At 72.4% G+C, this 51,373-nt stretch carries 48 protein-coding genes, 1 tRNA gene and 1 riboswitch; of the genes, 33 read left to right on the forward strand and 16 right to left on the reverse strand.

The window, feature by feature from the left end:
- Positions 1-333: 333 nt before the first annotated feature.
- A complete protein-coding gene (locus tag ABZ193_RS27790) occupies positions 334-1,500 on the reverse strand; it encodes an acyl-CoA dehydrogenase family protein (RefSeq protein ID WP_020420785.1) in 1,167 nt (388 codons plus the stop codon).
- Positions 1,497-2,717: an amidase gene (locus tag ABZ193_RS27795; protein WP_237337361.1), complete on the reverse strand. Its 1,221-nt coding sequence runs from the start codon at positions 2,715-2,717 to the stop codon at positions 1,497-1,499. Before ABZ193_RS27795 ends, ABZ193_RS27790 begins: the two co-directional genes overlap by 4 nt.
- A 71-nt stretch (positions 2,718-2,788) precedes the next feature.
- On the opposite strand from ABZ193_RS27795, the gene ABZ193_RS27800 reads away from it, so the two are divergent.
- On the forward strand, positions 2,789-3,064 hold the full coding sequence (locus tag ABZ193_RS27800) for a DUF2277 domain-containing protein (protein ID WP_017987717.1): 276 nt from the start codon (positions 2,789-2,791) through the stop codon (positions 3,062-3,064).
- Here ABZ193_RS27800 and ABZ193_RS27805 read toward each other — a convergent pair.
- A complete protein-coding gene (locus tag ABZ193_RS27805; RefSeq protein ID WP_237337360.1) occupies positions 3,052-3,645 on the reverse strand; it encodes a class I SAM-dependent methyltransferase in 594 nt (197 codons plus the stop codon). The two genes, ABZ193_RS27800 and ABZ193_RS27805, sit on opposite strands and share 13 nt — an antisense overlap.
- Before the next feature lie 73 nt (positions 3,646-3,718).
- Here ABZ193_RS27805 and ABZ193_RS27810 point away from each other — a divergent pair, with 73 nt between their 5' ends.
- The 9 genes from ABZ193_RS27810 (at position 3,719) to ABZ193_RS27850 (ending at position 11,606) form a co-directional block, all read left to right on the forward strand.
- A complete protein-coding gene (locus ABZ193_RS27810) occupies positions 3,719-5,188 on the forward strand; it encodes a folylpolyglutamate synthase/dihydrofolate synthase family protein (RefSeq protein WP_308191167.1) in 1,470 nt (489 codons plus the stop codon).
- Entirely contained in the window at positions 5,185-5,577 is a 393-nt protein-coding gene (locus tag ABZ193_RS27815; protein ID WP_017987720.1) for a DUF4233 domain-containing protein, read from the forward strand. The genes ABZ193_RS27810 and ABZ193_RS27815 overlap by 4 nt, the downstream gene beginning before the upstream one ends.
- A 113-nt stretch (positions 5,578-5,690) precedes the next feature.
- On the forward strand, positions 5,691-6,056 hold the full coding sequence (locus ABZ193_RS27820; protein ID WP_354712055.1) for a DUF4260 family protein: 366 nt from the start codon (positions 5,691-5,693) through the stop codon (positions 6,054-6,056).
- A 61-nt stretch (positions 6,057-6,117) separates the two neighbouring features.
- Positions 6,118-7,659 (forward strand): alkaline phosphatase D family protein, encoded by a 1,542-nt coding sequence (locus ABZ193_RS27825; protein ID WP_354712056.1) that lies wholly within the window; start codon positions 6,118-6,120, stop codon positions 7,657-7,659.
- A 54-nt stretch (positions 7,660-7,713) separates the two neighbouring features.
- Complete coding sequence (gene ndk, locus ABZ193_RS27830) at positions 7,714-8,124, forward strand: nucleoside-diphosphate kinase (RefSeq protein ID WP_017987723.1); 411 nt, start codon at positions 7,714-7,716, stop codon at positions 8,122-8,124.
- A 69-nt stretch (positions 8,125-8,193) separates the two neighbouring features.
- Positions 8,194-8,949, forward strand: coding sequence for an IclR family transcriptional regulator (locus ABZ193_RS27835; protein WP_237337357.1), 756 nt, complete (start codon positions 8,194-8,196; stop codon positions 8,947-8,949).
- Positions 8,950-9,005: 56 nt separating this feature from the next.
- Positions 9,006-9,917, forward strand: a complete 912-nt coding sequence (locus ABZ193_RS27840; RefSeq protein ID WP_051123608.1) for an ABC transporter ATP-binding protein — start codon at positions 9,006-9,008, stop codon at positions 9,915-9,917.
- A complete protein-coding gene (locus tag ABZ193_RS27845; protein WP_020420794.1) occupies positions 9,917-10,720 on the forward strand; it encodes an ABC transporter permease in 804 nt (267 codons plus the stop codon). Before ABZ193_RS27840 ends, ABZ193_RS27845 begins: the two co-directional genes overlap by 1 nt.
- A gap of 58 nt (positions 10,721-10,778) precedes the next feature.
- Positions 10,779-11,606, forward strand: coding sequence for an ABC transporter permease (locus ABZ193_RS27850; protein WP_020420795.1), 828 nt, complete (start codon positions 10,779-10,781; stop codon positions 11,604-11,606).
- Positions 11,607-12,214: 608 nt separating this feature from the next.
- Here the strand turns inward: ABZ193_RS27850 and ABZ193_RS27855 are convergent.
- Positions 12,215-13,525, reverse strand: a complete 1,311-nt coding sequence (locus ABZ193_RS27855) for a S8 family serine peptidase (RefSeq protein ID WP_354712058.1) — start codon at positions 13,523-13,525, stop codon at positions 12,215-12,217.
- A 524-nt stretch (positions 13,526-14,049) separates the two neighbouring features.
- Between ABZ193_RS27855 and ABZ193_RS27860 the strand changes: the two genes are divergently transcribed.
- The 5 genes from ABZ193_RS27860 (at position 14,050) to proB (ending at position 21,102) form a co-directional block, all read left to right on the forward strand.
- The gene (locus ABZ193_RS27860; RefSeq protein ID WP_354712059.1) at positions 14,050-17,676 is read left to right on the forward strand and encodes an Rne/Rng family ribonuclease; all 3,627 of its coding nucleotides are present in this window, start codon (positions 14,050-14,052) and stop codon (positions 17,674-17,676) included.
- 155 nt (positions 17,677-17,831) lie between these two features.
- Positions 17,832-18,146 (forward strand): 50S ribosomal protein L21, encoded by a 315-nt coding sequence (gene rplU, locus ABZ193_RS27865; RefSeq protein ID WP_017987730.1) that lies wholly within the window; start codon positions 17,832-17,834, stop codon positions 18,144-18,146.
- Positions 18,147-18,161: 15 nt separating this feature from the next.
- Positions 18,162-18,419 carry a 50S ribosomal protein L27 gene (rpmA, locus tag ABZ193_RS27870; protein ID WP_017987731.1) on the forward strand — a complete coding sequence of 86 codons (258 nt, stop codon included), beginning with the start codon at positions 18,162-18,164 and terminating at the stop codon, positions 18,417-18,419.
- A 119-nt stretch (positions 18,420-18,538) separates the two neighbouring features.
- Positions 18,539-19,996, forward strand: a complete 1,458-nt coding sequence (gene obgE / locus ABZ193_RS27875) for a GTPase ObgE (RefSeq protein ID WP_020420799.1) — start codon at positions 18,539-18,541, stop codon at positions 19,994-19,996.
- Entirely contained in the window at positions 19,993-21,102 is a 1,110-nt protein-coding gene (gene proB / locus ABZ193_RS27880) for a glutamate 5-kinase (protein WP_237337353.1), read from the forward strand. The genes obgE and proB overlap by 4 nt, the downstream gene beginning before the upstream one ends.
- Here proB and ABZ193_RS27885 read toward each other — a convergent pair.
- Both ABZ193_RS27885 and ABZ193_RS27890 read right to left on the reverse strand, forming a co-directional pair.
- Positions 21,099-22,388, reverse strand: a complete 1,290-nt coding sequence (locus ABZ193_RS27885; RefSeq protein ID WP_237337352.1) for an MFS transporter — start codon at positions 22,386-22,388, stop codon at positions 21,099-21,101. The two genes, proB and ABZ193_RS27885, sit on opposite strands and share 4 nt — an antisense overlap.
- A gap of 1,042 nt (positions 22,389-23,430) precedes the next feature.
- Positions 23,431-25,536 (reverse strand): RecQ family ATP-dependent DNA helicase, encoded by a 2,106-nt coding sequence (locus tag ABZ193_RS27890; protein ID WP_354712061.1) that lies wholly within the window; start codon positions 25,534-25,536, stop codon positions 23,431-23,433.
- Positions 25,537-25,800: 264 nt separating this feature from the next.
- Here ABZ193_RS27890 and nadD point away from each other — a divergent pair, with 264 nt between their 5' ends.
- From nadD to ABZ193_RS27925, 7 genes are all read left to right on the forward strand, one after another.
- The gene (gene nadD / locus ABZ193_RS27895) at positions 25,801-26,394 is read left to right on the forward strand and encodes a nicotinate-nucleotide adenylyltransferase (protein WP_081617688.1); all 594 of its coding nucleotides are present in this window, start codon (positions 25,801-25,803) and stop codon (positions 26,392-26,394) included.
- Between the two features lie 73 nt (positions 26,395-26,467).
- Positions 26,468-26,857 (forward strand): ribosome silencing factor, encoded by a 390-nt coding sequence (gene rsfS / locus ABZ193_RS27900; RefSeq protein ID WP_020420803.1) that lies wholly within the window; start codon positions 26,468-26,470, stop codon positions 26,855-26,857.
- Positions 26,854-27,465: a histidine phosphatase family protein gene (locus ABZ193_RS27905; protein WP_354712063.1), complete on the forward strand. Its 612-nt coding sequence runs from the start codon at positions 26,854-26,856 to the stop codon at positions 27,463-27,465. The genes rsfS and ABZ193_RS27905 overlap by 4 nt, the downstream gene beginning before the upstream one ends.
- A 1-nt stretch (position 27,466) precedes the next feature.
- Positions 27,467-28,201 (forward strand): diglucosylglycerate octanoyltransferase, encoded by a 735-nt coding sequence (octT, locus tag ABZ193_RS27910; RefSeq protein WP_354712064.1) that lies wholly within the window; start codon positions 27,467-27,469, stop codon positions 28,199-28,201.
- A 10-nt stretch (positions 28,202-28,211) separates the two neighbouring features.
- Positions 28,212-29,075 (forward strand): DegV family protein, encoded by an 864-nt coding sequence (locus ABZ193_RS27915; protein WP_020420806.1) that lies wholly within the window; start codon positions 28,212-28,214, stop codon positions 29,073-29,075.
- Between the two features lie 198 nt (positions 29,076-29,273).
- A complete protein-coding gene (locus ABZ193_RS27920) occupies positions 29,274-30,029 on the forward strand; it encodes a ComEA family DNA-binding protein (protein WP_354712065.1) in 756 nt (251 codons plus the stop codon).
- Positions 30,026-32,377 (forward strand): ComEC/Rec2 family competence protein, encoded by a 2,352-nt coding sequence (locus ABZ193_RS27925; RefSeq protein WP_354712066.1) that lies wholly within the window; start codon positions 30,026-30,028, stop codon positions 32,375-32,377. Before ABZ193_RS27920 ends, ABZ193_RS27925 begins: the two co-directional genes overlap by 4 nt.
- A gap of 49 nt (positions 32,378-32,426) precedes the next feature.
- On the opposite strand, the gene thrC is transcribed toward ABZ193_RS27925, so the two are convergent.
- Positions 32,427-33,692, reverse strand: coding sequence for a threonine synthase (gene thrC, locus ABZ193_RS27930; RefSeq protein WP_020420809.1), 1,266 nt, complete (start codon positions 33,690-33,692; stop codon positions 32,427-32,429).
- A gap of 13 nt (positions 33,693-33,705) precedes the next feature.
- Positions 33,706-33,838, reverse strand: a riboswitch (SAM riboswitch).
- A 136-nt stretch (positions 33,839-33,974) separates the two neighbouring features.
- Between thrC and holA the strand changes: the two genes are divergently transcribed.
- Complete coding sequence (gene holA / locus ABZ193_RS27935) at positions 33,975-34,955, forward strand: DNA polymerase III subunit delta (protein ID WP_020420810.1); 981 nt, start codon at positions 33,975-33,977, stop codon at positions 34,953-34,955.
- A 347-nt stretch (positions 34,956-35,302) separates the two neighbouring features.
- On the opposite strand, the gene rpsT is transcribed toward holA, so the two are convergent.
- The gene (gene rpsT, locus ABZ193_RS27940) at positions 35,303-35,563 is read right to left on the reverse strand and encodes a 30S ribosomal protein S20 (RefSeq protein WP_020420811.1); all 261 of its coding nucleotides are present in this window, start codon (positions 35,561-35,563) and stop codon (positions 35,303-35,305) included.
- Between the two features lie 152 nt (positions 35,564-35,715).
- On the opposite strand from rpsT, the gene ABZ193_RS27945 reads away from it, so the two are divergent.
- On the forward strand, positions 35,716-36,579 hold the full coding sequence (locus ABZ193_RS27945; RefSeq protein ID WP_354712067.1) for an EamA family transporter: 864 nt from the start codon (positions 35,716-35,718) through the stop codon (positions 36,577-36,579).
- A gap of 22 nt (positions 36,580-36,601) precedes the next feature.
- Positions 36,602-36,982, forward strand: a complete 381-nt coding sequence (locus tag ABZ193_RS27950; RefSeq protein ID WP_020420813.1) for a VOC family protein — start codon at positions 36,602-36,604, stop codon at positions 36,980-36,982.
- Between the two features lie 229 nt (positions 36,983-37,211).
- Here ABZ193_RS27950 and ABZ193_RS27955 read toward each other — a convergent pair whose 3' ends face one another.
- The gene (locus ABZ193_RS27955) at positions 37,212-37,811 is read right to left on the reverse strand and encodes a methyltransferase domain-containing protein (RefSeq protein ID WP_237337346.1); all 600 of its coding nucleotides are present in this window, start codon (positions 37,809-37,811) and stop codon (positions 37,212-37,214) included.
- A 102-nt stretch (positions 37,812-37,913) separates the two neighbouring features.
- Here ABZ193_RS27955 and lepA point away from each other — a divergent pair, with 102 nt between their 5' ends.
- Positions 37,914-39,764, forward strand: a complete 1,851-nt coding sequence (gene lepA / locus ABZ193_RS27960) for a translation elongation factor 4 (protein WP_354712068.1) — start codon at positions 37,914-37,916, stop codon at positions 39,762-39,764.
- 7 nt (positions 39,765-39,771) lie between these two features.
- Here lepA and ABZ193_RS27965 read toward each other — a convergent pair whose 3' ends face one another.
- The 3 genes from ABZ193_RS27965 to ABZ193_RS27975 are packed head-to-tail and all read right to left on the reverse strand — an operon-like array spanning position 39,772 to position 41,915.
- Positions 39,772-40,215, reverse strand: a complete 444-nt coding sequence (locus tag ABZ193_RS27965; RefSeq protein ID WP_020420816.1) for a pyridoxamine 5'-phosphate oxidase — start codon at positions 40,213-40,215, stop codon at positions 39,772-39,774.
- 9 nt (positions 40,216-40,224) lie between these two features.
- Positions 40,225-40,995: an ABC transporter permease gene (locus tag ABZ193_RS27970; protein WP_354712070.1), complete on the reverse strand. Its 771-nt coding sequence runs from the start codon at positions 40,993-40,995 to the stop codon at positions 40,225-40,227.
- Complete coding sequence (locus ABZ193_RS27975) at positions 40,992-41,915, reverse strand: ATP-binding cassette domain-containing protein (protein ID WP_354712071.1); 924 nt, start codon at positions 41,913-41,915, stop codon at positions 40,992-40,994. Before ABZ193_RS27975 ends, ABZ193_RS27970 begins: the two co-directional genes overlap by 4 nt.
- 64 nt (positions 41,916-41,979) lie before the next feature.
- Here ABZ193_RS27975 and ABZ193_RS27980 point away from each other — a divergent pair, with 64 nt between their 5' ends.
- The 6 genes from ABZ193_RS27980 to ABZ193_RS28005 all read left to right on the forward strand — a co-directional run bounded on the left by ABZ193_RS27980 (position 41,980) and on the right by ABZ193_RS28005 (position 47,060).
- A complete protein-coding gene (locus tag ABZ193_RS27980) occupies positions 41,980-42,753 on the forward strand; it encodes a TetR/AcrR family transcriptional regulator (RefSeq protein WP_020420819.1) in 774 nt (257 codons plus the stop codon).
- Between the two features lie 10 nt (positions 42,754-42,763).
- Positions 42,764-43,816: a nitronate monooxygenase gene (locus tag ABZ193_RS27985; RefSeq protein ID WP_354712072.1), complete on the forward strand. Its 1,053-nt coding sequence runs from the start codon at positions 42,764-42,766 to the stop codon at positions 43,814-43,816.
- A 43-nt stretch (positions 43,817-43,859) separates the two neighbouring features.
- Positions 43,860-43,931: transfer RNA gene (locus tag ABZ193_RS27990), tRNA-Val, on the forward strand.
- A 428-nt stretch (positions 43,932-44,359) separates the two neighbouring features.
- Positions 44,360-45,565 (forward strand): glycosyltransferase, encoded by a 1,206-nt coding sequence (locus tag ABZ193_RS27995; RefSeq protein WP_354712074.1) that lies wholly within the window; start codon positions 44,360-44,362, stop codon positions 45,563-45,565.
- 53 nt (positions 45,566-45,618) lie between these two features.
- The gene (locus tag ABZ193_RS28000; protein WP_354712075.1) at positions 45,619-46,470 is read left to right on the forward strand and encodes a helix-turn-helix transcriptional regulator; all 852 of its coding nucleotides are present in this window, start codon (positions 45,619-45,621) and stop codon (positions 46,468-46,470) included.
- A gap of 41 nt (positions 46,471-46,511) precedes the next feature.
- The gene (locus tag ABZ193_RS28005) at positions 46,512-47,060 is read left to right on the forward strand and encodes a glycine-rich domain-containing protein (protein WP_237337340.1); all 549 of its coding nucleotides are present in this window, start codon (positions 46,512-46,514) and stop codon (positions 47,058-47,060) included.
- On the opposite strand, the gene ABZ193_RS28010 is transcribed toward ABZ193_RS28005, so the two are convergent.
- The 4 genes from ABZ193_RS28010 to ABZ193_RS28025 form a co-directional block, all read right to left on the reverse strand.
- Positions 47,045-48,463 (reverse strand): amino acid permease, encoded by a 1,419-nt coding sequence (locus ABZ193_RS28010; RefSeq protein WP_020416554.1) that lies wholly within the window; start codon positions 48,461-48,463, stop codon positions 47,045-47,047. The genes ABZ193_RS28005 and ABZ193_RS28010 overlap by 16 nt on opposite strands.
- Positions 48,464-48,560: 97 nt before the next feature.
- Complete coding sequence (locus tag ABZ193_RS28015; protein WP_020416555.1) at positions 48,561-49,034, reverse strand: carboxymuconolactone decarboxylase family protein; 474 nt, start codon at positions 49,032-49,034, stop codon at positions 48,561-48,563.
- 67 nt (positions 49,035-49,101) lie between these two features.
- Positions 49,102-50,073, reverse strand: a complete 972-nt coding sequence (locus tag ABZ193_RS28020; RefSeq protein ID WP_354712077.1) for an alpha/beta fold hydrolase — start codon at positions 50,071-50,073, stop codon at positions 49,102-49,104.
- 104 nt (positions 50,074-50,177) lie between these two features.
- Entirely contained in the window at positions 50,178-51,143 is a 966-nt protein-coding gene (locus ABZ193_RS28025) for a zinc-binding dehydrogenase (RefSeq protein WP_237337338.1), read from the reverse strand.
- A 44-nt stretch (positions 51,144-51,187) separates the two neighbouring features.
- Here ABZ193_RS28025 and ABZ193_RS28030 point away from each other — a divergent pair.
- Positions 51,188-51,373 (forward strand): hypothetical protein (locus tag ABZ193_RS28030; RefSeq protein ID WP_354712079.1); only part of this gene is annotated, 186 nt, incomplete at its 3' end.

A 51,373-nucleotide genomic window follows, 5' to 3' on the forward strand; every position in this document is an offset into this window, starting at 1 on the left:
CCCGGTAGAGCCGACGGTAGATCACCAAGTCGCGCACCACCGTGCCCGGCCGGCGGCACGAGAAGGCGCACTGCGTGAGCCCGACGCGCTCGCCGGCCGGGCCGCGTCGGCTCTGCGGTAGGCGCTCTGCCTGGCGGGGACCGTGGGCATTCTCGCGCCCGGCCAGACGCGGTGCCGGGGCTCGCGGTGGCTGTCGTCGGCCGACCGGTGCTCGGCCTGAGCGGCGAGTTCCTCGGCGTCCACCGGGGACCACGCGCCTTCTCGTGCCGGGCCGGCGGCGCGAGAAAGCGCTCTGCGCGAGCCCGACGCGCTCCCCGGCCGGGCCACGCCGGCTCAGCGGTAGGCGCTCTGCCCGGTCAGCAGCTGCCCGAGCACGAGCGTGTGGATCTCCTCCGTGCCCTCGTACGTCAGCACGCTCTCCAGGTTGTTCGCGTGCCGCAGCACCGGGTACTCCAGGCTGATCCCGTTCGCGGCCAGGATCGTGCGCGCCGTGCGGGCGATGTCGATCGCGGTGCGCACGTTGTTCAGCTTGCCGAAGCTGACCAGCTCGGGCGGCAGCTCGCCGGCGTCCTTGCGGCGCCCGAGGTGCACCGCGAGCAGCATGCCCTTGTTCAGCTCCAGCGCCATCCCGACGAGCTTCTGCTGCGTCAGCTGGAACCCACCGATCGGGCGGCCGAACTGCTCACGTGTCGACGCGTAGTCGAGTGCGGCCTCGTAGCAGGTGCGGGCCGCGCCGAGCGCGCCGAACAGGATGCCGAACCGCGCCTCCGACAGGCAGGACAGCGGCCCCTTCAGCCCGGTCACGCCGGGCAGCACCGCGTCGCCGGGCAGGCGCAGGTCGTCGAACGACAGCTCGGCCGTCGCGGACATCCGCAGCGACAGCTTGTGCTTGATCTCCCGCGCGGTGAACCCCGGCGTGTCCGTCGGCACCACGAACCCGCGCACGCCCTCGTCGGTGCGCGCCCACACCACGGCGACGTCGGCGAGGGTGCCGTTGGTGATCCACATCTTGGACCCGTTGAGGATCCAGTCGCCGCCGTCGCGCTTGGCGAACGTGCGCATGTCGCCGGGGTCGGACCCGCGGTCGGGCTCGGTGAGGCCGAAGCAGCCGATCGCCTCGCCGCGCGCCATGGCCGGCAGCCAGCGGTCCTTCTGCTCGTCCGAGCCGTACTTCCAGATCGGGAACATCGCCAGCGAGCCCTGCACGGACACGAAGCTGCGCAGCCCGCTGTCGCCCGCCTCCAGCTCCAGGCACGCCAGGCCGTACGCGGTGGCGCTGGTGCCCGCGCAGCCGTACCCGGTGAGGTGCATGCCGAGCAGGCCCATCTCGCCGAGCTGCCCGACCAGGTGCCTCGGGAAGGTCGCGTCCTCGAACCACTGGCCGGCGTGGTCGGCGACCTCCTTGCGGACGAAGGTCCGCACCGTGTCCGCGATCTCGCGCTCCTCCTCGTTCAGCAGGTCGCGGATGCCGAGCAGGTCACGGGGGTCGGGCTTCGTCATGACGGCGTTCTTCCTGTGCGGGCCCGTGCCAGGGCGCGGGCGGGTGGACCGGCTTCGATCACTCCGCCGAGCAGGCAGAGCAGGGCTTCCTGCCGCCGTGGCCCGACGAGCTGGGCGCCGGCCGGGAGACCGGCGCCGGTCAGCCCGGCCGGGACCGTCAGCGCGGGATGCCCGCTGACGGAGGCTAGTGCGGTCAGCCGGTAGTAGGCGTTCTCGAGTGACTCCGCTCGCCCGCCGAGCTCGACCGTGTCGGTGTCGGTGGGCGCGGCGGTGACCGGCAAGGTGGGCATCAACAGGGCGTCGACCTCGGTGAACACCGCGTCCACCTCGCCGGCGATCTCGGCGGCGCGGGCGCGGGCGGCGTCGTAGTCGTCCCGGCTCACCTCGATGCCCGCCTTGAGCTGCCCGATCGCGCGGCCACGCAAGCCGGACGGGTCGTCGGAGTAGGCCTGCCACCACTGCTGGGCGGACTCGTACAGCATCGTCGTGAACCCGGCCGAGCGTGCGTGCCGGGCGCCCAGCGGCAGCTCGACCGGCACGATCTCCACGCCGGCCGCGCGGAGGGTGCCTGCGGCCGACTCGACCACTTCCAGCACGTCGGGGTCGATCTTGCCGCGCCACAGGTGCTCCGGCCAGCCCAGGCGCAGACCCTCGACCGTGTCCGGTGCGGGTTCGCCGTCGCCGGCCAGGATCCGGTGCACGGTGAGGCAGTCCGCCGCGGTCCGCGCGATCGGCCCGACGGTGTCCATCGACGGCACGAGCGGAGTCACCCCGCGCACCGGCACGGTGCCGTGCGTCGGCCGCAGCCCGGCGACCCCGCACAGCGCGGCCGGGATGCGGATCGAGCCTCCGGTGTCGGTGCCCAGTGCGACCGGCACGTCCCCGGTGGCGACCGCGACCGCCGAGCCGCCGCTCGACCCGCCCGCGTCCCGGTCCGGCGCCCACGGGTTGCGGCAGCCGGGCGTGCGGACCGACCACGCCAGTTCCGGCACCGTGGTGCGAGCGACAGGGACGTAACCGGCGGCGCGCAGCCGGGCGACCACTTCGGCGTCCTCGGCCGCGAGGTGGTGCCCCAGCCCGGGCGTGCCGTTGCGCGTCGTCTGGCCCGCCACGTCGAGGAAGTCCTTGACCGCGAAGGGGATTCCGGTTTCCGGTAGGGGAAAGCGCTCGACATAGGCGCCGAAGTCGGTCGACAGCGCGCACACCTCCTCGTGCACGGGGACTTTCCCGAGAGCTTGCCCGATCAGTGTGACCCCGTCGAGGGCGCGGCGCGCGTAGTCTCGGCCACATGTGCCGAAACATCACGGTGCTCCGCGGGCTGGAGCCGTCGGCGACGGCGGAGGAGATCGAGGCCGCCGCGCGCCAGTACGTGCGCAAGGTGACCGGGGTGCAGACCCTGTCCGACGCCACGCGCGAGCCGTTCGAACGGGCGGTCGCGGAGATCGCCGAGATCACCACGCGGCTGCTCGGCGAGCTGCCCGCGCGCCGCCAGCCACCCACGACGGTCCCCCCGCTGCGGCGGCCCGAGGTGCGCGCGCGAATCGCCGCGCGTCAGGCGCGGTAGAGCAGCAGGTAGCGGAAGAACAGCAGCGGCCGCACGCTCGATCCGGGCAGCAGCCGCGCCGAGTCGCGTCGCACCTGCGTCATCGTCGTGTCCCAGTCGCGCACCGGCGCCTTCGAGACCGGGTCCGGGCCGCCGTTGAGGTGCTCGCCCGCCGCCACGACCAGGCGCGCCGCCAGGTTGACCGGCGGCGCGAGCAGGCCCCACATCGCCCAGTCCGCGAGCGAGCGCGGCTTGGCCAGCCCGAGCACCGCCAGCACCCCGCCGGGGTTGAGCGCCGCCCGCAGCTTCGTCACCGTCTCGAACGGCACGTGGTGCAGCGAGGCCAGGCACGAGATGAAGTCGTAGCGGCCCAGCTCCGCCGTCGTGACGTCCTCGGTCCGATAGGTGATGCCGGGGCCGAGCGCCCGCGCCGCGGCGATGACCTCCGCGGACGGGTCGATCCCCTCGACCGACAGACCCGCCGCGGCCAGCTTCCGGGTGAACCGTCCCGCGCCGCACCCCACGTCCAGCGCGGTGCGCGCCCCGGCGGGCACGTGCCGCAGCAGCAACCGGTGGTAGGCGTGGTTGTGGTCGAACGGCATGCAGCCCAACCTGCCAGGACCCGCGAAAGTAGACTCGGCCGGGTAGTCAACCCCGGCCGAAGAGGGAGAACGCGTGACATCGGGCGAGGACGAGGAGTACCCGGCGGAGCTGTCCAGCGGGGGCAACTTCGTCGCCGGGCCCCTGCCCGACGACCCGGCCGAGATCGACCCGGTCGACCTGGAGGAGATCGAGCGCCAGGCCCGCCGTGAGCTGCTGCGCGTCGAGGCCGAGCTGAACCAGCGCTGGCCGGAGACGAAGATCGAGCCGTCGCTCGACCGCATCGCCGCGCTGATGACCGTGCTGGGCGACCCGCAGAAGACCTACCCCGTCATCCACGTCGCGGGCACCAACGGCAAGGGCTCGGTCACCCGCATGATCGACGCGCTGCTGTCCCGCCTCGGGCTGCGCGTCGGCCGCTACACCAGCCCGCACCTGCAGCTGGTCACCGAGCGGATCGCCGTCGACGGCGCCCCGATCGCGGCGTCGAAGTACGTCGACATCTACCGCGACATCGCGCCCTACATCGGCATGGTGGACAACGCGGGCGGCCCGAAGATGAGCAAGTTCGAGGTGCTCACCGGCATGGCGTTCGCCGCGTTCGCGGACGCGCCGGTCGACGCCGCGGTGATCGAGACCGGCATGGGCGGCAGGTGGGACGCCACCAACGTCGCCGACGGGCAGGTCGCGGTCATCACGCCGATCGGCCTCGACCACACCGACTACCTGGGCAGCGACCTCGGCGGCATCGCCGGCGAGAAGGCCGGGATCATCAAGCCGGGCAGCGTCGCGATCCTCGCCGAGCAGGAGCCCGACGCGCAGCGCGTGCTGCTGGAGCGAACCGTCGAGGTGGACGCCACGGTCGCGCGCGCGGGCAGCGAGTTCGGTGTGCTGCGGCGCGAGATCGCGGTCGGCGGGCAGATGCTGAGCCTGCAGGGCCTCGGCGGCGTCTACGACGAGATCTTCCTGCCCCTGCACGGCGTGCACCAGGCGAACAACGCGCTGCTGGCGCTGGCCGCGGTCGAGGCGTTCTTCGGCGCGGGCAAGGACAGGCGGCTCGACATCGAGGCCGTGCGCGAGGCGTTCGCGGCGGTGGAGATCCCGGGCCGCCTGGAGCCCGTGCGCGCCGCGCCGACGGTGCTGCTGGACGCGGCCCACAACCCGCACGGCGCGCGGGCGCTGGCCACCGCGATCGAGGAGGAGTTCGCGTTCCGCAGGCTGGCCGCGGTCATCGGGGTGCTCGAGGACAAGGACGTGCGCGGCGTGCTGGAGGCGCTCGAGCCGGTGGTCTCCGACGTCGTGGTCACCAAGAACAGCTCGCCCCGCGCGATGCCGCTGGACGAGCTGAACGAACTGGCGCTGGCGGTGTTCGGGGAGGACCGGGTGGTCGCCGAGCCCAGCCTGGACGCGGCGGTGGAGACCGCGGTCGCGCTGGTCGAGGAGAGCGACGGCGGCGAACCGCTGGCCGGTGGCGGTGTGCTGATCACGGGCTCCGTCGTCACGGTCGGGGACGCGCGGACGTTGTTCGGGAAGGAGCCCGCGTGAGCGAGGAGAAGACGGTCCGGCCCCCGGCGAAGGACCCCATGAAGTCCTTCCGCGGCGTGATGGCCGGGACGCTGATCTGCGAGGCCATCACGGTCGGACTGGCGCTGCCGGTGATCGCGAACCTCGGCGGCGGCATCGGCACCCTCGCGGGCTGGGGGATCATCGTGATCGCCGTGCTGCACGTGCTGCTGTGCGGCGTGCTGAAGCGGCGCTGGGCGGTGCCGGCGATCCTGGTGCTGCAGGTCGCGCTGGTGGCGTACTTCGTCGACACGGTGGCGATCGGCGTCATCGGCCTGCTGTTCCTCGCGTTCTGGCTGTGGGCGCTGTGGCTGCGCAACGACGTGGCCCGGCGCATGGCCGAGGGCCGTCTGCCCAGCCAGCAGCAGTAGCGGCGATCCGAACAGAGAGCAGTGCTCTTGACAAGGGCACTCGGCCGGGTCATGCTTGCCTTTGTGAGAGCACTGCTCTCGAAATGGACAACCGATCTCGGAGGAGTGTTCCCATGAAGCGCACCGCCTGGGCCGTCGCCGGCATCTTCCTGCTCGCGTTCGCCGTGTTCGAGGCTGTCAAGCACGGCGGCTGGACCGTCGGCGCCCTGCTGCTCGGCCTGATCGGGCCGGACCTGACGTTCCTGGCCGGGATCGGCGCGCCGCAGGCGGAGCGGGGCGTGCTGCCGCGCCGCGTGGTGCCGTTCTACAACGCCGCCCACCACTGGGCGGGTCCGGTGGTCCTGCTTGTGGTCTTCAGCTTCGTCGCGAGCCCCGCCGCCTTCACGCTCGGACTGGCCTGGCTCGCGCACATCGTCGTGGACCGCGCCTTCGGTTACGGTCTGCGCACGGCCGACGGCAGGCAGCGCGCCACCGCGTGAGTTCACCGTCCGGACAGCCGGAGTTGGCCCGTCGGCCCCCGAGCCCGCATAGAACTCCGGCATGACCGAACAGACCCGCCGCTCCGCCCTCAGAACCGGCCTCGTCGGCGCCGGTGTCCTCGCCGCAGGCGTCCTCGGCAGCCCCTTCGCGAACGCCGCCCTCGTCCGCAAGGACCGCCCCGTCCTGACGCACGGCATCCAGTCCGGCGACGTGACCCCGAACTCGGCACTGGTCTGGACCCGTGCCGACCGGCCGTCCCGCATGATCGTCGAGGTCTCCCGCGACCCGTCGTTCCGGCACGCGCGGACCGTCCGCGGCCCGCTGCTGACCCCGGACACCGGCGGCACCGGCAAGCTGCGGATCTCCGCGCTCGCGCCGGGCACCGAACTGCACTACCGGGTCACCGCGGAATCGCTCGACGGACGGGCCACCAGCGAACCGCTGACCGGCACCTTCAAGACGGCGCCGGTCGGCCGCAGCGACGTGCGCCTGACCTGGTCCGGCGACGTGGCTGGCCAGGGCTGGGGCATCAACCCGGACATCGGCGGCATGACCGCCTACGCCGCGATGCTCGCCCGCAAGCCGGACCTGTTCCTGCACAGCGGCGACACGGTCTACGCCGACGGCCCGCTCACCGAGACGGTCACGCTGCCCGACGGCCGCGTCTGGCGCAACATCGTGACCCCGGAGAAGACGAAGGTCGCCGAGACGCTCGACGAGTACCGCGGCCAGTTCGCCTACAACATGCTCGACGCGAACGTGCGCGCGTTCACCGCCGCCGTGCCCAGCTACGTCCAGTGGGACGACCACGAGGTGACCAACAACTGGTACCCGGGCGAGATCCTGGACCTGCCGCAGTACACCGAAAAGCGCGTCGACGTGCTGGCCGCGCGGGCGTTCCAGGCGTTCCACGAGTGGCAGCCGATCGACCCTCGCCAGGCGGTCGACGGCCGCGTGTACCGCAGCTTCACCTACGGCTCGCGGCTGGAGGTGTTCGTGCTGGACATGCGGACCTACAAGGACGCCAACACCGCGGACCCCACGAAGCCCGGGCAGATCCTCGGCGAGAAGCAGGCGAAGTGGCTCGTCGACGGGCTGTCCCGCAGCCGCGCGACGTGGAAGATCGTCCAGGCCGACCTGCCCATCGGGCTCGCCGTGCCGGACGGCTCCACCGGTATCGAGGGCGTGGCCAACAACCTCCCCGGCGCGCCCGCCGGCCGCGAGAGCGAAATCGCGTGGGTGCTCCGGGAACTGGCGAAGCGAAAGGTGCGCAACACCGTGTGGCTGACCGCGGACGTGCACTACACCGCGGCACACCACTATTCGCCGGACCGCGCCGCGGTCCAGGATTTCGACCCGTTCTGGGAATTCGTTTCCGGCCCGCTGCACGCTGGCGCGTTCGGCCCGAACACGCTCGACCCGACCTTCGGCCCGCAGGCCGTTTTCGTGCACGCCCCGCCCGCCGCGAACACTTCGCCGATGGCCGGTTTCCAGCACTTCGGCGAAATCAACATCGACGGCCGCTCGGGTGAGCTGCGAGTCGATCTCCGTGACGGCACGGGCGCCTCGCTGTGGTCGACCACCCTGGAACCGCAGCGCTGACCAGGCCAGTAGGCTTCGGGCAATCCGTGCACGTGATTAAGGAGAAACACAGTCGTGAGTGAACGCACGCTGGTTCTGGTCAAGCCCGACGGCGTACAGCGCGGCCTCGTCGGCGAGGTCATCTCGCGCATCGAGCGCAAGGGGCTGAAGCTGGCCGCGCTGGAGCTGCGCACCGTCGAGCGTTCGGTCGCCGAGGAGCACTACGCCGAGCACAAGGACAAGCCGTTCTTCGGCGACCTGCTGGAGTTCATCACCTCCGGCCCGGTCGTCGCGATCGCGGTGGAGGGCGTGCGGGCCATCGCGGCCTTCCGCCAGCTGGCCGGCGGCACCGACCCGGTGGAGAAGGCCACCCCGGGCACGCTGCGCGGGGACTACGGCCTGGAGACCCAGTTCAACCTGGTGCACGGCTCGGACTCGCCCGAGTCGGCCGAGCGCGAGCTGAAGCTCTGGTTCCCGGACCTCTGAGCAACCGCGGGGGCTCCCGGTGGGATTGATCCTTACCGGGAGCCCCTCGCGGGAATTACCATCTGGGGCATGGCCGCAGGCGATGGCGATGTCCCGAAGTCGGTGCTGGCGCGCGGCCTGGTGTTGCTGGACGCGTTCGAGCCCGCCGACGTCGAACTCTCCCTGGCCGAACTGTCCGCCCGCACTGGCCTGCCGAAGGCCACCGCCCACCGGATGATCGCCGAACTCGTCCGCTGGGGCGGGCTGGAACGTCACGGCGCCTCCTACCGGCTCGGGATGAAGCTCTTCGAACTCGGCCAGCGCGTGCCGCGGCGGCGTGAACTGCGCGAAGCGGCGCTGCCGTACCTGCAGGACCTGTACGAGGCCACGCACGAGAACATCCACCTCGCGGTGCCCGACGGCGGTCACACGTTGTTCCTGGAGAAGGTCACCGGTCACCGCTCGACCCCCATCCGCTCGCGCGTCGGCGGCCGGATGCCGGTGCACTGCACCGCGACCGGCAAGGTCTTCCTCGCGCTCGGGCCGCCGGAGTACTTCCGACGCGTGACCGAGGCCGGGCTGGCCCGCAAGACGCCGCGCACGATCGTCGCGCCCGGGTTGCTGCGGCGGGAGCTGGACCGGGCCGTGGAGCGCGGGTACGGGGTCAACCACGAGGAGGCCGAGGTCGGGGTCGCCGCGGTGGCCGCGCCGGTGTACGACCGGCGGCGCAGGCTGATCGCGGCCGTGTCGATCACCGGCAGCGCCGAGCGCCTCGACGTGGAACGGCTAGCGCCCGCGGTGCGGACCGCGGCGTCCGCGCTGACGCGGGAGCTGGCCGCGCCGTAAACCGATCGAAACTGTCGGTGCCCGGTCGTACTGTGCTGGGTGTGGACGAACCGAGCATGGTGCAGGCCAAGGCGCTGGTGAAGCGCTTCGGCGACTTCGAAGCGGTGCGGGGGATCGACGTCGAGGTCCGGCGTGGGGAGGCGTTCGGCTTCCTCGGGCCCAACGGCGCCGGGAAGTCGTCGACGATGCGGATGATCGCGTCGGTGTCGCCGCGGTCCGACGGGGACCTGAAGGTCCTCGGCATGGACCCGAACGTCGAGGGCCCCCGCATCCGCGCCCGGCTCGGTGTCGTGCCGCAGCAGGACAACCTCGACAACGAGCTGACGGTGCGGCAGAACCTGCACGTGTACGGCCGCTACTTCGGACTGTCCAGGGCGCACGTGCGCCGCAAGGCGGTCGAGCTGATGGAGTTCGCGCAGCTGTCCGACCGGGCCGAGGACGAGGTGGAGCCGTTGTCCGGCGGCATGAAACGGCGGCTGACCATCGCCCGTGCCCTGGTCAACGATCCCGAGCTGCTGCTGCTCGACGAGCCGACCACCGGGCTGGACCCGCAGGCGCGGCACCTGTTGTGGGACAGGCTGTTCCGCCTGAAGGCGCAGGGCGTCACGCTGATCATCACGACCCACTACATGGACGAGGCCGAGCAGCTGTGCGACCGGCTCGTGGTCATGGACGGCGGCCGGATCGTGGCCGAGGGCTCGCCAGCCGAGCTGATCCTGCGGTACTCCACCCGCGAGGTGGTGGAGCTGCGGTTCGCGCCGGGGGAGGAGGCGCCGGCGGACCGGGTGGCCGACCTGGCCGACCGGGTCGAGGTGCTGCCCGACCGCCTGCTGCTCTACACCGCGGCGGGCGAGTCGGCGCTGGAGCAGGTGCACCAGCGCGGGGTGCGGCCGCTGTCGTCGCTGGTGCGGCGGAGCACGCTGGAGGACGTGTTCCTGCGTCTGACCGGTCGGACGCTGGTGGACTGATGAGCGTTTCGTCGACGGGCCGGGTCGTCCCGGCGTGGCAGGGCGCGTGGTTGCGTGTCGAGGGTTACTGGGCGTGGTACCGCCGGTACTGGAAGTCCAATGTGTACTCCACCGGCCTGCAGCCGCTGTTGTTCCTGCTGGCGATGGGGCTCGGCTTCGGCTCGCAGGTGCAGGCCGGGCCGGCCACCGGCGGACTGTCCTATGTGCACTACATCGCGCCCGCGCTGCTGGTGTCGGCGGCGATGCAGAACGCGGTGGGGGAGTCGACGTACCCGGTGCTGTCCGGGTTCAAGTGGCAGAAGGACTACCTGGCCGTCACGGCGACGCCGGTCACGCCGGGGCAGGTGCTCGGCGGGCACCTGATCTGGGTGACGTTGCGGCTGTTGCTGTCCGGCGCGGTGTACGCCCTGATCGCGGTGCCGTTCGGGGCGTGGCTGAACGCCGGGGCGGTGCTGGTCGTGCTGGTCGGCGCCGTGACCGGCCTGGCGTGCGCCGCGCCGGTGACGGCCCTCGCCGCGACGACGTACGACGAGGGCGTCCGGTTCAACGCCGTGTTCCGGTTCGTGGTGATGCCGATGACGTTGTTCGCAGGGACGTTCTTCCCGATCGAGCAGATCCCGGTGGCGCTGCGCTGGCTCGCCTGGATCTCCCCGCTGTGGCACGGCAACGAACTCGCGCGGGGCGTCACCCTCGGCGGCCTGGAGCTGCTGCCCGCGCTCGGCCACCTGGCGTTCCTGGCGGCCCTGTTCACCGTGGGGGCGCTGCTGGCGCGCCACTACTTCTACCGCCGTCTGGTGGTGTGACCATGCCCGCCTGCTCCCTGCGGACCACCCGACTCCGGCCGACCACGCGAGGGCCCCGATGACCACACTCAGCGAAACCCCGCGCCGCGGCGTCCTTCTCCGCGTTCTGCCGCCCGGCCTGTACGCCGGCCGCGCCAGCAAGCTCGTCGAGCGCTCGATCCTGGCCTACTCACGCATGTGGCTGGTCTTCGCGTCCGGCGTGCTGGAGCCGCTGTTCTACCTCGTCGCGTTCCAGATCGGCTTCGGCAGGCTCGTCGGTGACGCCATCGGACCGGACGGGCAGCCGATGAGCTACGTCGCGTTCGTCGCGCCCGCCCTGCTCGCCTCGTCCGCCATGAACGGCGCCGTCTTCGACAGCACGTTCAACGTGTTCTTCAAGTTCCGTTACGCCAAGACCTACGACGCGATGCTGGCCACCCCGATCGGCCCGCTGGACATCGCGATCGGCGAGATCTCGTGGGCCGTCCTGCGCGGCGGGCTCTACTCGGTCGCGTTCTTCGCCGTGATGGCCGCGATGGGCCTGGTCACCTCGCCGTGGGCGCTGCTGCTGATCCCGGTCGCGCTGCTGATCGCGCTGGCCTTCGCCGCGATCGGCATGGCCTGCGCGACCTTCCTCCGCTCGACGTCCCAGTTCGACTACATCCAGCTGGCCGTCGTCCCGATGTTCCTGTTCTCCACGACGTTCTACCCGCTGTCGGTCTACCCGGGGCCGCTGCAGGTGCTGGTGCAGTGCTCACCGCTCTACCACGGGATCCAGCTGATGCGCGAGTTCGCCGTCGGCGCCCTGCACCCGGGCATGATCGGCCACGTCGCGTACCTGGTGGCGCTGGCGGTGCTCGGCATCTGGGGCGCGGCCCGCCGCCTCAGCGGGCTGCTCCTGCGCTGACCCGTGCTCTGTGAGGGGTAGCCCGCCGGGCACGGCACCCGGCCGCGCCTGTTGCCACCGCCTCGGGTCGCCTTGCATTCCGGCACGGTCGGTCACGTCGCCTACTCGATGGCGCGGTCGGGCATCCGGAGCGCGGCTCGCCGCCTCGGCCGGCTGTTCGTGCGCCTGTCGCGCGGAAGCGCCGGGCCACCTCGCCCCTCGGCATGATCGGCCACATCGCCTCATAGGGGTGCGGTGCCCGTCGGGAGCGGCCCGCCGCCTCAGCGGGCTGCTCCTGCGCTGACTCGTGCCGGGTGAGGTGGTGGCCCGCCGGGCGCGGCACCGGCCGCGCCCGTTCGGGCGTGCCCCACCGTCAACGGGCGCCAACCCGCGTCAGCCCGCGCCCGCTGTCTCGCGGAAGCGCGGGGCCACCTTTGCGCCCGGGCCTGGTCGGCCACATCGTCTACCCGATGGCGCCCTCCGGGCATCTGGAGCACGGCCCACCGCCACAGCGGGCTGCTCCCGCGCCCGCAGTCGCGTGGAAGCGCCGGACCACCTCGCACCCCGGCATGCCCAACCACATCCCCTCACAGTGGCGCCGTCCTGGCCACCCGGAGCGCGGCCCACCGTCAGCCGGCGCCGATGCGCACCAGCCCGTGCCCGTAGAAGCCGTTGTAGCCGGTGTACCCGGCGCAGAACGCGTCCTGCCGCCCGTCGCCGGTGAGGTCGTAGTCGGCGGGGCAGGGCACCGGCCGCGCGCGTTCCTCCAGCGCGCGCCGCAGCTGCCGGGCCGTCGAACCGGGCCGCTCGGCCGCGAGCACCGCCGCCGCGCCGGCCACGTGCGGCGCCGCCATCGACGTGCCGCACAGTTCGCCGTACCCGCCGGGCGTGGTGGACAGCACGCACGTGCCGCGGTCGCCGCCCGGCGCGGTCAGGTCCACCACGCCGAGCCCGTACGAGCTGTACCCGGCTTTCACCTCGTCCGGCCCGACCGCCGACACCGCCACCACGTCCCGCAGCGCGGCGGGCAGCGCGTCGCACCCGCCCGCCCGGGACGCCGGGGTCAGGTCGACGGCGTCGTTCGTCGCCGCGGCCACGTTCACCGTGCCGCGCGAAGCCGAGTAGGTCAGCGCCCGGCCGACCGCCTCGCGCACGACCTCGCGTTCCGGCGTCCAGGCGCACGACGAGGCCCACGTGTTGATCGCGAAGCTGCTGTTGGTGACCGCCATCCCGCGCTCGGCCGCCCACATCAGCCCGCACACCACGGCCTCCGGGGTGACCAGACCACGGTCGTCGATGACCTTGACCGACGCCACCCGCGTGCCCGGCGCGACCCCGGTGGTGCCGCGGCCGTCGTCGGCCGCCGCGATGATCCCGGCGACGTGCGTGCCGTGCGCCGACGTCGTCGCCCGCCACGCGCGCTCAGCCGGGTCGGGTACACCGCTCAGGCAGCCGGCCGAGTCGCCCCGGTCCAGTGCGTCCGCGAGGTCGGGGTGCTCCGGGTCGATGCCCGAGTCCAGGACACCGACGACGACTTCCGGGCTGCCCGTGCCGGGCCCGCCCACCGCGGCGAGGTTCCACTGCTCGCCGGCGCGGTCCGCGGACGGCACCTCCGACGGCGTGGTCGCCCGCAGGCTGGGCCGCGCCGACCGCTGCCCCGCCCGCCGCTCGTTCTGCGCGCTGTACGTGCGGCCGGGGCCCATCCGCGGCGCGAAGTCCGGGTCACCGGAGGTGGCGACGCCCACACCGATCTGCGGGTGATACCCGGTCAGCTGCCCGCACGCGGCTCCCACCTGGTCGCGGGCCGCCGGTTCGGGCGTGTCGCGGTCGAAGACGACCAGGTACCGCACGTCGCGCCCGCTGTCCGAGCACGCCTGCTCCGGCTCCGCCGCCGCGACGTGGGCCGGCGCCACCACCAGGACGGCGCACGCCACCGCCACCAGTGATCGTCCGAAGCCGGGCAACGGGGACCTCCAACAGGGCGAACAGCGGCCGGGGGGCCGTCGGCGTCCTGCCGCACGCTAAGCCACCCCGCGCGGCGGCGACAAGCGCACACGGCAAGTTCGCCCGGCCGTGGTCACGTGCCTGTTGGCACCGAGTACGCCGCACCGGACGCACCGTGTGGGATACTCGGCTTGGCTGCTTCCGCCGACACGTCCGCGACCTGCGGTCCGTCCGGTGGTTGCGGTCCGGAGACAGGCCGGAAGAGCGCCAGGTCGTCGCCGCCAGGAACCACCTGGGTGGCTCGACGAGCGGCAGGCGGGCGGGAACCGCCGGCTCGGACGGCCCGTCACCGAGCGGACCTGCCATCGGCGGGTGCCGGACCCCGGCACCGTCGGGGCGAGACGAGGCACAGGATTCCCGCCGGCGGTGACCACCCCGGCGGAACAGACAGGAAGGGCCCCTGTGCGGCCGCGTCCGCCAGCCCAAGCGGCTGGGACGCGCCCGGGGGCGGAGGAGATGTATGTCGAACGCGGACACACCCGCCGAGAACACCGGCGGGAACACCGCCCTACCCGCAACCGGCCCGCTGGGCGAGTTGCCGTCCCGCGTCCGGGTGCACGCCCTGGCGAAGCTGCTCGGCTCCAACAGCCGGGTCGTGCTGGCGAAGCTCACCGAACTGGGTGAGACGGCGCGCAGCGCCCAGTCGAGCGTGCCGCGGGAGGTCGCGGTGAAGGTCGCCGAGGCGCTCGCCCCGGCCGACGAGCAGGCCGTCGAGGAGGCCGCCGCCCCCGAGGCGGTCGCCCCGGCCGAGGACGCGGCGCCCGCGCCGGACGCCGTCCCGGAGAGCACGCCCGAGCCGGTCGTCGAGACACCGGCCGCCCAGACCACCCCCGAGCCCGCCACCCAGGCGACGCCGGAGCCCGAGACCGCGCCGGCGGCCGCGGCGCCCGAACCCGTGGCCGAGCCCGAGCCCGAGCCCGAGCCGGTGCGGCAGCCGCAGCGCCCGCCGCACATGCCGGTCTTCGCGGCCCCGTCGCCGGTGTTCCTGCCGCCGGAGGCCGGTGCCGTCGAGGAGGAGCCCGCCCCCAAGGCGGAGCAGGCCGCCGAGGTCAAGCCGGTGGACGAGGACTCCGACGAGGGTGAGGACGGCGCAGGCCGCCGTCGCCGCCGCCGGGGCCGTCGCGGCCGTGGCCGGGGCAAGGGCGGCGACGAGAACGCCACCGAGACCACCGAGGCCGACGAGACCGCGCCTGCCGAGGAGACCGCCAAGGCCGAGGACGAGGACACCGCCGACGAGGGCGAGCCGTCCGAGGACACCGACGAGACCGAAGGCTCGAGCCGTCGCCGCCGTCGCCGTCGCCGCCGCAAGGGCTCGGACGGCGACAGCGCCGACGCCACCACCGACGACCCGCCGAACACCGTCGTCCACGTCCGCGAGGCGAAGGCCGAGGAGAAGAGCGGCAGCAGCTCGGACGGGGTGCGCAGCGTCCGCGGCTCCACGCGGCTGGAGGCCAAGCGCCAGCGTCGCCGGGACGGCCGCGAGGCGGGCCGCCGCCGCGCGCCGATCCTGTCCGAGGCCGAGTTCCTGGCCCGGCGCGAGTCGGTCGAGCGCACGATGGTGGTCGCCGAGCGCGGCGAGCACACCCAGATCGGCGTGCTCGAGGACGGTGTCCTGGTCGAGCACTTCGTGACCTCGCAGGGCAGCGGCTCGATCGTCGGCAACGTCTACCTGGGCCGCGTGCAGAACGTGCTGCCCTCGATGGAGGCCGCGTTCGTCGACATCGGCCGCGGCCGCAACGCCGTGCTCTACGCCGGCGAGGTCGACTGGGACGCCGCCGGCCTGGAGGGCAAGTCCCGCAAGATCGAGCAGGCCCTGTCCACCGGCGACAACGTGCTGGTGCAGGTCACCAAGGACCCGGTCGGGCACAAGGGCGCCCGGCTGACCACCCAGATCTCGCTGCCGGGCCGCTTCCTGGTCTACATGCCCTCGGGCGGCGCCACCGGCATCTCGCGCAAGCTGCCGGAGAACGAGCGGCGGCGGCTGAAGGACATCCTCAAGCGGATCGTCCCCGAGGACGCCGGTGTGATCATCCGCACCGCGTCGGAGGGCATCAGCGAGGAGGAGCTGGAGCGCGACGTCCGGCGGCTGAAGGCGCAGTGGGAGGTCGTCAAGGAGAAGGCCGACGCGGCCACCTCCGGCAAGAAGTCCTCCGCCCCGGTGATGCTCTACGAGGAGCCGGACCTGCTGGTCAAGGTGGTCCGCGACCTGTTCACCGAGGACTTCGTCTCGCTCGAGGTCCAGGGCGACACGGCGTGGGAGACCATCCGCGCCTACGTCGAGCACGTCGCGCCGGACCTGACTCCCAGGCTCAAGCGCTACGTCGGCACCGGAGACGTGCTGGCCGAGCACCGCATCGACGAGCAGCTCACCAAGGCGCTGGACCGCAAGGTGTGGCTGCCCTCTGGCGGTTACCTGGTCATCGACCGCACCGAGGCGATGACGGTGATCGACGTCAACACCGGCAAGTTCACCGGTTCGGGCGGCAACCTCGAGGAGACGGTCACCCGCAACAACCTGGAGTCGGCCGAGGAGATCGTGCGCCAGCTGCGGCTGCGCGACATCGGCGGCATCATCGTGATCGACTTCATCGACATGGTGCTGGAGTCCAACCGGGAGCTGGTGCTCAAGCGGCTGACCGAGTGCCTCGGCCGGGACCGCACGCGTCACCAGGTCGCCGAGGTCACCTCGCTGGGCCTGGTGCAGATGACCCGCAAGAAGATCGGCACCGGCCTGCTCGAGGCGTTCTCCACGACGTGCGAGCACTGCAAGGGCCGTGGCGTCATCTTCTCGACCGAGCCGGTGAAGTCGGGCAACGGCGGCAACGGCGGCGGGCACCAGCACGGCGGTGGCGGCGGCGGTTCGCGCCGGTCGCGCGGCCGGGCCAAGGTCGAGGAGCCGCAGGCGGAGAAGACACCCGAGCCGTCGCCGGTGCAGCGGGAGAGCACGATCTCGGCCGTCGAGGCCATGGCCAAGGCCGCGAAGATCGCCTCGACGAAGACCGAGGGCGGCGAGAAGGCGGAGAACGGCGCGGCCCCGGCCGAGGCGACCCCCGCCGAGGCGCACACCGGCGCGGAGAAGGCCGGTGCGGAGAAGGCCGGCAGTGACCGCCCCGAGCGGCGGTCCCGCTCCCGTGGGAAGGCCCGCGCCGAGACGGCCCAGCCCGAAGCCCAGACCCAGCCGAACGCGACGGTCCAGCCCGAGGCGGCGCCCCAGCCCCCGGCTCCGGCCGAGGCGCAGGCCGAGCCCAGCGCGACCGACCAGGCTGACGCAGCGGCCCAGCCCAGCGCGGCTGACGAGTCGGGTGCTGCCCAGTCGGGTGCGACCCAGACCGCTGCCACGGCTCAGACCGCTGCCACGGCTCAGTCCGGTGCCACGGCTCAGTCCGGTGCCACGGGTCAGTCCGGTGCCGTGGGGCAGCCCGTGGCGCAGGCCGAGCCCTCCGAGCCGGCCGGCTCGGAGGCGCAGCCTCCGGCCACGGCTTCGGCCGCACCGGAAGGTGCGGCCCAGTCCGGGACGGACCGGTCCGCGACTGGCTCCGAGAACGCGGCCCAGCCTGCGTCGGCCCAGCCTGCGTCGGCCCAGCCTGCGTCGGCCCAGCCTGCGTCGGCCCAACCCACGTCGGCCCAGCCTGCGTCGGCCGGGTCCGCGTCGGTGCAGACTGCCTCGGCCCAGACCCAGCCTGCGCCGGCCCAGGCCGAATCTGCCCAGCAGGCGTCGCCCGAGCCCACCTCGGCGCACCCTCAGGCCGGTGAGCCCACCTCGGCGCAGCCTCAGGCCGGTGAGCCCGCCGCGGAGCAGGCGAAGCCCTCCCGCGCCCGGACCCGCCGCGTCGCCCGCAGGCCCGCGGCGCCCCCGGAGCCCGTCCAGGCCGCCGGCGAGCCGCAGGCCCCCACCGTCCCGGCCGGCCCCGTGGCCGGCGGACCGGCGCCCACCCTGGAAACCTCCAGCCCGGAAGCCACCGGGCAGGAGGAGGCGTCGCCCGAGGTCAGCGTGCCCACCCCGGCCACCAGGACGGCCCGCCGGCGCCCGCGCCGCGCGGCCTCCCGCCCGGCCGGGCCCCCGGTGCACGCGTCGGACCAGAGCTGATCCACCTACGTGAGCCCCGGTGTCAACCGGCACCGGGGCGTCACGTAACCTGTAAGACGGCCCGTCCCCGGACGGGCTATGGCGCGATCACCGGACCGCACACAGCGGGACGTGGCGCAAGCCCTCACCCATTGTCGAGTTAGCAGGAGACTTCCGTGTCGGCGTACGCGATCGTCAAGACCGGCGGCAAGCAGTACAAGGTGGCCGTCGGCGACGTCGTCGAGGTCGAGAAGCTCGAGGGCAAGCCGGGCACCGAGCACTCTTTCCCCGCCGTGCTGTACGTCGACGGCAGCGATGTCACGGCGGATGCCGAAGCACTCGCGAAGATCTCGGTCACCGGCAAGGTCGTCGAGCAGACCAAGGGTCCCAAGATCCGCATCCACAAGTTCAAGAACAAGACCGGCTACCACAAGCGGCAGGGTCACCGTCAGAAGCTGACCCGCGTCGAGGTCACCGGAATCACGAAGTAAGGAGCTGCAGGAGCCATGGCACACAAGAAGGGTGCGTCCAGCTCCCGCAACGGGCGCGACTCCAACCCCCAGTACCTCGGCGTCAAGCGCTACGGCGGTCAGCTCGTGAACGCCGGTGAGATCCTGGTCCGCCAGCGCGGCACCAAGTTCCACCCCGGCCTGAACGTCGGCCGTGGCGGCGACGACACGCTGTTCGCCCTCGCGGCGGGCACCGTCGAGTTCGGCGCGAAGCGTGGCCGCAAGACGGTCAACATCGTCCCGGCCGAGGCCTGAGGGTCCGGCTAGACAACCCAGCACCTTCAGCGAGGGGCGGGCCCGGAACAGATCCGGTCCCGCCCCTTGTTGCTGGAGATGGCTGATATCCCTCCGAAGAAACGAGAAGAGGCTTCACGATGGCGTCCCGGTTCGTTGACCGCGCGGTGATCCACGTCGCCGCGGGCGACGGCGGGCACGGCTGTGCCTCGATCCACCGCGAGAAGTTCAAGCCGCTCGGCGGCCCCGACGGGGGCAACGGCGGCAACGGCGGCGACGTGCGACTCGTCGTCGACCCGAACGTGCACACGCTGCTCGACTTCCACTTCCACCCCCACGCCAAGGCCACCAACGGCCGCCAGGGCCAGGGCAGCCACCGCGCGGGCGCGGCAGGCGAGACCCTGGAACTCAAGGTGCCCGACGGCACCGTCGTGATGTCCGAGGACGGCGAGGTCCTGGCGGACCTGGTCGGTCCGGGCACGACGTTCGTCGCCGCCCAGGGCGGGCGCGGCGGCCTCGGCAACGCGGCGCTGGCGTCCAAGGCCCGCAAGGCGCCCGGGTTCGCCCTGCTCGGCGAGCCCGGCGAGGAGCGCAGCCTCGTCCTGGAGCTGCGTTCGGTCGCCGACGCCGGCCTGCTCGGCTTCCCGTCGGCCGGCAAGTCGTCGCTGATCTCGGTGCTGTCCGCGGCCAAGCCGAAGATCGCCGACTACCCGTTCACGACGCTGGTGCCGAACCTCGGCGTGGTGAACGCGGGCGACACCGTGTTCACGATGGCCGACGTGCCCGGCCTGATCCCCGGCGCGAGCGAGGGCAAGGGGCTCGGCCTGGACTTCCTGCGCCACATCGAGCGCTGCGCGGTGCTGGTGCACGTCGTCGACTGCGCCACCTACGACCCGGGCCGTGACCCGGTGTCCGACGTAGACGCCCTCGAGGCCGAGCTGGCCCGCTACACCCCGGCGCTGGGCGGCGAGCTGGACTCCCGCCCGCGGGTCGTGGTGCTCAACAAGATCGACGTGCCGGACGCGGCCGAGCTGGCCGAGATGGTGCGTGGCGAGTTCGAGGCGCGTGGCCTGCCGGTGTTCGAGGTTTCCACGGTGACCCGCCAGGGCCTGCGTGAACTGACCTTCGCGTTGGCCAAGGAGGTCGAGAAGTACCGGGCGGCGCAGCCGGAGGCGGAGCCGACGCGGATCGTGCTGCGGCCGGTGGCGGTCGACGACTCGGGCTTCACCATCGAGGAGGACCCGGAGGAGCCGGGGGGCTTCATCGTGCGGGGCGCGCGTCCCGAGCGGTGGATCCGGCAGACCGACTTCGGCAACGACGAGGCCGTGGGTTACCTCGCGGACCGGCTCAACCGGCTGGGTGTCGAAGACGCGCTGGCCAAGCGCGGCGCCGAGCCGGGCTGCCCGGTGACGATCGGCAACATCACCTTCGAGTGGGAGCCCTCCACGCCGGGCGTGGCGGCGCACATGACGGGCCGGGGCACCGACGTGCGGCTGGAGCAGAACAACCGCGTGTCGGCCGCCGAGCGCAAGGAAGCCCGGCGCATCCGCCGTGACGGGCCGGACCAGCCCGAGGACGAGGACTCGACAGCACGATGAGCGTGGCCCGCAAAGCCGTCGCGGCGGCGGAACGGCTGGTCGTCAAGGTCGGCTCGTCGGCGCTGACCACCGCTGGTGACGGGCTCGACGTGACGCGGCTGAACGCGCTGGTCGACGCCATCGCGGCGCGGATCGCGCAGGGCAGCCAGATCGTGCTGGTGTCCTCGGGTGCGATCGGCGCCGGGCTGGCGCCGCTCGCGCTCGGCAAGCGGCCACGGGACCTCGCGACCCAGCAGGCCGCGGCGAGTGTCGGCCAATTGCAGCTCGCGCACGCCTACGCCGAGTCGTTCGGCCGGTACGCGCTGACGGTGGGCCAGGTGCTGCTCACGTCCGACGACGTGGTGCGCCGCGCGCACTACCGCAACGCGCAGCGGACGTTCTCGCGCCTGCTGGCGCTGGGCGCGGTGCCGGTGGTGAACGAGAACGACACGGTGGCCACCGAGGAGATCAAGTTCGGCGACAACGACCGCCTGGCGGCGCTGGTGGCGCACCTGATCGGCGCGGACGCCCTGGTGCTGTTGTCCGATGTGGACGGTCTGTACGACGGGGATCCGCGGTCCGGTTCGACGCGGCGCATCGCCGAGGTGACCGGCCCGGCGGATCTGGAGGGCATCGCCGTCGGCATGTCCAGTTCGGGGCTCGGTACGGGCGGGATGGTGTCCAAGCTGGCCGCCGCGCGCACGGCCGCGTCGGCGGGGATCCCGGTGCTGCTGGCCGCGGCGTCGGATGCTTCGCGCGCGTTGTCCACGGCCGAGGTCGGGACCGCTTTCCGAGCGGCCGACAGCCGGCTGTCCGCGCGCCGGTTCTGGCTCGGGTACGCGGCCGGCACGCGGGGGCGCCTGCACCTCGACGACGGTGCGGTGGCCGCGGTCGTGCGGCGCCGCCGGTCGTTGCTGGCCGCGGGGATCACCGGTGTGGACGGTGATTTCGAGGCGGGTGACGTGGTGGAGCTGGTCGACCCGGCGCAGCGTGTGGTGGCCCGTGGTGTGGTGGCGTTCGACGCGGGGGAGTTGCCCGAGCTGATCGGCCGGTCCAGCCACGAGCTGCCGGAGGAGCAGCGCCGGGAGGTCGTGCACGCCGACGATCTGGTGCCGTTCCGCCGTTAACGCAGTTCCGTGCCCTTCGTTTCGGGGAGGGTGAGCAGCACGAGGAACGCGATCACCGCGCCGGCCGCGACGTACCAGAAGAACAGGATCGACGCCCCGGCCGCGGAGAGCGCGCTGATGACCAGCGGCGCGGTGCCGCCGAACACGGCGACGGTGAGGTTGTACCAGGCGCCGATGCCGAGGCCGCGAAGTTCGGTGGGGAACAGTTCGCTCATGATCGCGGGCGCGAGGCTGGACAGGGCGGCGTAGAGCCCGAGGCCGACGCAGAAGACGACGAGCAGGTTGCCGAGGCCGGGTTTGACCAGTGTGGACAGCGGCACGATGAGGATCGCGGTGGCCGCGGACCAGGCGAACAGCTGGGGTTTGCGCCCGATGCGGTCGGAGAGCGCGCCGTAGGGGTACTGGAGCGCGACGAACAGCGCGGTGCCGATGGACAGCGCGAGGAAGACGTCGACGTCGTTGGCGTGGCGGGTCTTCACCGCGAACGGCGTGAGGGCGCTGAAGAACGTGTAGTAGCACAGCGTCGAGAGCATCGTGATGCCGACGAGCTGGCCGACGGCCTTGGGGTGTTCGCGCAGGGTGGTCAGCAGCGGGCGGCGGACGCGTTGCGCGCGGCCCTTGTTCTGCTCGAACTGCTCGGTCTCGGAGAGGCTGCGGCGCAGCCACAGCCCGACGATGCCGAGGACACCGCCGAGCAGGAACGGGATGCGCCAGCCGTAGGAGCTCATGGCGGCCTTGTCCATGGTGCGGGCGAGGACGAACCCGAGCACGGACGCGAGCAGCACCGCGGAGCCGGTGGAGATGTAGAAGAAGGACGAGTAGCGCCCACGCCACTTCGGCGGGGCGATCTCACCGAGGTAGGCGGAGGCGTTGGACACTTCGCCCCCGAGGGACAGCCCCTGCGCGATGCGCGCGAGGAGCAGCAGGATCGGTGCGAGCCAGCCGACCTGCTGGAAGGTGGGCAGGATCGCGATGACGATGGAGCCGCCCGCCATGAGCGTGATGGTGAGAATCATGGCCGGCTTGCGACCGCGCACGTCGGCGAACCGGCCGAGCAGCAGGCCGCCGAGGGGCCGGAAGAAGAAGGCGAGCGCGTAGGTGGCGAACGTGTTGATCTGGGCGAGCAGATCGTTGCCCGCGGGGAAGAACGCGGTGGCGAAGTAGATGCTGAACGTCGCGTAGATCGTCCAGTCGAACCACTCCAGCGCGTTGCCGACGCTGGCCGCGAACAACTTCCGGACGGGCAGCCGGTGCCGGACTTCTGTGCCCACCTTCGACTCGACCATGGCGCACCTCCACGTTCACCCGATGGGGTCGGACAATGCCACACCTCGGCCGCGACCGAAAGATTCTTTTCTGCCGGAAACGTGCTGACCTGTGCTTTTCTCCCCGGGGCGGGTCGAAGTGACACCCACGTGGCCGACGCACCCCACACCGCCGCGCCCCACGCGCGGCCCCCCGGCGGCCCCCGCCAGGCCGAGCCCCGCCGCTTGCCGTGCTGGCCGCTCGGCCCATGGCCGTCGCGCGAGTTGCGCCGTCTGCCCCGCAGGCTGCTTGGCCCGCGAGGCCCCGGGGGCGGGCTTTGCCGCTTGCCGTGCTGGCCGTTCGGCCCATGGCCGTCGCGCGCGAGTTGCGCCGTCTGCCCCGCAGGCTGCTTGGCCCGCGAGGCCTCGGGGCGGGCTTTGCCGCGTGCCGTGCAGGCGGTCCGGCCAGCGAGGCCCGGGCGAGCCCCGCCGCTTGCCCCGGACGCCGCTCGGCCCGCGAGGCCTGGCGGCGAGCTTGTCGCTTGGCCGGCAGGCCGTCCGGCTCGCAGGGCGACTGGGCCAACCGTGCGACGGGCGAGTCTTGCCGCTTGCCCTGTAGGGCCGTCCTGCCCGAAGTGCTGCCGAGCGAGCCGTACCGCCTCGCCAGCCGGGGGCGCCCGGTGGGCCGAGCCGCCAAGCGAGCCGTGCGCCCGGGCGAGCCGTCCCTCCGCACGGGCGGTGCCGCCGAGCCGGTGTGCCGCCGAGCGGTGTGCCGCCGGGCGAGCCGCACCGGGGCGAGCCGGGCACCCCGGCGAGCCGTGCCTCCGCACGGGCCGTGCCGCCGGGCCGGTCGTGCCGCCGGGCGAGGCATGTTGTCGGGGCAACTGGTCTGGCCAGCCAGCACCGGTGGCGTGCACCGTGCGGCCCCGGCCCGGCCAACGCAACCGCCTGTGAGGCTGCGGTTGGGCGATGCGCCGTGCTCAGCTCGCTGTCCGGTAGACGTTGGCGGTCAATCGGTTGCGAAGCCGCCCCGGTCCCGAAGGCTGGGCGCCGCGATCACGAATCCCCCGTCAATCCCCTCCCTTCAGTTCGTGCTCGCCAGCGCGAACGGCAGCACCGCAGGCGCCCCGCCCTGCCGTAGGAGCCGGGCGGCCAGCGTCATGCTCCAGCCGGTGTCCACGAGATCGTCCACAAGCAACACTGGGCCGTCCACCCCGGACAACTCCGCGGCCAGTGCACCCGGCACCGCAAGCGTTTGCCACAGGTCCGCGACCCGCTGCGCGCTGTTCGCCCGGCGTGGACGCCCGCCCCGGCTCTCCAGTGCGCCGAGGAAACGCAGTCGTCCGATCTGCGCCAGTCGGCTCGCCAGGTCGTGTACCAGGCGCGGCCGGGTCGCGGAGGGCATCGCCACCACGGCCACCGGCCTCTGCTCCCACCGCCAGGACGCCAGAACCTGAACGCAGGCCTGGAAAATGCGGTCCGGCACCTCGCCGTCGGCGGCCCGCTCGCCGACCAGCTCGCGCAACGGCCCGCCCCATCCGACGTCCGTCAGCCGTCCGAGTGTGCGTCCCGGCTCGGCCAGCTCGCCCTTCCCGATCCGCCCGGAGAGCGGCACGTCGAGCGACGCCATGCCCGTCGGCCACTGGCGACGCGGGCTCACCTCGACCCCGGGCCGCCGGAGTCGCTCGTCGGTCTGTTCGACCGCCTCCGCCGAAACGGTGACGTCCCGATGCTCGCCCGTGCAGTTGTCACACCGGCCGCACGGCTCGGCGTACGGGTCGTCGAGCTGACGGCGCAGGAACTCCATCCGGCACGAAGGGGTGGCCTGGTACTCCAGCATCGCCTGCTGTTCCGCCCGCCGCGCTTCGGCGACACGCTCGTACCGTTCGCGCTCGTAGTGCCAGTCCTGCCCCGTCGCCTCCCAGCCGCCCTTGACGCGCCGCACCGCGCCGTCCACGTCCAGCACCTTCAGCACCATCTCCAGCCGCGACCGGGACAGTTCGACCATCGGCTCGAGCGCCACCGTCGACAGTGGCCGGTCGGCGTAGGCGAGCGCGTTCAGCACCTGGTTGACGCGCTGCTCGTCCGGGAACGCGAGAGACGAGAAGTACCGCCAGATCTCGGCGTCCTCCGCGCCCGGCAGGAGGATCACCTCGGCCCGGCGCACGCCACGGCCGGCACGGCCGACCTGCTGGTAGTAGGCGATCGGCGAGGACGGCGCCCCGACGTGGACGACGAAACCGAGGTCGGGCTTGTCGAACCCCATGCCCAGCGCCGACGTCGCCACGAGTGCCTTGACCCGGTTGGCGAGCAGGTCGTCCTCGGCAGCCTCGCGATCGGCCGGCTCGGTCTTGCCCGTGTACGCCGTGACCGGAAACCCGCGCTCCCGCAACATCTCCGCGATGTCGTGCGCGGCGGCGACGGTGAGCGTGTAGATGATCCCGGACCCCGGCAGCTCGCCGAGCCGGTCCGCCAGCCACGCGAGCCGCGCCTGCGGGGTGGGCAGCTTCGCGACCGAGAGGTGCAGGCTCTCCCGGTCGAGCGGGCCGCGCAGCACCAGCGTGTCCCCGCCCTGGCCGAGCCCGAGCTGTTCGGCGACGTCGGTGACCACCCGGTCGTTGGCGGTGGCCGTGGTCGCCAGCACGGGCACGTCCTCAGGCAGCCCCGCGAGCAGCGTGCGCAGGCGGCGGTAGTCCGGCCGGAAGTCGTGACCCCAGTCGGAGATGCAGTGGGCCTCGTCGACGACCAGCAGGCCGGCCGTGGTGGTCAGCTTGGGCAGCACCGTGTCGCGGAAGTCGGGGTTGTTCAGCCGCTCCGGACTCACCAGCAGCACGTCGATCTCGCCGGCGGCGATGCGCGCCTGCACGTCGTCCCACTCCTGCTGGTTGGCCGAGTTCATCGTCGCCGCGTGGATGCCTGCCCGCCCGGCCGCCGCGATCTGGTTGCGCATCAACGCCAGCAGCGGCGAGATGATGACCGTCGGACCCGCTCCTCGCTCGCGTAGCAGCGCGGTGGCCAGGAAGTACACGGCCGACTTGCCCCAGCCGGTGCGCTGCACGACGAGGGCGCGCCGGTGGTGGGCGACCAGTGCCTCGATGGCTGTCCACTGGTCGTCGCGCAGGGTCGCGCCCTCTCCGGCCAGTGCCCGGAGCAGCGTTTCGGCGCGTTCGCGCAGGAGGTGAAGGTCCACGGGTCAACGTCTACCCGAAGGCTGCGACGAAACCGAGCCGAGTACCGCACGAGTGGACCAGTCGTCGAGTAATGTGACGCAAGACACAGCGAATGTCCGCATCAGGACACCCGAACGGCCGAGTCTCCTAGCTGTCGGGGTTCACTTGCGGGTTCGCCGGCGCCTCCGGAGGTTCCCCTCGAACCCCCGGCGGAGCGAAGTGCGCGGGTGCTGTTACCGGGGAGCGGGGCAGTACCCGCGCACTCGCGCTTCTACGATCCGTTCATGTCACCACGCCGAATCGGGGTCATGGGCGGCACGTTCGACCCCGTCCACCACGGCCACCTCGTCGCGGCCAGTGAGGTGCAGTCCCGGTTCGACCTCGACGAAGTGATCTTCGTGCCGACCGGCCAGCCGTGGCAGAAGTCCGGCAGGCAGGTCACCAGGGCCGAGGACCGCTACCTCATGACCGTCATCGCCACCGCCTCCAACCCGGTCTTCTCGGTGAGCCGGGTGGACATCGACCGCGGCGGCGAGACCTACACCGTCGACACCCTGCGTGACCTCAAGGCCGAGTACCCCGAGGACGAGCTCTTCTTCATCACCGGCGCCGACGCGCTGGAACAGATCCTGACCTGGCACAACGCCGACGAGCTGTTCACCCTCGCGCACTTCATCGGCGTCACCAGGCCCGGGTACAAGCTCAACGACCACCACCTGCCCAGCGGCAAGGTGAGCCTGGTCGAGGTGACCGCGATGGCCATCTCCTCGACCGGCTGCCGCGAACGCGTCGAGCACGGCGAACCGATCTGGTACCTGGTGCCCGACGGCGTCGTCCGGTACATCGACAAGCGCGGGCTGTACCGCAAGCCTGCCTGACACGCCGCCGGGGCCGTGGACGGCGGCAGGTACCCTCGGTGGACCGACGGTCTCAGGATGAGGGAGCACAGGAGTGGCAGCGACGTCCCAGGCACGTGACATCGCGACCGTGGCGGCGCACGCCGCCGCGGACAAGAAGGCCACCGACGTGGTGGTGCTGGACGTCTCCGAGCAGCTCGTCATCACCGACGTGTTCGTCATCGCCTCGGCGCCCAACGAGCGCCAGGTGGGGGCCATCGTGGACAACGTCGAGGAGAAGCTGCGGGAGGCCGGGCACAAGCCGGTCCGCCGCGAGGGTGCGCGCGAGGGCCGCTGGGTCCTGCTCGACTTCGTCGACGTCGTGGTGCACGTCCAGCACGACGAGGAGCGCTCGTTCTACGGCATCGAGCGGCTGTGGAAGGACTGCCCCCGCATCGAGGTCGACGGGCTCGCCGAGGCCGTCGACGCCGGGGACGCCTCGTGAGTTTCCGGCGCCTCGTGCTGTGGCGTCACGGGGAGACCGACTACAACGCCGCCGGCCGCATGCAGGGCCACCTGGACTCGGCGCTCACCGAGGTGGGCTGGAACCAGGCCCGCTTCGCCGCGCCCGCGCTCGCCCGCTTCGAGCCCGACCTGGTCATCTCGTCCGACCTGCACCGGGCGATGGACACCGCGACCGTGCTCACCGAGGCGATCGGGGTGCCGCTGCGCATCGACAAGCGCCTGCGGGAGACCCACCTCGGCGAGTGGCAGGGGCTGACCGGCGCCGAGGTCGACGAGGGCTGGCCCGGCGACCGCGCCATTTGGCGCGTGGACGCCACCTGGGCGCCCCCGGGTGGCGAGTCCCGCGTCGAGGTCGCCGAGCGCGCCTCCGAGGTCGTCAGCGACCTGCTGGCCGGCGACGACCCGGGTGAGACCGTGCTGCTGGCCGCGCACGGCGGCCTGATCACGGCCCTCACCGGCAAGTTGCTGGACCTGCCGGTCGAGGCGTGGCCGCAGCTCGGCGGGATCGGCAACTGCCACTGGGTCGAGCTGGGCCTGCGCGACGGCCGCTGGCGGCTGCACGCCTACAACGCCGGAATGCTCGGCTGAGATGCCGAGGCTGCTGGTCTTCGGGGACTCGCTGAGTTTCCAGGGCCCGGAGAGCCCCTGCGCGGCCGACGAGCCGCGACTGTGGCCGAACATCGCCGCCGCGACTCTCGGCGGCAGCGCGGAGCTCGTGGCGTCCGCGGGCTGGACGGCGCGCGACGCGTGGTGGGCCATGATCGGCGACCCCCGGGTGTGGGCCGATTTGAAGCACGCCGACGTCGTGGTGCTGGCCGTGGGGAGCATGGACACGCTGCCGTCGCCGTTGCCGACCTACCTGCGCGGCGGCCTGCGGTACCTGCGGCCGTCCGGGCTCCGCCGCGCCGTCCGCAAGGCGTACCTGGCCGCCCAGCCGCGGCTGGCGGTCGCGATGCGCGGCCGCCCGCGGGTCCTGCCCGCGAAGCTGACCGTGCACTACCTCGACCGGGCGGTCTACGCGCTGCGCATCCTGCGGCCGGAGCTGCCGATCGTGGCCGTCCTGCCGAGCGTCCACCGCGCGTCGTCCTACGGCAACGTGCACACCGGCCGGGAGGAGACGGCGGCCGCCATCGCCGCCTGGTCGCGGCGGGTGGACGTGCCGTTGCTGAACCTGGCCGAGGTCGTGGGGGAGCACGTCCTGAGCGGTCGCGGCAACCCGGACGGCATGCACTGGGGCTGGGAGGGGCACGCGCTCGTGGGCAAGGCGATGGCCGCGCTGATCGGTCCGCTCCTGGCCCCCGGCGAATCGCCTGCCGGCACGTAGGCTGACCGTCGTGCCGGTTGCCGTCATCACGGATTCCACCGCCCATCTGCCCGAGGGCTTCGCCGAGCGCCACGCCCTGCGCGTCGTCCCGCTGCACGTCCTGATCGACGGGGTCGCCGCGCTCGACGGTGTCGAGGTGGGGGCGGCGGCGCTCGCCGAGGCGCTGGGCCAGCGCCGGATCGTGACCACCTCGCGCCCGACGCCCGGTGAGTTCGCCGCGGCCTTCCGCGAAGCGCTGGAGGCGGGCGCGGACTCGGTCGTGTCGATCCACCTGTCCAGCGAGATCTCCGGGACCTGGGAGTCCGCGGTGCTGGCCGCGCAGGAGGTCGGGCCGGACCTGGTGCGGGTCGTCGACTCGCGGGGAACCGCCATGGCGCTGGGGTTCGCGGCGCTGCACGCGGCTCGCGCGGCGTCGGCCGGCGCGTCGGCGGCCGAGGTGGAAGCGGCCGCGACGGCGGCGGTGCACTGCTCGGAGACCCTGTTCGTGGTCGAGACCTTGGAGTACCTGCGGCGGGGCGGCCGCATCGGCGCGGCGGCGGCGCTGCTGGGCACCGCGCTGGCCATGAAACCGGTGCTGCACCTGGACGACGGCCGGATCCAGCCGCTGGAGAAGGTGCGCACGATGAACCGCGCCACCGCGCGCCTGGTCGAGCTCGCGGAGGAGGCCGCGCGGGGGGAGCCGGTCGAGGTCGCCGTGCACCACCTCGCTTCGCCGCAGCGGGCGGTGGAACTGGCGAACCGCATCGAGGAGCGGTTGACCGTCGTCGAGGGTTGCGTGGTGTCGGAACTGGGTGCGGTGATCGGCGCGCACACCGGGCCGGGCGTCGTCGGCGTTGTCGTGCAACGGAATCCAGGCGGTCCTGGAAGCCGCTGAGCTTCCCGGGGACTCAGGAACCCTTTTCGCGCAAGCGCTTTGGGTCTGGCGTCCAAACCCTTCCACGTTGCCATACGCCACCGACAGAAAACCCTGGCTCGGCGGCAGAACGCGCCACTTGTCCACAGACCCCCACTTGTCCACAGCCTTCCCGATTCCCACTTCTCCATCCTCTCCGCGCCCCCTAGCGTCGAATGCGTGTTCGAACGATCAGCCCCGGAATCGCCGGGCATTCCCGTCAACCGCCGGCTCGAGCAGCTCGCCGGTCAGGCCCTCGCGGCCGACCGCGACACCGGGCCGCCGGGTGCCGTCGGGCGGCTGGTCGAGCGCTGGGTGCCCGAGTCGCTCACCGGCAGCCCTCAGCGGCGGCGCCTGACCACGGTGCTGCTGGCCCTGGTCGGCGTCCTGGTGCTCGTCGGAACGTCGATCGCGCTCCTCGGTGGTAGTCCGCCCGTCGAACGCGCGCCGGTGCTGCCCGCGGCGCCGGACCGGCCCGCGCCGGTCAGCGCATCGGCCAGCCGGGTCGCCGACAGTTCGCTGGTGATCAGCGTGGTCGGCAAGGTCCGGAACCCCGGGCTCGTCACGGTCCCCGGCGGTGCGCGGGTGGCGGACGCCCTCCGCGCGGCAGGCGGCGCGATCGAGGGTACCGACGTCACGGCGCTGAACCTCGCGCGCAAGTTGTCCGACGGCGAGCAGATCTACGTCGGCATCCCGCCGCCTGCCGGCGTGCAGCAGCCGGCCGAGAGCGGCGGCGCCCCCGCGCTCGTCGACCTGAACACGGCCAGCGCCGAGCAACTCGACGCCCTGCCGGGGATCGGCGAGGTCACCGCCCAGCGCATCATCGACTGGCGCACGAAACACGGGTCGTTCAGGTCGATCGACCAGCTGCGTGAGGTCGAGGGCATCGGCGAGACACGACTGTCCCGGCTGCGAGAGCAGGTGACGGTCTCGTGATCACGGAACCCGTTGTCCGGCACGACTTTCGCCTGGTGCCGGCCGCGTTGTCGCTGTGGCTCGGAGCGCTGCTCGGACTGTTGTGGACGTGGTGGCTGGCTCTGGCGTGCGGCGCCGCGGCGGTGCTGGTGTCCCTGGGGCTGCTGATCAAGCTGCGCCCGGCCCGGTCGCGCTGGTGGGCGGGCGCGGCGGCGCTGCTCGTGGCCGGTCTCCTGCTCGCCGGTCCGCTCGGCCTCCGGTTGAACCGGGCGGAGCGCGACCCGCTTCACGGCCTCGCGCAGCGGGGCACGGAGGTGACCCTGCGGGTGCTGGTGACGGAACGTCCGAAACCCGTGCGGTCGGCCGGGTATGCAGATCAGCAGGCCGGGCCGAGGTCAGTGGTGATCGTGGCCGACGTCCTGCACGCGGAACGTCACGCTGAGCCGGTGGTCTCGACCGGACGGGTCGCGCTGCTCGCGCCGTTCGCGACGTGGAGCGAGATCATTCCGGGTCAGGAGGTCACCGCGAGCGGCGAGCTGGCCCCGCCGCGGGACGCTGACCTGACCGTGGCCGCGGTTCACGTTCGCGGGCCGCCCGTGGAAGCTACGGAGGCGCCCTGGTGGCAGCGCGCCGCGGAATCGATGCGTGAGGCGCTCCGCAACGCGTGCGCGGTCCTGCCCGAGGAGCAGGCCGGGCTGGTGCCGGGGCTCGTCGTGGGCGACACGAGCGGGCTGTCCGAACGGCTCGACCGCGAGTTCACCGACGCTGGCCTCACGCACCTGATGGCGGTCAGCGGGTCCAACGTCGCGATCGTGTGCGGCGCTGTGCTGCTGCTGTTACGGCTGTTGCGGTCAGGACCACGGTTGTCCGCGGCGCTGTCCGGGGCGGCACTGGCCGGGTTCGTGGTCCTGGCGGGCGGGGAGCCGAGCGTCCTGCGGGCGGGAGTCATGGGCGCGATTGCCCTGCTGGCGTTGGCGCTGGGGCGGGAACGCTCAGTCGTCCCCGCACTGGCAGCCGCGACCTGCGTCCTCGTGGCGTGGGACCCGGCGATGGCCGTCAGCTTCGGCTTCGCGCTGTCGGTGATCGCGACGGCCGGGCTGGTGCTCCTGGCGCCGCGGTGGGCGGAGAGCCTTCAGCGGCGCGGCGTTCCGCCGGGCTTCGCCGAAGGGCTGGCGGTTCCGGCGGCGGCGTTCGTCGTGACAGCGCCTGTCGTGGCCGGCATGGCCGGGCAGCTCAGCCTGGTCAGCGTGGCGGCGAACGTGCTGGCCGCGCCCGTGGTCGCGCCGGCGACCGTGTTCGGGGTGCTCGCGACGGTCGTCGCGACCGCGTGGCCTGCCGGAGGTGAGTTGGTCGTCCGGCTGGCCGGGCCTGAGGCGGGCTGGTTGATTCTCGTGGCGCGGCGGGCGTCGGAGGTGCCCGGTGCGGTGCTGGCGTGGCCCAGCGGCTGGTGGGGCGGGTTTCTCGCGCTGGTGGTCGCCATCGCCGTGGTTCTGGCACTGCGCCGTCGGCGCTTGCGGGTGCTGCTGGCGCTCGTGCTGGCCGGGGTGCTGCTGCTCGTCGTCCCGGGCAAGGTGATCGCACCCGGCTGGCCGCCACCGGGATGGGCGGTGGTCGCCTGTGACGTCGGTCAGGGCGACAGCCTCGTGCTGGCCACCGGTGAGCCCGGACGGGCGGTGGTGGTGGACGCCGGGCCCGAGCCGGGGCCGGCCGACCGGTGTCTGGACCGGCTGGGCATCGAGCGGGTGCCGCTGGTGGTGCTGAGCCACCTGCACGCCGACCACGTCGGCAGACTCGACTCGGTGTTCGAGGGACGCTCGGTGGGCGCGATCGCGGTCGGGCCCGGGCGGCAGCCCGGCTGGGCGTGGCGGCAGGCCGGTCAGATCGCGGCCCGCCACCGGGTCCCGCTGCTCGAACTGGACCTCGGCCGGCGGCTCGAGTGGCCGGCGCTGAGCCTCGAAGTGCTGGGACCCAGATACGTGTCCGAAGGGGAGGACGACGACGGCACACAGATCAACAACAGCTCGGTGGTGCTACGAGCCCGCACACCGGCCGGCAGCGTGCTGCTGACCGGCGACGTCGAACTCGCCGCACAAGCCGACCTGCTGGCCGCCGGAACGGATCTGCACGCCGAGATCCTGAAGGTGCCGCACCACGGCAGCAGGTTCTCGCTGCCCCAGTTCCTGGCCGCGGTGTCCGCGCGGCTGGCGCTGGTGAGCGTCGGTTCGGGCAACCGTTACGGCCACCCGAACCGGACGACGCTCGACACCCTGACCGCGGACGGTGCGCTCATCGCCCGCACGGACACCGACGGCGACACCGCGGTGATCCCCGACCAGACCGGACCGGCGGTCGTTCGCCGGGGAAAGTGAGGTGGAACCTTGATCAGAGGCGCCGGGCCTGGCAGAGACCCGGGACCCGTCAGAGGCCCAGGGCCTTGTGCACGGCCGCCGCCGACGGCGGGACCGTCGCCTTCGGGCCGACCTCGTTCTCGATGGCGTCCAGGGTTTTCAGGCCGTCACCGGTGATGAGCAGGACGGTCTCGGCGTCCGGGTCGATCTTGCCCGCCTCGATGAGCTTCTTCGCCGTCGCGACGGTGACACCACCGGCGGTCTCGGTGAAGATCCCCTCGGTGCGGGCGAGCAGGCGGATGCCCTCGACGACCTCTTCGTCGGTCACGTCCTCGATCGCGCCGCCCGTGCGGCGAACCGTGTCGAGCACGTAGGGGCCGTCGGCCGGGTTGCCGATTGCGAGCGAGCGGGCGATGGTGTCCGGCTTGACCGGCTGCACCACGTCGTGGCCGTTGCGGAACGCCGCGGACACCGGCGAGCAGCCGGCGGCCTGCGCGCCGAACACCTTGTACGGGGTGTCGTCGACCAGGCCGAGCTTGGCGAACTCGCGGAAGCCCTTGTCCACCTTGGTCAGCTGGGAGCCCGAGGCGATCGGCACGACGATCTGCTCGGGGATCCGCCAGCCGAGCTGCTCGGCGACCTCGTAGGCGAGCGTCTTCGAGCCCTCGGAGTAGTAGGGGCGGACGTTGACGTTCACGAACGCCCAGTTCTCGTGCTCGGCGGCCAGCTCGGTGGCGAGGCGGTTGACGTCGTCGTAGTTGCCGTCGACAGCGATCAGGTTGCCGTCGTAGACCGCGGTGGTCAGCACCTTGGCGCGCTCGAGCGAGGAGGGGATCAGCACCACGGACTGCCAGCCGGCGCGGGCCGCGGCCGCGGCGACGGCGTTAGCCAGGTTGCCGGTGGAGGGGCAGGCCAGGGTGTCGAACCCGAACTCGCGAGCCGCGGCCAGCGCGACGGCGACGACGCGGTCCTTGAACGAGTGGGTGGGGTTGCCGGTGTCGTCCTTGACCCACAGGCTCTTCACACCGAGAGCCTTGGCGAGCCGGTCGGCCTTCACCAGCCTGGTACAGCCGGGCTCGGTGTTCGGGATCTCCTCGACGTTCGAGGGCACCGGCAGCAGCCGCTTGTAGCGCCAGATGTTGCGCGGCCCCGCCTCGATGTCCTCGCGGCGGACACGACCGAAGTCGTAGGCGACCTCCAGCGGCGAAAAGTCCTCGGCGGAGACGAACTCCGGGGCGAGCGGCTGGCGGTGGCCCTCTTCCTTGGAGACCAGTTCCACGGCCGGACCGAGGTCGACGGTGCGACGGGTGGTGGTCGAATCGAGGGCTGCAGTCATCGCGAGGTTCCTTTCCTCATCTGCCCCGCTGACGCGGGCCGGAATTGGCACCGTGATCGTCAGCTACCTCGCGGAATCGAGATGACAGGCTGACGCCGGTTGCCGGGGCTTCGTCGGGCCGTTCCCTCTGCCCCTCTGGATGAGCGGTATTCGGTTGTGGTGGCTGTCGCGCTCGCGCGATGCCTGGTTGACAACATACGGCACCACGCTCGGAGCACGCCATGCCCCTGCGGGTTTCATCACGCTCCGGAGCTGTCGGTGGTCCGTGGGAGGATCTGAACCGTGACCGCGCCGGCAACCACCTCCGCCCCCCTGCAGCTCGTGCTCGGCGAAGAGGAGCTGCTCGTCGAGCGCGCCGTCCGCGCCGCCCTGGAACAGGCACGCAGGGAGGACGCGACGGCCGAGCTGACGAAGGTCCGGGTGTCCGATCTCACGCCGCCCGGCCTGGCCGAGCTGGTCAGCCCGTCGCTGTTCAGCGAGGGACGGGTCATCGTGCTGGAAGGCGCGCAGGACATCGGCCAGGAGCTGGCCGACGCGGTGCTCGCCTACGCGAAGATGCCTGCCGACGGTGTCGTCCTGGTCGTCGTGCACACCGGCGGCGGCCGCAGCAAGGCGGCCAAGTCGCTGCCCGCGGCGCTGCGCAAGGCCGGCGCCCAGGTCACCGAATGCCCGAAGATCACCCGGCCGGCCGATCGGGAGTCGTTCGTCCGCAACGAGGTGCGGCAGGCCGGCGGCAAGATCGACCCGGCCGGGGTGGCCGCGTTGATCGATGCCGTCGGATCCGACCTGCGAGAGCTGGCCGCGGCGGCGTCACAGCTGGTGGCGGACTCGGGCGGCCGGGTCGACGAGGAAGCCGTACGCCGCTACCACCGGGGCCGCGCGGACGTGACGGGCTTCGCGGTCGCGGAAAAGGCCGTCGCGGGCGAGCGCGGAGCGGCGCTCGAAGCGATGCGGTGGGCGCTCCAGATCGGCGTGGCGCACGTCCTGATCGCCGACGCCCTCGCGGACGCCGTCCGCACCATCGCCCGCGTGTCGGCGGCCGGCCGCGGCAACCCGAACCAGATGGCCGGTGAGCTGGGCATGCCGCCGTGGAAGATCCGCAAGGCGCAGGGGCAGTCCCGCGGGTGGACGCAGGCCGGACTGGCCGACGCGATGGCCGTGGTGGCGCGGGTGAACGCCGAGGTCAAGGGTCAGGCCGCGGACCCGGCCTACGCGCTCGAACGGGCCGTCCTGGAACTCGCCGCCGCCCGCGACAAGCGCTGAGTTCAGCGCCGCGGTCGGGCCGCGGCCGTTCGGCTCCTGGAAGCGGGGCGCGGTGGGGTGGGGAAGGTTTCGGCGTTCGGGACGAGCGCTGAGTTCGGTGCGCGAGTCGGACTGCGGTTGCTTGGTGTGGGGTGGGGCGGGCTCATCATCGCTCGGAACGAGCGTGAGTTCGCTGACCGGCGGGTCCGGGTGAGGGGCTGGCGCCTGCTGCGCCAATGGCTGTGCGGCCGCCGGAGCCGAGCGTGTAGGGAGTTGCGGGTTCAAGTCCCGTCACTCGCGAACCCGGCACCCCTGGACGGCAGAAGGGCGGGCACCCTGCTGGATGCCCGCCCCTCGGAAGATCAAGCTCAGAGCTGGTTGACGCGCTTGGCCATCGCCGACTTCTTGTTGGCGGCCTGGTTCGCGTGGATGACGCCCTTGCTGGCGGCCTTGTCCAGGGCGCGAGCGGCAGCCTGCTGCAGCTCGACGGCCTTGGCCTTGTCGCCCGCCTCGGCGGCCTCGCGGAACTTGCGGATCGCGGTCTTCACCGAGGACTTGACCGACTGGTTGCGCTGGCGCGCCTTCTCGTTGGTCTTGATGCGCTTGATCTGGGACTTGATGTTGGCCATGAAGGCGCTCCTTCGATCTGTCGGTGGCTTCGCTGCCGCGCTGTACCGGCCCCGGCGTGCGGGTTTCCTCCCTGGCGGAATGCCGCACGGCAACGACCGACAAGGTTAGCAGGGCGCTACGGTGGCACTCGCACTGGCTGGGGAGGCTGCAGGTGAACGGCACGGCGCTCGGGCTCGTCCTCGTCGCCGCCGTCGTGCACGCCGGGTGGAACCTCGCCGCCAAGCGGGTCGACGACGGGGCCCGGTTCGTCTTCCTCTACTACACCGTCTCGGCGGTGGTCTGCGCACCGGTCGCGGTCGTGGCGCTGGTGATCGAGGGGCAGCATCCACAGTGGACCTGGCTGCCCGCGGCGCTGCTGACCGCGATGTTCCACATCGCCTACGGCATCGTGCTGCAGCGCGGCTACCGCGTCGGCGACCTGTCCGTCGTCTACCCGCTGGCGCGGGGGAGCGGGCCACTGCTGTCGGTGCTCGCGGCGGTCGTCCTGCTCGGCGAGCGGCCCGGGTGGCTCGGGCTCGCCGGCGCCCTGCTCGTCGTGACCGGGGTGCTGGTGATCGGGCTCGGCTCGCGCTCGGCGGCGGACGCCCGCGCCCGCCGGGCCGGGGTCTTCTACGGGCTGCTCACCGGCGTCACCATCGCGGCCTACACGCTCTGGGACGACCATGCCGTCAACGCCCTCGCCGTCCCGCCGCTGACCTACTTCGCCGCCGGCGCGGTGCTGCAGAGCCTGCTGCTCGCGCCCACGGCCGTGCGGGCGGACGGGCGGATCGGCGCGCTGTGGCGGGCGCACTGGCGGGAGGCGGTGGCCGTCGGGGTGCTGTCGCCGGTCGCCTACGTGCTCGTGCTCTACGCGATGCGCATGGCGCCGGTCAGCCTGGTCGCGCCCGCGCGTGAGGTGAGCATCGTGCTGGGCGGGATCGCGGCCTGGCTCGTGCTGCGCGAGCCGCACCCGGTGCGCCGCCTGGTCGGCTCGGTCGTCGTCCTGGCCGGAATTGCCGCGATTGCGGCTTCCTGACCAGGTGGGGTAGGCAGGAGGTATGGACGTCCTGAGCAGCCGGGTGCTGATCCACCCCCGCGACCCCGAGAAGACCACGGCGTTCTACCGGGACGTGCTCGGCCTGGCCATCTACCGCACGTTCCCCGGGGGGACCGTGTTCTTCACCGGCCAGGGTTACCTGGAGGTCGTCGGCCGCGGCGAGAAGGGCACCAGCCCGGACGTGGAGCTGTGGTTCCAGGTCCGCGACCTCAAAGCCACGCTGGACGAGCTGGCCGAACGCGGGGTCGTGCCGGACCGCGAGGCCCGCCGCGAGCCGTGGGGCCTGGACGAGGCGCGCATCTCCGACCCGGACGGGACGTCGATCGTGCTGGTGGAGATCCCGCCGGACCATCCACTGCGGACGGACATCCGCCCGCAGTGAGCGGCCACGCGCGACCGGCGGCGGGCCTGGGATTGTTCCGGCGCGTTGGCGGATCCCGCGGGGCCGGGGTTCGTCTCGCGTCGCTGGTGGTGCCTGGGGGCTGATTCCTGGGGGCGCTGACCGTGGATTTCGCGGGGGCTGGGTTGGACTCGCGCCGCCGATGGCGTGCGCGGCGCTGGTGACGGCGGATCTCGCGGGGGCGGTTTTGATTCTGGGGTAGCAGGGCGGCTCAGGCGGGGCGGTGGGCGCGGAACTGGGCGGCCAGCGGCGCGGTGACCCCCGGCGGTTGCCACACCCATGTCTGCAGGTCCGTGAAACCCGCCTCGACCAGTTCGGCCGCCAGCTCGTGCCGCGGCACCGGGAGCCACTTTTCGTGCGCCGAGAGGATCAGCCGGCCGCCCGGGCGCAGCACCCGCCGCAGCTCGTGGAAGCCCGCGGGGCGGTCGTCCCACAGTTGGACGTTGTTCACGCTCACCACCACGTCCACGGAGGCCTCGTCCAGGCCCGTCCGCTCGGCCGAACCGCGGGCCAGCCGGACCCGGCCTGCCGCGATCTCCGCCGCGCAGCGGGCCTGCGCCAGCTCCAGCATCTCCGGCGACGGGTCCACCCCGTGCGCCAGCGCCGCGCGCCGGCCGGCCAGGCGCAGGCCCACCCCGGGACCGGGGCCGACCACCAGGACCGTCTCCTCCCGGGTGAGCCTCGCCACGTCCACGACGTGCGATTCCGTCGCGCCGTTCGCGTGGGCCATCACGGCCCCGCCGATGCGGCCCAGCAGGCCGCGGGGGTGACCGAAGGCCCGGTCCAGGATCTGCTCGATGGTTGTGCTCATACCTCCAGGTCAGCACTCGCCACCGCTCACCGGCATCGGGGATGACCCGGAAATCGGGCATGGGAACATGGAGTCGTACCCCACGACGAGCCGAGGATCCGAGTGAGCACGTTCGCCGACCAGACCTTCACGCCGCCGGAGCAGATCCGGAACTTCTGCATCATCGCGCACATCGACCACGGCAAGTCCACCCTGGCCGACCGGATGCTGCAGCTCACCGGCGTGGTCGAGGAGCGGGCCATGCGCGCGCAGTACCTCGACCGGATGGACATCGAGCGCGAGCGGGGCATCACGATCAAGGCCCAGAACGTGCGCCTCCCGTGGCAGGTCGACGGCCGCGACCACGTCCTGCACCTCATCGACACCCCGGGCCACGTGGACTTCACCTACGAGGTCTCCCGGGCGCTGGAGGCGTGCGAGGGCGCGATCCTCCTGGTCGACGCGGCACAGGGCATCGAGGCGCAGACCCTGGCCAACCTGTACCTGGCGCTGGAGAAGGACCTGCACATCATCCCGGTCCTGAACAAGATCGACCTCCCCGCGGCCGACCCCGACAAGTACGCCGCCGAGCTGGCGCACATCATCGGCTGCGACCCGTCCGAGGTGCTGCGCGTCTCGGCGAAGACCGGCATGGGCGTGCCCGACCTCCTAAACGAGGTCGTCCGCCAGGTGCCGCCGCCGGTGGGCGACGCGGACGCCCCGGCCCGCGCGATGATCTTCGACTCGGTCTACGACACCTACCGCGGCGTGGTCACCTACATCCGCGTCGTGGACGGCAAGATCACCCCGCGCGAGCGGATCCGGATGATGTCCACCGGCGCCACGCACGAGCTGCTGGAAGTCGGCATCATCTCGCCGGAGCCCAAGCCCAGCGCCGGTCTCGGCGTCGGCGAGGTGGGTTACCTGATCACCGGCGTGAAGGACGTCCGCCAGTCCCGGGTCGGTGACACCGTCACCTCCGAGCGCAAGGGCGCCACCGAGCCGCTGGCCGGCTACCGCGACCCCAAGCCGATGGTGTTCTCCGGCCTCTACCCGGTGGACGGCTCGGACTACCCGGAGCTGCGGGAGGCGCTGGAGAAGCTGCAGCTCAACGACGCGGCGCTGACCTACGAGCCGGAGACGTCGGTCGCGCTCGGCTTCGGCTTCCGCTGCGGCTTCCTCGGCCTGCTGCACCTGGAGATCACCCGCGACCGCCTGGAGCGCGAGTTCGGCCTGGACCTGATCGCCACCGCGCCGAACGTGGAGTACCGCGTGGTGCAGGACGACGGCACCGAGGTGCACGTCACCAACCCGTCCGACTGGCCGACCGGCGTGAAGATCGCCGAGGTGCACGAGCCGCTGTCGAAGGTCACCGTGATCGCCCCGTCGGAGTTCATCGGCGCGATCATGGAGCTGTGCCAGAGCAAGCGCGGCAACCTGCTCGGCATGGACTACCTGTCGGAGGACCGCGTCGAGCTGCGCTACAACCTGCCGCTCGCCGAGATCATCTTCGACTTCTTCGACTCGCTGAAGTCCCGCACCCGCGGCTACGCCTCGCTGGACTACGAGGAGGCCGGCACGCAGGTCGCCGACCTGGTGAAGGTCGACATCCTGCTGCAGGGCGAGCCGGTCGACGCGTTCTCCGCGATCGTGCACAAGGACGCCGCCTACGGCTACGGCAACAAGATGGCGGGCCGCCTGCGTGAGCTGATCCCGCGGCAGCAGTTCGAGGTGCCGATCCAGGCCGCGGTCGGGTCGCGGATCATCGCGCGCGAGACGATCCGCGCCATCCGCAAGGACGTGCTTTCCAAGTGCTACGGCGGTGACATCTCGCGGAAGCGGAAGCTGCTGGAGAAGCAGAAGGAAGGCAAGAAGCGGATGAAGAACATCGGCCGGGTCGAGGTTCCGCAGGAGGCCTTCGTCGCGGCGCTGTCCACCGACGAGCCCTCCGGCGACAAGGGCAAGAAGAAGTAGCGGCCGCTCAGGCGGTGCCGGAGATCCGGGCCGCCTCGACGAACACCGCGCACCGGCGCTCCTCGGCCATCACGCGGTCGTAGGTGTCCCAGTCGTCGTGGGTGCCGCCGGCCGCGGTGAAGATGTCGCGCAGCAGCCGGGGCAGGCCGGCCGGGTCGAAGGCTTCGTCCGGGTGGTCCGGGCCGATCAGCCGCACCGGTCCCTGCACCGCCGCCCACGTCCAGCCGCGCCGGAACACCACGGTCGCGTTGCCCCGCGCGCGCAGCAGGTCCAGCTTCTTCGCGTGGCCGACCGCCACGAACGCGACGGACGGGCGGCCGGACACCGGGTCGTCGAGGACCCCGGCGTTGACCACCGAAGCGTGCACCGAGCCGTCCGCCCGCGCGACCGCCACCGTGGCCAGGCCGGTTTCCTGGGCGGCGAGCGAGCGGACGGCGTCGAGGTTCGTCATGGGGCCAAGCTAGCGCCGGGAGCGCCGCCGGAACAACGCGCCCGCGACCGGCACCGCGACCAGCGTGATCCCGCCCCACCACAGCAGCGCGAGCCAGGCCGAGTTCCCGACCGGCCCGCCGAGCAGCAGCGCCCGCACGCTGTCGACCACCGGGGTGACGGGCTGGATCTCCACGAACGCGCGCAGCCCGTCCGGCATCGTGCTCGGGGGCACGAACGCGCTGCTCAGGTACGGCACGAACACCAGGATCATGCCCAGCCCGGCGCCGCTCTCCGTGCCGCCGGCGACCAGCCCGAGGATCGCCGCGATCCACGAGATCGCCACCGTGAACACCAGCAGGATGCCGAGCGCGGCCAGCCACCCGCCGACACCCGCGGTGGGGGAGAAGCCGATGAGCAGGCCGACGCCGATCATGATCGCGAGCGACAGCGCGTTCCGGACGATCGCCCCGGCGATGTGCCCGGTGAGCACCGCGACGCTCGACATCGGCATCGAGCGGAACCGTTCCACCACACCGCGTTCGAGGTCGTCCGCGACGCCGACGGTGGTGGAGGTCGAGTTGAACGTGACGCTGATGGCGATGATCCCGGCGAGCACGTAGTCGATGTAGGCCGTGCCGCCCGTGTTGATCGCGCCGCCGAACACGTAGCGGAACATCAGCATGATCGCGACGGGCAGGAAGATCGCCGTCATCGCCTGGTCGGGGGAGCGCAGGATGTGCCGCACCGACCGTCCGATGAGGACGGCCGAGTTGTTGGCGTTCCAGTACAGGGTGCTCATCGGGCCGCTCCGATCGTCGTCGAGCCGGTCAGGGACAGGAAGACGTCGTCGAGCGACGGGCGGGTCAGCGCGAGGTCGGCGACCTCCGCGCCGGCCTGGTCGAGGCGCTCCAGGACCTCGCGGACGTCACGGGCGCCGTCGACGGGCACGTTCAGCACCAGGCCCTCCCCGGCGTGCGTCTCGCCGAGCACCAGCCGGGCCACCTCGAACGTCTCCGCCGTGGCGAAGGTCAGGTCGAGGCGCTCGCTGCCGACGCGCTGCTTGAGCGACGCCGGCGTGCCCTCGGCCACGACCCGCCCGCCGTCGATCACCGCGACCCGGTCGGCCAGCTCGTCGGCCTCCTCCAGGTACTGGGTGGTGAGCAGGACCGTCACGCCACCGGCCAGCAGGTCGCGCACGGTCTCCCAGACACCGGCGCGGCTGCGCGGGTCCAGCCCGGTGGTGGGCTCGTCAAGGAACAGCACCGGCGGCGCGGTGATCATGCTGATCGCCAGGTCGAGGCGCCGTTCCATGCCGCCGGAGTAGGTCTTCACCGGCCGTCCGGCGGCCTCGGTCAGGTCGAACTTCTCCAGCAGTTCGCTTGCCCGGCGGCGGGCCGCGGCGGTGCCGAGCCGGAACAGGCGGCCCATCATCACCAGGTTCTCGTAGCCGCTCAGCAGGCGGTCGACCCCGGTCTGCTGGCCGGTCACCCCGATGATCCGCCGCACGTCCCGCGCCTGCCGCACCACGTCGAACCCGCCGACCCGCACCGAACCCGCGTCCGGCGCGAGCAGGGTCGTCAGGATGCGGACGGTGGTGCTCTTGCCCGCGCCGTTGGGCCCGAGCAGGGACACGACGCTGCCGCGCTCGACGGTGAGGTCGACACCACCGAGCACCTCTCTGCCCCCGAAGGCCTTGCGCAGGCCGCTGACCTCGATCATCACTCTCTCCCCTGGAACTGTGTATGGCGTAGACTGCTTTGTGTAAGTGATACACAGTTCTAGGATGGCCGTCAAGGACGAAAGGACGGCGATGACGGCGGAACGCACGCGAACCCTCGAACTCCTGTGGGGCGGCGGCGAACGGCCCACCCGGGGGCCGAAGCCCGCGCTGAGCGTGGACAAGATCGTCCGCGCGGCGATCGAACTCGCCGACGCCGAGGGCATCGAGGCGGTGTCCATGCAGCGGGTCGCGGCGGCGGTCGGCAAGACGACCATGTCGCTGTACCGGTACGTGTCGGGCAAGGACCAGCTGATCGAGCTGATGGTCGACTACGCGGCGGAGGAGGAACCGCCGAAGCCGGCGGGCGAGGACTGGCGCGCCGAGGTCGCGGTGTGGGTGCGCGCGGTGTGGGAGTTCCACCTGCGGCACCCGTGGATGCTGCGGATCCGGTTGAGCGGCCCGCCGTCGGGGCCTCGGCAGCTCGCCTGGATGGAAGCCGGGATGCGGGCGATTTCCGGGCTTGGCCTGACCGGCGCCGAGATGATCTGGGCGATGACCTTCCTGGACGGCGCGGTGCGTGAGCTCGCGCGGATCTCGCTGGACATGGCGGAGGCGCAGCGCGAGGCGGGCATCACCGGGCAGGAGGCGGACGCGGACTTCGCCGCCGGGCTGCGGAAGTACCTGGATCCGGAGCGGTTCCCGATGCTGGCCGCCACGATCGCCGAGGGCACGTTCGACCCGGACGCGGAGGACGCCGGGATCCTGCCGGACCTGGAGTTCGGCGTGCAGCGCCTGCTGGACGGTCTCGAGGCGTACGCGCGGCGCCGGAAACCCTAGGGTGGGGAGCATGTTCGAAGAGCTGCGTGTCCCTGTTCTCGTGGCGCCGATGGCAGGCGGGCCCACGACCCCCGAACTCGTCGCCGCCGTTGCCGAGGCCGGGGGATCCGGTTTCCTCGCCGCCGGGTACCTGAGCGCGGAGGCGCTCGGCGAGCGAATCGCGAAGACGCGGGAGCTGACGAGCAGGCCGTTCGGGGTCAACCTGTTCGTGCCGGGGCGGGAGTCCGATGTGGATCTGTCGCCCTACGTGCGGCGGCTCGAGGAGGAGGCCCGGCACTACGAGGCCGAGCCGGGCGACCCGCGCTGGGAGGACGACGACTACCCGGCGAAGGTCGAGCTCGTGGCGGCACAGCGGATTCCGTTCGTGTCGTTCACGTTCGGGCTGCCGTCCACAACGGACGTGGCGCGCCTGCACGAGGCCGGTTCGCAGGTGATCGTGACCGTCACCACCCCGGAGGAGGCCGTGCGAGCGGTCGAGGCCGGCGCGGACGCCCTGTGCGTGCAGGGGTTCGAGGCGGGCGCCCACCGCGGTTTGTTCGTCGACGATCCGGAGCACCCGGCCGGGGGCGAGGTGTACGGGCTGCTGGCGTTGCTGCGGTTGATCGGGTCCGCCGTGGACCTGCCGCTGATCGCGGCGGGCGGGATCGTGCACGGCGCGGACGTCGCCGCGGTGCTGGCCGCCGGCGCGGACGCGGCGCAACTGGGCACCGCGTTCCTGCGCGCCGACGAGGCCGGGACGCAGCTCGCGCACCGCAAGGCGCTGGCCGAGGGCGGGCGGGTCACGGCCATCACGCGGGCATTCAGCGGCCGCCCGGCGCGCGGGCTGGTGAACCGGTTCCTGACCGAGCACTCGCCGTACGCGCCCTCGGCGTACCCGCAGGTGCACCACCTGACCAAGCCGGTGCGGGCGGCCGCGCACGCCGCCGGCGACCCGGAGGGCGTGAACCTGTGGGGCGGGCAGACGTACTCGGTGGCGCCGGAGGGCCCCGCGGCGGAGATCGTGGCGCGCCTGAAGGCCGAAGCGAAGGCGGCGCAGGAGCGGGTGACCCGGCGACTGGGGTAGGTGCGCGGCGCCCAGGCGGGATGGGCTAGGATTTCGGCACACCGGGCGATTAGCTCAGGGGGAGAGCGCTTCGTTCACACCGAAGAGGTCACTGGTTCGATCCCAGTATCGCCCACCCGGACGGCCCGTCGACATTCGTCGGCGGGCCGTTTGTGTTCGCGGGGTGGGGTTTCGTCCCAGCTCCATCAGCCGTCCTGCTCCCAGCGTCGTTGCCGGGCGCGGCCAGCATCGACTCGGCGCAAGAGAGGCGGCGGTGGCGGCGCAAGCCGCGATGGACGCGGTCAACACTGGCAGCGGACGATGCGGCGGCGCACGCCGGGCAGGCCGTCGACGCGGCGAACCACGCTGCCGTGATGCCATCGCTGGAGATATCGAACTGGTCAGGTGTGAGCGGGACTGGATCCGATCGAGAGGGACACCGCTGACTCGCTCCCTCTACCTCCAACTTATCCCGGGCCAGGGGGCTTGCCGCAAGCCCCGGTCGGTGCTCCAGAATTGCCCACCGCCGGCCGGACGAGCCGGGGGAATCGGGGGGATCGCGAAGTGCGTGTGCTGCTGACGTCGTGGGGATCGCGCGGGGATGTCGAACCGCTGGTGGCGCTTGCGGTGGCGCTGCGGGAGCTCGGCGCGGAGGCGCGGCTCTGCGTGCCGCCCGACGAGGAGTTCGTGGAGCTGCTCGACCGGGCCGGTGTGCCCCTGGTGCCGTTCGGCCCGGCGGTCCACTCCATCGTCGCCAGGCCGAAGCCGCCGACGGTGGAGGACGCGTTCCGGCTCGCCCGCGAGCTGGTCGCCGCGCGGTTCGAAACGCTGACGGCCGCGGCCGAGGATTGTGACGCGCTCGTGGCGACTGGACTGATGCCCGTCGGCGCCCGGGACGTGGCCGAAAAACTCGGCATCCACTACGTGCTCGCCTGCTTCCACCTCCTCGGGCTGCCGTCACGGCACTTCCCGCCTGGACGACGGCCCGGCACGCCCTCCCCGCGGGACGAAACCGACAACCGCGTGCTGTGGGAGCAGGACGCCCAGCGGGTGAACGACCTGTACGGCGAAGCGCTCAACAGCCACCGCGCGGCGCTCAGCCTGCCACCGGTCGCCAACGTCCGCGACCACGTCCTCACCGGACGACCGTGGCTCGCCGCGGACGCGGTGCTGTGCCCGTCGGAGGGCCGCACGGAACTCGACGTCGTGCAGACCGGGGCGTGGGTCCTGCCCGACGAACGCCCGCTGCCGGACGACCTGGCGGCGTTCCTGGACGACGGTGCGCCACCGGTGTACGTCGGGTTCGGCAGCATGGCCCCGCACGTCGCCCGGGAGGCCGCGCGGGTGGCCGTCGAAGCGGTCCGCGCGCAGGGCCGCCGCGTCCTGCTCGCCCGCGGCTGGGCCGGGCTGACCCCGGACGCCGGCGACTGCTTCGTCGTCGGCGAGGTCAACCAGCAGGCCCTGTTCCGCAGGGTGGCCGCCGTCGTGCACCACGGCGGCGCGGGCACCACCACGACCGCCGCCCGCGCGGGTGCGCCGCAGGTCATCGTGCCGAGGATCGCGGACCAGCCGTACTGGGCCGGGCGCGTGACGGAGCTGGGCATCGGAGCGACCCACGAGGGCCCGTCCCCGACCGTCGACTCTCTGTCCGCCGCGCTCACCGCCGCCCTGGCACCCGCGACGCGCGCCCGGGCGACCGAGGTGGCCGGTCAGGTCCGCGGCGACGGCGCGGCGGTGGCCGCGAAGCTGCTCCTGTCGGAAGCCGCCTGACTGGGGGTGTCAGGACCAGGCGAGCCGGCCGCGCCGCGGATTACCGTGGAAACGTGGCCGACGAACCGAACCTGCTGGGCGACTTCCTGCGCGCCCGCCGCGAACTCGTCACCCCCGAACAGGCCGGGATCCCCGTCCACGGCGTGCGGCGGGTTCCCGGTCTGCGCCGCGAAGAGGTCGCGATGCTCGCCGGCATCAGCGCCGACTACTACCTGCGCCTCGAACAGGGCCGCGACCGCAGGCCGTCGGTCCAGGTGCTCGAGTCGATCGCCCGTGCGCTCCAGCTCGACGAGGAGATGACCGCCTACCTGGTCGGGCTCGCCACCGACAAGCCCCGTCGCCGGCGTCGGCCGGCCAGGGAGACGGTGCCCGCCGGCACCGCCAAGCTCCTCGGGACGCTCCCGCTGCCCGCGTTCGTGGAAGGGCGCTACTTCGACGTCCTCGCCGCCAACCCGCTGGCCACAGCGTTGTCGCCACGTCTGGCGCCGGGCGGCAACCGGCTGCGGGACGTGTTCCTCGACGCGGGCGAGCGGGCGCTCTTCCCCGACTGGGAGAGCGCCACCGAGGAGCTGATCGCGGGCTTCCGCCAGTCGGTCGGCACCGACATCGACGACCCCCGCTTCGTCGAGCTCGTCGGCGAGCTGTCCCTCGCCAGCCCCCGGTTCCGGCGCCTCTGGGCCCGCCACGACGTGCAGCCGCGGCAGGGCGCGGTGGTGCGGTTCGACCACCCCCAGGTCGGGCGGCTGGTGCTGCACCGGGAAAAGCTCGTGGTCACCACCAGCAGCACCGACGGGATGATGCTGGTCGTGTACCACGCCGACGCGGGCAGCGACGACGCGGACAAGCTCGCGCTCCTCGCCTCCGCCGCCCTGCCGGCACCCGCGCCGGATCACTCCTTCGGCTGAAAGAGGTGCGCGGCCGCGGATGGCGGCGCACCCTTTCGTCCATGGCGTTCGGAAAAGCCGCCGCCGTGGCGGCTGTCCTGATCACGGCTGCCGCGCCGGCGGCCGGGGCCGAACCCGCCCACGGGGAGCAGGCCTTCACCGTCAGCGGCACGTTCACCGCGCCCGAGGGGATCACCTCGGTGTTCGTCGCCGTGTGGGGCGCAGGCGGCGGGGGTGGCGAGGCGAACCCCGGCGGCGGCGGGGGAGCGGCGTGGTGCTCCGTCGCGGTCACCCCGGCCGCCGAGTACACCGTCACCGTCGGTGTGGGCGGGCCGGCCGGGGAGCCGGGCAGCGACTCCAGCGTCGGCGTCGCCGGAAGCCCGGCGCTCGTCGTGGCGCACGGCGGTGCGGCCGGGACCGCCGAGGCGCCGGGCCGGGGCGGCGCCGCCGATTGCGGCACCTCGCCCGGCCTCGCCGCGCCCGGCAGTGACGGCACCGCCGACCGGCCCGGCGAGGCGGGTGTGATCCCGAGCGCGCCGCCGGGCGGGATCGGCGCAGGCGGCGCGGCCGGGATGCCCGGCGCGCCCGGGTACGCCTACTTCTGGTGGTGATCCGCCAGCTTCGAATGCCGCCTGCTGTAGGCGAAGTACACCACCAGGCCGATGGCGAACCAGACCGCGAACCGCAGCCACGTCTCCGGCTGCAGGAACGTGATCAGCCAGATCGAGAACGCCACCCCGATCGCAGGCACCACCGGCATTCCCGGGCAGCGGAACGTGCGCGGCAGGTCCGGGCGGCGGTACCGCAGCACCACGACCGCCACGCACACCACCACGAACGCCAGCAGGATCCCGATGTTCGTCAGCTCCGCGGCCTCGCCGATCGGCAGCAGCCCGGCGATCACCGCCGCCGCCACGCCGAGGATCCACGTCATCCGGCTCGGCACCTTCTTCACCGGGTGCGTGCCGGAGAACCACTTGGGCAGCAACCCGTCGCGGCTCATCGCGAACCCGACCCGGGTCGCGCCCAGCAGGAACGTGAACAGCACCGTGAGGATGCCGAGGATCGCGCCGACCGCGATCACGCCGCCGAGCCAGCGCAGCCCGACCGATTCGAAGGCGCTGGAGAACGCGGCTTCGGAGTCGATGTCGGTGAAGGGCACCATCCCGGTCAGCACCAGGCACGCCAGCACGTACAGCACCATCGAGATCCCCAGCGAGTACAGGATCGCCTTGGGCATGTGCTTCTGCGAGTCGCGCGACTCCTCGGCCGCGGTGGACATCGCGTCGTAGCCGAACACCGCGAAGAACACCGTCGCCGCTCCGGTGAACGCGCCGCTGACACCGAACGGGAAGAAGTCCGACCAGTTGCCGGTGTTGACGTGGAACGCGCCGACCACGATCACCAGCACCACGAGCGCGACCTTGAGGTACACCAGCAGCGTCTCGAACCGCGCCGCCGAGCGCATGCCCTGGTTCAGGACGAACGCGATCAGCAGGCACAGCAGCGCCGCGAACAGGTTCACCTTGTACGAACCCGATGCGACGCCCTCCGGTTCGGTGCCCGGCGCGCCGGACATCCACAGTGGCAGGTGGATGTCCAGGAAACCCAGCAGGTCGTTGAAGTAGCCGGAGATGCCGATCGCGACCACCGCGACGATCGCGGTGTACTCCAGCAGCAGGTCCCAGCCGATCAGCCAGCCGACGAGCTCGCCGAGGACCGCGTAACCGTAGGTGTAGGCCGATCCGGCGCGCGGGATCAGCCCGGCGAACTCGGCGTAGGAGAACGCCGCCGCCGCGCTCGCGATCCCGGCCACCAGGAACGAAATCAGCACGGCAGGCCCGGCGGTTTCGTTCGCCACCGCGCCCGCGAGCGAGAAGATGCCCGCGCCGATGATCCCGCCGACGCCGATCGCGGTCAGCTGCCACAGGCCCAGGGTCCGCTGGAGCCCGCCGCCTTCCACGGCCTCGATCTGCTCGACGGGTTTGCGCCGGAACAGCTCGCGTACGGCCACCGATCCTCCCAATCACTCGTCCGGGTGTGACCGGATCACGTTACTAGGGAGGGGCGCGCCCCGGGACCTACGAAGGTCCCGGGGCTTTTCCGGCGAGTCAGCCGAACTGGCCCGGCTGGTAGTCGCCGGCCGGGTTCCGGATGATGACGTTGATGCGGTTCCACGTGTTGATCAGCGCGATCGCGGCGACCAGCGCGGCGAGCTGCTCCTCGTCGTAGTGCTTGGCCGCGTTGGCCCACACCTCGTCGCTGACACCGCCCGCGGCGTCGGCGAGGCGGGTGCCCTCCTCGGTCACCTCCAGTGCGGCGCGCTCGGCCTCGGTGAACACGGTGGCTTCCCGCCACGCCGCGACCAGGTTGAGCCGCGTCGGCTCCTCGCCCGCCGCCACGGCGTCCTTGAAGTGCATGTCCGTGCAGTACCCGCAGCCGTTGATCTGACTGGCCCGCAGCTTCACCAGTTCCTGTGTACGGGCGGGCAACGTCGACTCGGCGAGCACCTTGCCTGCCCCGAAGAGGTGCTTGACGAACTTGCCCGCGGTGGGGCTGGTGAAGATGTTCAGACGAGCGTCCACGGTGAACTCCTGTTCCGTTCGGGGTTTCTGCCTCCTTGACGGAACAGCGCGCCGGAATGTGACAGCCTCAGCCCGCGGCGGCTTTCTGCGTGAGCGCGGCCGAGCGGCGGCGCGGCTTCTTGTGCAGCACACCGGCGCGGAAGTAGCTCAGCAGGTCGGCGATCGCGACCGGGTCGTCCAGCTGCGGGCAGTGGCCCCACTCCTCGCGCAGCATCAGCCTGCTGTGCGGCACCAGCGCGTGCAGGCGCCGTCCGGCGGCGGCGGTCACCAGGCGGTCCTTGCCGCACGCGACGACCAGCAGCGGGACCTCGATGCCGTCCAGTCCCTCGTACGCCTCGGCCAGCTCGGCGACCAGCTGGCGCGCCTGGTCCAGACGAGTGGTGGTCGAGCGGAAGTCCGGGAACAGCCCGGTGAACCGGGCCACGTGGGCGACGTCGGCGGCGGCGCGGTCGGCGTAGAGCAGCCGCGGCACCACGAACTCCGCGATGGTCCGCACCACGAACCCGGGCACCGGCAACGGCAGCGACGCGGCCAGCCGCAGCGGCAGCGGGTACTTCCCGACGGTCCGGACCAGCCAGGAGTCGACGAAACCGGGCGCGGCGATCGACACCACACCCGCGATCGGCAACTCCTCGTGGCAGGCCGCGCGCAGGCTCATGGTGCCGCCGAGCGAGTTGCCGCCGAGGACGACCTTGCCGCGGTCCGAATAGAACCGCACCACCTCGGCCACGAACGCGTCGAGCTGCGCCAGCATCGCGCCGGGGCGCAGGGGATCGGCCTCACCGAAACCGGGCAGGTCGACCGCGACCGCGGGGATCCCGGCGGCGGCGAGTTCGGCCAGCGCCGGGCGCCAGGTGTCGGCGCTGTCGCAGTAGCCGTGCAGGAGGACGAGTCTTCCGGTGCCGCGCTTCGGTTTGGGACCGACTTCGAGCACCCTGGTGCGCACGCCGGCGAAGCTCCGGTGGCCGGCCCGGACGACTTCCGGGCCGGCGAGCCGTGAGCCCGGCGCCGCCTCGATCTCCCGCTGCACTGCGGTCATGTACCCAGATTAGCGAGTAAATCTCGGGTTCCGCTCAGTAGACGGGGATAACAAACCGGTATCGGCGCCATGTCAACAAGGCGTCTTCGCTGGTCAGAGCGTTATCAGCGGGTGAAAACGACCTTGCCCGCGGTCTCCCCCTCCTGCATCAGCCGGAACCCCTCGGCGGCTTCCGACAGCGGGAGCTCCTTGCCGATCTGCGGCTTGATGCCGGTCAGGTCCAGGTAGCGGAGCATGTCCTCCAGCTCGTCCCGGGTGCCCATCGTGGATCCGACCACCCGCAGCTGCAGGAAGAACACCCGCTGCAGGTCCGCGCTCGGGTCCGGACCACTGGTCGAACCGGACACCACGACGATCCCGCCCGGCTTCAGCGACTTGAGCGAGTGGCCCCAGGTCGCCTTGCCCACGGTCTCGAACACGCCGTCCACCCGCTCCGGCAGCCGCGCGCCGGACTCGAACGTCTGGTGCGCGCCCAGCTGCTCGGCCAGCGCCCGCTTCTCCTCGGACCGGCCGGTCACCCACACCCGCAGGCCCGCGGCGCGGCCGAGCTGGATCAGCGCGGTCGAGACGCCACCGGAGGCGCCCTGCACGAGCATCGTCTGCCCGGGGCGCAGGCCCGACTTCACGAACAGCATCCGGTACGCGGTCAGCCACGCCGTGCCCATCGTGGCGGCCTCGGCGAAGGACAGCCCGGCCGGCTTCGGCACGGCGTTGCGGGCGGGCACGACCACGTAGTCGGCGAAGGTGCCCTGGTGCTTCTCGGTGAGCAGGGTGCGCTTCGGGTCGAGGGTGTCGTCACCCTGCCAGCCGGGGGCGTTGATCACCGAGTGCAGGACGACCTCCGTCCCGTCCTCCAGCACGCCCGCCCCGTCGCAGCCGAGGATCATCGGGAACTGGTCCGGCTTGATCCCGACACCGCGCAGGGTCCAGATGTCGTGCATGTTGAGGCTGGCGGCCTTCACGGCGACCTTCACCCAGCCGGACGGCACCTCCGGCTCCGGTCGCTCGCCGACGGTGAGGGCGTCGAGCGGGTTTTCGGGGTTCGGTTCACTGGCGTAGACGGCGAACATGCCTGCAACGTACCTCGCCGGGCCCCCTGGCGTACCCTGGTCAGGTGTTCGACGGCCTGGCGACCTGGTGGGACAACGCCGAGCTGTGGCTTGCGCAGCTGTGGTTCCCGTTGCAGTTCCTGCTGGTCATCGCCGTGCTGGCGCCGCTGTGCGTCGGCGCCGCGTGGCTGATCGACCGGATCGTCGACCGGGTGGCCGCGTGGTTGCGGCCGGGCCGCGACGAGGACGTT

Origin of the sequence: Amycolatopsis sp. NPDC006125, from assembly GCF_040614195.1 — a bacterium.
In the GTDB taxonomy this organism is placed as follows: Bacteria; Actinomycetota; Actinomycetes; order Mycobacteriales; family Pseudonocardiaceae; genus Amycolatopsis_E; species Amycolatopsis_E tucumanensis.

Bases quoted from the DNA above. Each gene is read 5' to 3' on its own strand.
- ABZ193_RS27840 (WP_051123608.1), top strand. From the start codon at position 9,006: ATGGTGCAGGCCAAGGCGCTGGTGAAGCGCTTCGGCGACTTCGAAGCG.
- obgE (WP_020420799.1), top strand. From the start codon at position 18,539: ATGGCGTCCCGGTTCGTTGACCGCGCGGTGATCCACGTCGCCGCGGGC.
- ABZ193_RS27985 (WP_354712072.1), top strand. From the start codon at position 42,764: ATGTTCGAAGAGCTGCGTGTCCCTGTTCTCGTGGCGCCGATGGCAGGC.
- ABZ193_RS28020 (WP_354712077.1), bottom strand. From the start codon at position 50,073: ATGACCGCAGTGCAGCGGGAGATCGAGGCGGCGCCGGGCTCACGGCTC.
- ABZ193_RS27975 (WP_354712071.1), bottom strand. From the start codon at position 41,915: ATGATCGAGGTCAGCGGCCTGCGCAAGGCCTTCGGGGGCAGAGAGGTG.
- octT (WP_354712064.1), top strand. From the start codon at position 27,467: ATGCCGAGGCTGCTGGTCTTCGGGGACTCGCTGAGTTTCCAGGGCCCG.
- ABZ193_RS27950 (WP_020420813.1), top strand. From the start codon at position 36,602: ATGGACGTCCTGAGCAGCCGGGTGCTGATCCACCCCCGCGACCCCGAG.
- ABZ193_RS27850 (WP_020420795.1), top strand. From the start codon at position 10,779: ATGACCACACTCAGCGAAACCCCGCGCCGCGGCGTCCTTCTCCGCGTT.
- ABZ193_RS27845 (WP_020420794.1), top strand. From the start codon at position 9,917: ATGAGCGTTTCGTCGACGGGCCGGGTCGTCCCGGCGTGGCAGGGCGCG.
- ABZ193_RS28005 (WP_237337340.1), top strand. From the start codon at position 46,512: ATGGCGTTCGGAAAAGCCGCCGCCGTGGCGGCTGTCCTGATCACGGCT.
- ABZ193_RS27965 (WP_020420816.1), bottom strand. From the start codon at position 40,215: ATGACGAACCTCGACGCCGTCCGCTCGCTCGCCGCCCAGGAAACCGGC.
- thrC (WP_020420809.1), bottom strand. From the start codon at position 33,692: ATGACTGCAGCCCTCGATTCGACCACCACCCGTCGCACCGTCGACCTC.
- rpsT (WP_020420811.1), bottom strand. From the start codon at position 35,563: ATGGCCAACATCAAGTCCCAGATCAAGCGCATCAAGACCAACGAGAAG.
- nadD (WP_081617688.1), top strand. From the start codon at position 25,801: ATGTCACCACGCCGAATCGGGGTCATGGGCGGCACGTTCGACCCCGTC.
- ABZ193_RS27835 (WP_237337357.1), top strand. From the start codon at position 8,194: ATGGCCGCAGGCGATGGCGATGTCCCGAAGTCGGTGCTGGCGCGCGGC.
- rpmA (WP_017987731.1), top strand. From the start codon at position 18,162: ATGGCACACAAGAAGGGTGCGTCCAGCTCCCGCAACGGGCGCGACTCC.
- ABZ193_RS27800 (WP_017987717.1), top strand. From the start codon at position 2,789: ATGTGCCGAAACATCACGGTGCTCCGCGGGCTGGAGCCGTCGGCGACG.
- ABZ193_RS27805 (WP_237337360.1), bottom strand. From the start codon at position 3,645: ATGCCGTTCGACCACAACCACGCCTACCACCGGTTGCTGCTGCGGCAC.
- ABZ193_RS27980 (WP_020420819.1), top strand. From the start codon at position 41,980: ATGGCCGTCAAGGACGAAAGGACGGCGATGACGGCGGAACGCACGCGA.
- proB (WP_237337353.1), top strand. From the start codon at position 19,993: ATGAGCGTGGCCCGCAAAGCCGTCGCGGCGGCGGAACGGCTGGTCGTC.
- ABZ193_RS27955 (WP_237337346.1), bottom strand. From the start codon at position 37,811: ATGAGCACAACCATCGAGCAGATCCTGGACCGGGCCTTCGGTCACCCC.
- ABZ193_RS27820 (WP_354712055.1), top strand. From the start codon at position 5,691: ATGAAGCGCACCGCCTGGGCCGTCGCCGGCATCTTCCTGCTCGCGTTC.
- ABZ193_RS28025 (WP_237337338.1), bottom strand. From the start codon at position 51,143: ATGTTCGCCGTCTACGCCAGTGAACCGAACCCCGAAAACCCGCTCGAC.
- ABZ193_RS27825 (WP_354712056.1), top strand. From the start codon at position 6,118: ATGACCGAACAGACCCGCCGCTCCGCCCTCAGAACCGGCCTCGTCGGC.
- ABZ193_RS27790 (WP_020420785.1), bottom strand. From the start codon at position 1,500: ATGACGAAGCCCGACCCCCGTGACCTGCTCGGCATCCGCGACCTGCTG.
- ABZ193_RS27970 (WP_354712070.1), bottom strand. From the start codon at position 40,995: ATGAGCACCCTGTACTGGAACGCCAACAACTCGGCCGTCCTCATCGGA.
- ABZ193_RS27860 (WP_354712059.1), top strand. From the start codon at position 14,050: ATGTCGAACGCGGACACACCCGCCGAGAACACCGGCGGGAACACCGCC.
- ABZ193_RS27885 (WP_237337352.1), bottom strand. From the start codon at position 22,388: ATGGTCGAGTCGAAGGTGGGCACAGAAGTCCGGCACCGGCTGCCCGTC.